Origin of the sequence: Adlercreutzia aquisgranensis (genome assembly GCF_943193145.1) — a bacterium.
Lineage (GTDB): Bacteria > Actinomycetota > Coriobacteriia > Coriobacteriales > Eggerthellaceae > Xiamenia > Xiamenia aquisgranensis.
The window spans coordinates 173,015-230,401 of sequence record NZ_CALPDA010000001.1; the positions used below are offsets into that span (position 1 = coordinate 173,015).

At 64.9% G+C, this 57,387-nt stretch carries 50 protein-coding genes (2 of these 50 only partly in view); 33 read left to right on the forward strand and 17 right to left on the reverse strand.

Going from position 1 to position 57,387, the window contains the following annotated elements:
• Nucleotides 1–306, forward strand: the 3' portion of a protein-coding gene (locus tag NFR41_RS00620; protein ID WP_251230272.1) for an ECF transporter S component. The gene continues 534 nt to the left of window position 1, outside the view; 306 of the gene's 840 nt are visible here — the last part of the coding sequence; its start codon lies beyond the left edge, outside the window; the stop codon is at nt 304–306.
• A 538-nt stretch (nt 307–844) separates the two neighbouring features.
• Entirely contained in the window at nt 845–3,118 is a 2,274-nt protein-coding gene (locus NFR41_RS00625) for a DUF6541 family protein (protein WP_251230273.1), read from the forward strand.
• 22 nt (nt 3,119–3,140) lie between these two features.
• On the opposite strand, the gene NFR41_RS00630 is transcribed toward NFR41_RS00625, so the two are convergent.
• Nucleotides 3,141–4,601: a helix-turn-helix transcriptional regulator gene (locus NFR41_RS00630; protein ID WP_251230274.1), complete on the reverse strand. Its 1,461-nt coding sequence runs from the start codon at nt 4,599–4,601 to the stop codon at nt 3,141–3,143.
• Between the two features lie 335 nt (nt 4,602–4,936).
• Here NFR41_RS00630 and NFR41_RS00635 point away from each other — a divergent pair, with 335 nt between their 5' ends.
• Nucleotides 4,937–6,709 carry an FAD-dependent oxidoreductase gene (locus NFR41_RS00635; protein ID WP_251230275.1) on the forward strand — a complete coding sequence of 591 codons (1,773 nt, stop codon included), beginning with the start codon at nt 4,937–4,939 and terminating at the stop codon, nt 6,707–6,709.
• A 362-nt stretch (nt 6,710–7,071) separates the two neighbouring features.
• Nucleotides 7,072–8,058: a PDDEXK family nuclease gene (locus tag NFR41_RS00640; RefSeq protein ID WP_251230276.1), complete on the forward strand. Its 987-nt coding sequence runs from the start codon at nt 7,072–7,074 to the stop codon at nt 8,056–8,058.
• Here NFR41_RS00640 and NFR41_RS00645 read toward each other — a convergent pair.
• On the reverse strand, nt 8,041–8,337 hold the full coding sequence (locus NFR41_RS00645; RefSeq protein WP_251230277.1) for a hypothetical protein: 297 nt from the start codon (nt 8,335–8,337) through the stop codon (nt 8,041–8,043). The genes NFR41_RS00640 and NFR41_RS00645 overlap by 18 nt on opposite strands.
• 35 nt (nt 8,338–8,372) lie before the next feature.
• On the reverse strand, nt 8,373–8,657 hold the full coding sequence (locus NFR41_RS00650) for a hypothetical protein (RefSeq protein ID WP_251230278.1): 285 nt from the start codon (nt 8,655–8,657) through the stop codon (nt 8,373–8,375).
• A 436-nt stretch (nt 8,658–9,093) separates the two neighbouring features.
• On the opposite strand from NFR41_RS00650, the gene NFR41_RS00655 reads away from it, so the two are divergent.
• The 8 genes from NFR41_RS00655 to NFR41_RS00690 all read left to right on the forward strand — a co-directional run bounded on the left by NFR41_RS00655 (nt 9,094) and on the right by NFR41_RS00690 (nt 16,751).
• Entirely contained in the window at nt 9,094–10,449 is a 1,356-nt protein-coding gene (locus NFR41_RS00655) for an amidohydrolase family protein (RefSeq protein ID WP_160213298.1), read from the forward strand.
• Between the two features lie 54 nt (nt 10,450–10,503).
• The gene (locus NFR41_RS00660; RefSeq protein WP_160213299.1) at nt 10,504–10,704 is read left to right on the forward strand and encodes a CASC3 protein CASC3; all 201 of its coding nucleotides are present in this window, start codon (nt 10,504–10,506) and stop codon (nt 10,702–10,704) included.
• Between the two features lie 310 nt (nt 10,705–11,014).
• Nucleotides 11,015–12,016 carry a Sec-independent protein translocase subunit TatA/TatB gene (locus tag NFR41_RS00665; RefSeq protein ID WP_251230279.1) on the forward strand — a complete coding sequence of 334 codons (1,002 nt, stop codon included), beginning with the start codon at nt 11,015–11,017 and terminating at the stop codon, nt 12,014–12,016.
• A gap of 2 nt (nt 12,017–12,018) precedes the next feature.
• Entirely contained in the window at nt 12,019–12,849 is an 831-nt protein-coding gene (gene tatC / locus NFR41_RS00670; protein WP_251230280.1) for a twin-arginine translocase subunit TatC, read from the forward strand.
• 103 nt (nt 12,850–12,952) lie between these two features.
• Entirely contained in the window at nt 12,953–13,324 is a 372-nt protein-coding gene (gene hypA / locus NFR41_RS00675) for a hydrogenase maturation nickel metallochaperone HypA (protein WP_251230281.1), read from the forward strand.
• Nucleotides 13,325–13,326: 2 nt separating this feature from the next.
• Nucleotides 13,327–13,989, forward strand: a complete 663-nt coding sequence (hypB, locus tag NFR41_RS00680; RefSeq protein WP_251230282.1) for a hydrogenase nickel incorporation protein HypB — start codon at nt 13,327–13,329, stop codon at nt 13,987–13,989.
• Nucleotides 13,990–14,236: 247 nt separating this feature from the next.
• On the forward strand, nt 14,237–15,052 hold the full coding sequence (gene nadE, locus NFR41_RS00685; protein WP_251230283.1) for an NAD(+) synthase: 816 nt from the start codon (nt 14,237–14,239) through the stop codon (nt 15,050–15,052).
• A 148-nt stretch (nt 15,053–15,200) separates the two neighbouring features.
• The gene (locus tag NFR41_RS00690) at nt 15,201–16,751 is read left to right on the forward strand and encodes an FAD-dependent oxidoreductase (protein ID WP_251230284.1); all 1,551 of its coding nucleotides are present in this window, start codon (nt 15,201–15,203) and stop codon (nt 16,749–16,751) included.
• A 72-nt stretch (nt 16,752–16,823) separates the two neighbouring features.
• Here the strand turns inward: NFR41_RS00690 and NFR41_RS00695 are convergent, their stop codons facing one another.
• Both NFR41_RS00695 and NFR41_RS00700 read right to left on the reverse strand, forming a co-directional pair.
• Entirely contained in the window at nt 16,824–17,585 is a 762-nt protein-coding gene (locus NFR41_RS00695) for a response regulator transcription factor (protein ID WP_251230285.1), read from the reverse strand.
• A 413-nt stretch (nt 17,586–17,998) separates the two neighbouring features.
• Complete coding sequence (locus NFR41_RS00700; RefSeq protein WP_251230286.1) at nt 17,999–19,396, reverse strand: sensor histidine kinase; 1,398 nt, start codon at nt 19,394–19,396, stop codon at nt 17,999–18,001.
• A gap of 415 nt (nt 19,397–19,811) precedes the next feature.
• On the opposite strand from NFR41_RS00700, the gene NFR41_RS00705 reads away from it, so the two are divergent.
• The 13 genes from NFR41_RS00705 (at nt 19,812) to NFR41_RS00765 (ending at nt 35,938) form a co-directional block, all read left to right on the forward strand.
• Nucleotides 19,812–20,525: a LytR/AlgR family response regulator transcription factor gene (locus NFR41_RS00705; protein WP_160304713.1), complete on the forward strand. Its 714-nt coding sequence runs from the start codon at nt 19,812–19,814 to the stop codon at nt 20,523–20,525.
• A gap of 9 nt (nt 20,526–20,534) precedes the next feature.
• Complete coding sequence (locus NFR41_RS00710; protein ID WP_251230287.1) at nt 20,535–22,331, forward strand: phosphoglucose isomerase-related protein; 1,797 nt, start codon at nt 20,535–20,537, stop codon at nt 22,329–22,331.
• Nucleotides 22,332–22,520: 189 nt separating this feature from the next.
• Nucleotides 22,521–25,151: a carbamoyltransferase HypF gene (locus NFR41_RS00715; RefSeq protein WP_251230288.1), complete on the forward strand. Its 2,631-nt coding sequence runs from the start codon at nt 22,521–22,523 to the stop codon at nt 25,149–25,151.
• A 21-nt stretch (nt 25,152–25,172) separates the two neighbouring features.
• The gene (locus NFR41_RS00720; protein WP_251230289.1) at nt 25,173–25,490 is read left to right on the forward strand and encodes a HypC/HybG/HupF family hydrogenase formation chaperone; all 318 of its coding nucleotides are present in this window, start codon (nt 25,173–25,175) and stop codon (nt 25,488–25,490) included.
• A gap of 303 nt (nt 25,491–25,793) precedes the next feature.
• Complete coding sequence (gene hypD / locus NFR41_RS00725; protein WP_251230290.1) at nt 25,794–26,891, forward strand: hydrogenase formation protein HypD; 1,098 nt, start codon at nt 25,794–25,796, stop codon at nt 26,889–26,891.
• 55 nt (nt 26,892–26,946) lie between these two features.
• Nucleotides 26,947–27,192, forward strand: a complete 246-nt coding sequence (locus NFR41_RS00730; RefSeq protein ID WP_251230291.1) for a DNA-binding protein — start codon at nt 26,947–26,949, stop codon at nt 27,190–27,192.
• Nucleotides 27,193–27,577: 385 nt separating this feature from the next.
• On the forward strand, nt 27,578–28,726 hold the full coding sequence (locus NFR41_RS00735) for a serine/threonine protein kinase (protein ID WP_160213311.1): 1,149 nt from the start codon (nt 27,578–27,580) through the stop codon (nt 28,724–28,726).
• A gap of 367 nt (nt 28,727–29,093) precedes the next feature.
• The gene (locus tag NFR41_RS00740) at nt 29,094–30,449 is read left to right on the forward strand and encodes an MFS transporter (RefSeq protein WP_251230292.1); all 1,356 of its coding nucleotides are present in this window, start codon (nt 29,094–29,096) and stop codon (nt 30,447–30,449) included.
• Nucleotides 30,450–30,525: 76 nt separating this feature from the next.
• Complete coding sequence (locus NFR41_RS00745) at nt 30,526–31,146, forward strand: TetR/AcrR family transcriptional regulator (protein WP_251230293.1); 621 nt, start codon at nt 30,526–30,528, stop codon at nt 31,144–31,146.
• A 374-nt stretch (nt 31,147–31,520) separates the two neighbouring features.
• Nucleotides 31,521–32,411, forward strand: a complete 891-nt coding sequence (locus NFR41_RS00750; RefSeq protein ID WP_251230381.1) for an ABC transporter ATP-binding protein — start codon at nt 31,521–31,523, stop codon at nt 32,409–32,411.
• Nucleotides 32,412–32,429: 18 nt separating this feature from the next.
• Complete coding sequence (locus tag NFR41_RS00755; RefSeq protein WP_251230294.1) at nt 32,430–33,698, forward strand: ABC transporter permease; 1,269 nt, start codon at nt 32,430–32,432, stop codon at nt 33,696–33,698.
• Nucleotides 33,685–35,034, forward strand: a complete 1,350-nt coding sequence (locus NFR41_RS00760; RefSeq protein ID WP_251230295.1) for an ABC transporter permease — start codon at nt 33,685–33,687, stop codon at nt 35,032–35,034. Before NFR41_RS00755 ends, NFR41_RS00760 begins: the two co-directional genes overlap by 14 nt.
• A gap of 19 nt (nt 35,035–35,053) precedes the next feature.
• Nucleotides 35,054–35,938 carry a helix-turn-helix transcriptional regulator gene (locus NFR41_RS00765; protein ID WP_251230296.1) on the forward strand — a complete coding sequence of 295 codons (885 nt, stop codon included), beginning with the start codon at nt 35,054–35,056 and terminating at the stop codon, nt 35,936–35,938.
• 35 nt (nt 35,939–35,973) lie between these two features.
• Here NFR41_RS00765 and nth read toward each other — a convergent pair whose 3' ends face one another.
• Nucleotides 35,974–36,639, reverse strand: coding sequence for an endonuclease III (gene nth / locus NFR41_RS00770; protein WP_251230297.1), 666 nt, complete (start codon nt 36,637–36,639; stop codon nt 35,974–35,976).
• Between the two features lie 720 nt (nt 36,640–37,359).
• Here nth and NFR41_RS00775 point away from each other — a divergent pair.
• Nucleotides 37,360–38,049: a hypothetical protein gene (locus NFR41_RS00775; protein WP_160213317.1), complete on the forward strand. Its 690-nt coding sequence runs from the start codon at nt 37,360–37,362 to the stop codon at nt 38,047–38,049.
• On the opposite strand, the gene NFR41_RS00780 is transcribed toward NFR41_RS00775, so the two are convergent.
• A complete protein-coding gene (locus NFR41_RS00780; protein WP_160213318.1) occupies nt 37,999–39,249 on the reverse strand; it encodes a DUF3810 domain-containing protein in 1,251 nt (416 codons plus the stop codon). The two genes, NFR41_RS00775 and NFR41_RS00780, sit on opposite strands and share 51 nt — an antisense overlap.
• A 255-nt stretch (nt 39,250–39,504) precedes the next feature.
• Between NFR41_RS00780 and NFR41_RS00785 the strand changes: the two genes are divergently transcribed.
• A complete protein-coding gene (locus NFR41_RS00785) occupies nt 39,505–39,906 on the forward strand; it encodes a hypothetical protein (protein ID WP_160213319.1) in 402 nt (133 codons plus the stop codon).
• Between the two features lie 86 nt (nt 39,907–39,992).
• Here the strand turns inward: NFR41_RS00785 and NFR41_RS00790 are convergent, their stop codons facing one another.
• Nucleotides 39,993–41,147 carry a PucR family transcriptional regulator gene (locus tag NFR41_RS00790; RefSeq protein WP_251230298.1) on the reverse strand — a complete coding sequence of 385 codons (1,155 nt, stop codon included), beginning with the start codon at nt 41,145–41,147 and terminating at the stop codon, nt 39,993–39,995.
• A 172-nt stretch (nt 41,148–41,319) separates the two neighbouring features.
• Here NFR41_RS00790 and NFR41_RS00795 point away from each other — a divergent pair, with 172 nt between their 5' ends.
• Nucleotides 41,320–41,589, forward strand: a complete 270-nt coding sequence (locus tag NFR41_RS00795; RefSeq protein ID WP_251230299.1) for a hypothetical protein — start codon at nt 41,320–41,322, stop codon at nt 41,587–41,589.
• Nucleotides 41,590–41,592: 3 nt separating this feature from the next.
• On the opposite strand, the gene dmsD is transcribed toward NFR41_RS00795, so the two are convergent.
• Together dmsD and NFR41_RS00805 are read right to left on the reverse strand one after the other, a co-directional pair.
• Nucleotides 41,593–42,291, reverse strand: coding sequence for a Tat proofreading chaperone DmsD (dmsD, locus tag NFR41_RS00800; RefSeq protein ID WP_251230300.1), 699 nt, complete (start codon nt 42,289–42,291; stop codon nt 41,593–41,595).
• Nucleotides 42,288–43,904, reverse strand: coding sequence for a response regulator transcription factor (locus NFR41_RS00805; protein WP_160213322.1), 1,617 nt, complete (start codon nt 43,902–43,904; stop codon nt 42,288–42,290). Before NFR41_RS00805 ends, dmsD begins: the two co-directional genes overlap by 4 nt.
• Before the next feature lie 288 nt (nt 43,905–44,192).
• On the opposite strand from NFR41_RS00805, the gene NFR41_RS00810 reads away from it, so the two are divergent.
• From NFR41_RS00810 to NFR41_RS00825, 4 genes are all read left to right on the forward strand, one after another.
• On the forward strand, nt 44,193–46,700 hold the full coding sequence (locus NFR41_RS00810; RefSeq protein WP_251230301.1) for a DMSO/selenate family reductase complex A subunit: 2,508 nt from the start codon (nt 44,193–44,195) through the stop codon (nt 46,698–46,700).
• Nucleotides 46,701–46,722: 22 nt separating this feature from the next.
• Nucleotides 46,723–47,346 (forward strand): 4Fe-4S dicluster domain-containing protein, encoded by a 624-nt coding sequence (locus tag NFR41_RS00815; RefSeq protein WP_160213324.1) that lies wholly within the window; start codon nt 46,723–46,725, stop codon nt 47,344–47,346.
• Nucleotides 47,347–47,477: 131 nt separating this feature from the next.
• Entirely contained in the window at nt 47,478–48,101 is a 624-nt protein-coding gene (locus NFR41_RS00820; protein WP_251230302.1) for a DMSO/selenate family reductase complex B subunit, read from the forward strand.
• Nucleotides 48,098–49,012, forward strand: coding sequence for a dimethyl sulfoxide reductase anchor subunit family protein (locus NFR41_RS00825; RefSeq protein WP_251230303.1), 915 nt, complete (start codon nt 48,098–48,100; stop codon nt 49,010–49,012). Before NFR41_RS00820 ends, NFR41_RS00825 begins: the two co-directional genes overlap by 4 nt.
• A 264-nt stretch (nt 49,013–49,276) precedes the next feature.
• Here NFR41_RS00825 and NFR41_RS00830 read toward each other — a convergent pair whose 3' ends face one another.
• From NFR41_RS00830 to pdxS, 3 genes are all read right to left on the reverse strand, one after another.
• The gene (locus NFR41_RS00830; protein ID WP_349665461.1) at nt 49,277–49,882 is read right to left on the reverse strand and encodes a DUF4230 domain-containing protein; all 606 of its coding nucleotides are present in this window, start codon (nt 49,880–49,882) and stop codon (nt 49,277–49,279) included.
• Between the two features lie 122 nt (nt 49,883–50,004).
• A complete protein-coding gene (gene pdxT, locus NFR41_RS00835) occupies nt 50,005–50,736 on the reverse strand; it encodes a pyridoxal 5'-phosphate synthase glutaminase subunit PdxT (RefSeq protein WP_251230304.1) in 732 nt (243 codons plus the stop codon).
• Nucleotide 50,737: 1 nt separating this feature from the next.
• Nucleotides 50,738–51,646, reverse strand: a complete 909-nt coding sequence (pdxS, locus tag NFR41_RS00840; RefSeq protein WP_251230305.1) for a pyridoxal 5'-phosphate synthase lyase subunit PdxS — start codon at nt 51,644–51,646, stop codon at nt 50,738–50,740.
• Nucleotides 51,647–51,929: 283 nt separating this feature from the next.
• On the opposite strand from pdxS, the gene NFR41_RS00845 reads away from it, so the two are divergent.
• Nucleotides 51,930–53,669 (forward strand): aminotransferase-like domain-containing protein, encoded by a 1,740-nt coding sequence (locus NFR41_RS00845; RefSeq protein WP_251230306.1) that lies wholly within the window; start codon nt 51,930–51,932, stop codon nt 53,667–53,669.
• A gap of 57 nt (nt 53,670–53,726) precedes the next feature.
• On the opposite strand, the gene NFR41_RS00850 is transcribed toward NFR41_RS00845, so the two are convergent.
• From NFR41_RS00850 to NFR41_RS00865, 4 genes are all read right to left on the reverse strand, one after another.
• Nucleotides 53,727–54,410 carry an ABC-2 transporter permease gene (locus tag NFR41_RS00850; RefSeq protein WP_251230383.1) on the reverse strand — a complete coding sequence of 228 codons (684 nt, stop codon included), beginning with the start codon at nt 54,408–54,410 and terminating at the stop codon, nt 53,727–53,729.
• Between the two features lie 5 nt (nt 54,411–54,415).
• Nucleotides 54,416–55,303, reverse strand: a complete 888-nt coding sequence (locus tag NFR41_RS00855) for an ABC transporter ATP-binding protein (protein ID WP_251230307.1) — start codon at nt 55,301–55,303, stop codon at nt 54,416–54,418.
• Between the two features lie 9 nt (nt 55,304–55,312).
• Nucleotides 55,313–55,687 carry a GntR family transcriptional regulator gene (locus NFR41_RS00860; RefSeq protein WP_160213333.1) on the reverse strand — a complete coding sequence of 125 codons (375 nt, stop codon included), beginning with the start codon at nt 55,685–55,687 and terminating at the stop codon, nt 55,313–55,315.
• A gap of 346 nt (nt 55,688–56,033) precedes the next feature.
• Nucleotides 56,034–57,387 carry the 3' portion of an FtsX-like permease family protein gene (locus NFR41_RS00865; protein WP_251230308.1) on the reverse strand. The gene runs 35 nt beyond the window's last position, so only the last 1,354 of its 1,389 coding nucleotides appear in the window; its start codon lies beyond the right edge, outside the window — the gene reads right to left on this strand; it ends in the stop codon at nt 56,034–56,036.

Here is a 57,387-nt window from a genome sequence, read left to right on the forward strand (position 1 = left end):
GTGTTCGGCCTGCTGGGGCATGCGGGCGTTCTGCCGCAGGGCCGCTGGTCGGCGAAGACGAAGGCCCTGGCGTGCGTCCTGGGGTTCCTCACGGTGTTCGCCCTGTGCGGGCCGGTGCTCGACACCAGCTCGCTCTTCTTTTTGCTCTCCCGCATCACGCCCGGGGGCGTGGCCGCCGTATACCTGGCCGGCGCCCCCGTGAACGCCATCCACGGCGCTGCCACCGCCGCAACGTTGTTCCTGATAGCGAATCCCCTGATGGGAAAGCTGCAACGCCTCCGTGAGAAGTACGGCGTGGGGGAGTAGGGGGCGCGAGCGAACGGTTCTGGCCATTTCGTCGAGCTCGGGTGAACGGTTGCTCTGTCGCCGGCAGGATTCAAGAGCGCATTGCAGCTGATGGGATGCGAAGCGGCCCCGCCGCCACACTCGGTCGGAGTCGCGTCCCAGCGGCGCCTGGTTGGCGCGAAGTGCAAGCAGCTTGGCGTCGAATTCGGTCGGATGCCCCGCCGCAAGGCGCAATTAGCCTCGCCCAATGTGCTGCGCAGGGCCTTTCGCATCTTCTTCTGCGCAAGGTGCCTTTCTTGGGTAAAAGAAACTAAGCCAGACTAAAGAAACTAACCGCCTCTCGTGGCTTGAGATTCCACGGCAATCTCTGCTGTGCGCTTCCTTGTCTGCGCGAGTTTCTTCCCGAATATCTCGGGTGGCAGCCGATTTCCGCGGCGCTGGGCCCTGGGTTTTCGCTGGGGACTTTCGCTTACCTTGTTGCTGCTGTTTTGCTCGTGGTACCATCGATGGTCATTGCTTGTATGGGCTACAACGGGGAAGGTTCGGGGTAGGAAGCATCGTGGACGACGGGGGCATCATGCTGTGGGTGGCAGGGTTTGCGCTGGTGGCAGCTCTGATCGTTCCGGGGTATCTGCTGATTCGCTCCTTTGGCGCGTCGCGGTTGGCGGCGCTTTCATGCGCGCCTGTGGTTATGGTGGGGCTCTACGTGGTGCTTGGCATGGCCCTGGGCTCCGCCGGGGTGTTTACGACCGGGCCGGTGCTGGTCGGCTGCGCTTTGGCGCTGGCGGTAGCGGCTCGCGGCTTGGCCCACCTGGTGCGTCGTCGCAGCTCGCGCAAGTCGTTTCGATCGGTGGCACTGCCCTGCGAACAGACGCCGTCGCAGGTGGCTGCGCAGGCGTGTGCTCCCAGCGTGCTTCGGCGGGCGACCGATTGGCTGCTTCTGGCGTTGTACCTGGTGCTCGGCATCGCGGTTACCGCGTTCATGACCGCGTCGTGCCTGACGTCCCCCGAGTCCATCGTTCAAGAGTACGACAACGTTCATCATCTGGGCGTCGTGCGGGCGTTTCTGCAGTCGGGCTTGTGGTCGCCCTTCGCGGCGAACCTGTACAGCGCACCCGATGCGGTTGCGTTCAACCCGCTGCCGCTGGGCGGTTTCTATCCCACGGCGTGGTCGATGCTCGCGGCCCTTGCGGCCAGCCTGACGGGGTGCAGCGTTCCCGTGGCGGCGAATGCGCTGAACTGCGCCGTCGCGGGCGTCCTGTACCCGGTAAGCCTCTTCTTCCTGATGCGGGTGCTGTTTCCGGCTCGCCGCGACGTGGTTGTTGCTGGTTCGGTGGTGATGCTGGCCTCCACGCAGTTTCCCTGGGCGCTCATGATTTTCGGGCCGCTGTACCCCAACATGCTGGCCTACGCCCTTATGCCTGCGGTGGCGGCTTGCTTCATTTGCTGGCTGGGCCCCGTGCGGACCTTCGGACGGAAAGGCGGCGCCGCCGAATCCGCGGCCGCTTGCTATCCGCTTGCCCGCCCCGCCGCTCACGGTCGATGGTTCGCCCTTGTGCTCGTAGGCATGGTGACCTGCGTGTTCGCTCAGCCAAACGCCGTGTTCTCCCTAGGCGTGTTCCTGGCGCCCTACATTGTGGCGAAAGCCTATGGCCACGGGCGACAGCGCGCGGCAGCCCGCGCGGCAGGGCTTCGGTGGGCGCTGGCAGCGTGCGTGCTGATAGCGCTCGCATGGATTGCGGTCTTCAGTGTCCCTCTGGTGCAGGCGGTCGCCGGTTTCACCTGGGCCGCTACCAAGACGCTTCTCCAGGCACTGCGTGAGTCGGGCCTGTTCATGTTCCGCTTTGCGTCGCTGAACGTAGCCCTTACCGCGTGTTTGTGGCTGGGCATCGCGTGGACGCTCAAGCATCGCCGCTGGCTGTGGGTGAGCTGCTCGTTCGTGGTGCTTTCGGCGCTCTACGTGGTGGCCCAAACGGTCGACGGCCCGGTGAAGGCGCTGCTCACAGGCTTTTGGTACACCGATTCGCTGCGGTTGGCCGCGGCGGCGGTCATCTTCGCCATGCCCCTTGTGGCCATGGGCTTCGCCGCCCTCGCTCGCTTGCTCGCAGGCCTGCTAGCCCGTCTTTTCCGCATGGAATCGCCGGACCAAGCCCATGGGGAAGCCCGCAAAATCGGCAGTTTCACGCAAAAAAATGCACGAACCTGCCGATTTTGCGGGCTCCGCGCTTCCGTCGGCGCTGTGTTGGCGGCGCTCTTCCTGGTTGTGAGCTTCGGCCCGTCGGTCCCTGTCAGTCTGGGGCCGCTCGGCCACCTGGGGCCCGATGACGAGTGGATACAGCCCAGCACGGGCATGGGGGCGGTGGTGGGCTCGCTCGCGTCCATGACCGACGGCGCCGTAAGCCCGAAGCTGACGGACGACGAGCGCGAGTTCATCCGCCAGGTCCAGCAGATCGTGCCCGCTGGAGAGCCCATTGCCAACCTGCCCTTCGACGGGAGCGCCTGGGCCTTCGGAGCCATGGGGCTGAACGACTACTACCGCTACATCGGCACCTACGGGGTGGAGGGCGAGACGCCGGAAAGCCGCCTGGTGCGCCAGCATCTGGACGAGTACGCCTCCAACGCCGACGTGCGCGCGGCTGCGGACAAGCTGGGCATTCGCTACGTGCTGCAGCTCGACCAGGGCGCGCCTGTTCCCGGACCCCAGGACGCCGCGTTCCTGCACGCCGTGGACGACGGCTTCGACTGGAGCGGCCTGACCGACATCACCGACGATACCCCCGGCTTCACCCCGGTGCTCTCCCAGGGCGACATGCGCCTCTACAAGATCGGCTAGGGCCCTTCGCCGCCTGCGCGAGCTATTCGGCGTCGTTGCCGCGGCCGTTCTGGAAATCGCTGACCGCCTTAAGCAGCTCGTCGCGGGAGGTCACGCCCACTTTCCGGTAGATATGGCGTGTGTGGGTGCGCACGGTGTTGTCGGAAATCACCAGGGTCTGCGAGATGAACGTGGAGCTGTGTCCGCGTCCCAGGTATTCCATGATCTCCTGCTCGCGTTGGGACAGCCCGTGGGTCTCGGCGAAAAGCCGCCAGTCGACCGGGAGGTTGCGGGGGAGGGGCGCCTGGTCGCTTTGCTGGTCTTTCACCAGCCGTCGCCAATGCTGCACCGCAGGCGAGAGCGCCAAATAGGCGAAATAGGCGATCCAGGTGACAAGCATGAACACGCGCGCGTCGCCGTCCCACGCCTTCACTAGTTCCCAAAGCGCCATTCCCGCCAGGGCCGCCAAGCCGTAGCTGGCGTAGACGAAGGCGACCGTGAGAACCGCCGGAAGCTCCCCGGCTCGCAGGATGGCCACCAGGTGGCTGAGGGCAAGGATCGTCACCGACCCGTACAGGGCGAAGAACAGCACGTCGAAAGCTTCCGGGGCAAGGGCGCCCTCATCCGAGAGCATGCGGGCGCCGAACATGAGCAGCACCATAGCGGGCAGCATGACCCGGTAGACGAACGGGAGGACGGGCCTGTCGAAGCGCTGGGTGATCAGGAACAGGAAGATTGCCACCGCAACGCAGAACCCGGCTGCCTCGACGGGGAGATTGAGCAGCGTGAGCGAGTCGATTCCCATGATGGCGTCGGTGAACGCAAGGATGACCAGGCCGTAGGTGGGGGCATGGATGGCCCGTGCGATTCTGCGGACGTCGTCAATCTTGAGGGCGGGTGTGCCGTCCTGGTCCTCGGTCAGTTTTGGCGGTGCGCCGAATTCGGTGCGGCGGACAAGCGGCACGATGGAGGCCGCAAAGCTCAAGACGACGAAAAGGCCCAGACCCACGGGCGCAGCAAGCTGGGCGAAGGCGAAGCCCGCAAGAACGGCCATCCCCAAGGAGACGGCGATGTAGAAGAAGGTAGAGCGCAGCCCCAGCTGCCGATAGGCCAGGCCCCAGCCCAGATACAGCGAGAAGCCGCCGACTCCCTGGAGCACGCCGGCAGCCGCCACCAGGGCGATGTGGGGCGCTTCCGAAACCGCGGCGGCAGCGAAGCAGAGGCTTCCGGCCACGTAGGAGATGCTCCCCGCCATTCGCGTGCGGGTGCCGCCGAGCTGCCGTTTGCGCCCGTGAATCGCAACCGCCGCTATGCCCGCGACAACCATGGCGGCGCAGCCGATGAAGCTCAAGGCCACGGCGAAATGCGCGGTCTGACCCAGGGTGGCGACGAAGGCGAAACAGGGGACGTAGAGCAGCGACGTTGCCAGCAGTGCGGCAAGCCCGAACGGCCATGCGCCCTTCCAGAGCCTCTTCTTCGAAGCCTCGTTTTCCTTGTGCGCCATGGGCGGAACGCTCCTTGTTCTCCCGCGGTTCCCTCCGATACGCTGCCGCGAGCTTCCGTAAGCATAGCATTGGCCGCTGCGGGCAGCGTCGGCGATACTTCCGAGTCCTATGCCGTTGGCAAAGTAAAACATCAAAATCACCAATCGCGGTGATAGGGCTGCGGCGAAGTTCGCGCATTCCGGTGATTCCTCGCGTCGCCATCGGCGGACATCATAGCCGGGTGCGGTTCACCGTGTAGGGGCGCAGAGGGAAGGCGGGGCGGCGAAGCCTCGCGGGGCGCCGACGGACGGCCGCAGGTACGTTTCGGGAACGATTGAGGAGAAAGGGACCTCTTATGACCGAATCTTCTATCAGCCGCCGCAGCCTGTTCAAGATGGGCGGCCTTGCGGCTGCCGGCATCGCGGCGGGGGCCACGCTGGGCGCGTGCTCGCCTGCGGGCGGCTCCGACGACAAGGGCGCCGCAACCGACGCCACTACCGCCCAGGCCACTACCGGCACTCCGGCGGCCGGCAACGCCGCTACCTCCAGCTGGCGCACACCGCCGGCCGAGGTGACCGACTTCGTGAACGAGTACGACTACGAGGTGGTGTGTGTGGGCCACGGCTACGCCGGCATGTGCGCCTGCCGCGAGCTGGCCGAGTCCGGCAAGAAGGTGGCCCTCATCGAGGTGCAGGCCGAGGACACCTACACCGCCACCGGCAACGAGAGCGCCGCGCTCAACTCCAAGCTGCTCGACCGCTTCGACATCCCCCATGTGGACCCGGTGGAGTACTACCAGAACTGGATGGCCATGACCCAGAACTACCCCAACGGCGAGCTGGTCATGAAGTTCTGCCAGAACATGGGCGAGGCGAACGACTGGTACTACTCGGTGCTCTCCGAGGATGAGCTGGCCACCATGACCTCCCACGGCTGGCCGAGCACTGAGCATCGTCTGACCGCGGTCGGCCCCTTCAAGTTCTATCCGGGCACCGCCACCTTCGAGGCCGAGGGCGTGAAACAGACCCAGATTCTTACCCACAACCGCGAAGCTGCCAAGGCCCTGGGCGCCGACTTCTACTTTGAGACCGAGGCTCAGTACCTGGTCATGGACAACGGCGCCGTAGCGGGCCTGGTGGCCTCCACGCCCGAGGGCAACGTCAAGTTCAACTGCAAGGCCGTTGTGGTGGCCACCGGTGGCTTCTGCAACAACAATGAGATGCTGGCCGACCTGATCCCCGACATGATCGGCAACTTCGTGGAGGGCGAGGAAGTGGCCCCCGAGGGCGGCAACGGCATCTCCTTCGGCCGCGGCATCCAGATGGCCTACTGGGCCGGTGCTCGCCTGGAGCAGATCTCCATCCCCACCATGAACGGCAAGCACCTCGACCCGCCCACCAATCGCACCAACGTGCCTCAGGCGGTGTGGCTGGACAGCAACGGCAAGCGCTTCTGCAACGAGTTCTTCCCGGCCGTCGAGCACCGCGGCGTGCCCACGATTTATCGCGAGCGCCAGGACATCCACTGCGTCTTCGACAGCGACATCCTCACCTACCTGGAGTACTGCGTGCCCCAGCATGGCACGTTCAACCCCACGGAAAGCGCGCTGGAGGGCGTGGCGAAGTCCATGGAGGTGGCCCGCGCCAAGTTCGAGGGCACCTACGACGAGAGCAAGGCCGAGGAGTTCCGCGCCCAGGTGAACGTGACCGCCTGCGCCGACACCCTTGAGGGCCTGGCCGAGCAGATCGGGCTCACGGGCGAGGCGGCCAAGAACTTCGTCGCTTCCGTGGAGCGCTACAACGAGTTCTGCAAGACCGGCGTCGACACCGAGTTCGGGCGCTACAAGGAGACGCTGTTCCCCGTGGTGAACCCGCCGTTCTACGCCGCTACGGGCACGTCGAACATGGGCAAGATCATGTGCACCGTGGGCGGCATCATCACCGACGGCGAGCAGAACGCCCTGGATGCCAACTTCCGCCCGATCCCCGGCCTGTACGTGTCGGGCAACGACTGCGGGCGCCGCTTCGGCAACGAGTACTTCACGCCTACTCCTGGTGTGAGCCTGGGCATGGCCATCACCCTCGGACGCGAGTGCGGTCGCTCGGTGAAGGCGTTCTTGGAGGCGTAGCCCGGCGCCGCTGAGATTCGGCGGCTCCGACAGTCTCGGCAGCCGCAGCAGCTCCCGCATCTCCAGCAGCCGCAGCAGATACAGCATCCCCGGCAGCTTCAGCGGCTAGGAAGCGGGCCCGCCAGCGCAGGTTGGCGGGCCCGCTTCGCATTGGTGCCATCGCCAACTGTTAGCGCCGCGCTGGGGTTGGGGGCACGCAAGTGCGAACGGTGCGGCGCGGCCGTGGCGGCATCGCAGAACCGATTTGCGGCGATGCGGGGGTGCGGGCCTACGCGGTTGTGGGTAAACGGTGCATTTCGGCAAGCCTTGCAACAGCGAAAAACGTACCGCGAGGCATGGGTTGCGACGAGTAGAATGACCCCATGAGGGGGTTTCTGTACGGCATATCGGCATTGGCGTATTGGCTGGCATACACCGGCCGGCTCGATGCGCCTGTCGTGCGCGCGGGAGATGCCGCCGCATCCGGCCAGAACGCGGCGCCCGGGATCGCGGAGGGAGCGCGCGTCCTGTTTCCCCATTTGGGCAGGCCATTGCATGTGCTCGTGCCCGACGCGACGCGGGTGCGCGCCAAAGGATTTGCGTGTCATCGGTCTAATGCCGCGTTCGCGGGCGGGTCTTTCCATCTTGCCGACGAGGTGCTGGGCGTGTGTTCCTCGGAGCTGTGCTTCGTGCAAGTTGCCAAGCAGTTTCCGTTTCATCAGGCAGTCAAGGCCGGGTGCGCTCTATGCGGATCGTTCGCTATCAGTCCGAAGGCCGATTTCGGTCTGGTGGCTCGCCAGCCTCTTGCCACCAAGGCGGCTTTGGAGAAGTACCTGGACGAAAACGGGGGCATATCTGGGGCGAAGGCTGCTCGCAAGGCACTGAGGTATGTGGTGGAGGGCTGTGCATCGCCGGCCGAGATCTATCTGGCAATGGTGTTGACGCTTCCCTATGCAAAAGGCGGTTTCGCGTTGCCGGGATTTCGGTCGAACTGTCCCGTCGAGCTGGGCAAGCGCGCGGCAAAAGCGGCTGCTCGATCGAAGGTGATCCCCGATCTGCTTAATGTGGAGCATCGGATAGCCATCGAATACGATGCTGACATCACGCACGCCTCCGGGCAAAGGAGGATGCACGATGCTACGAAGAGAATGGTGCTCGAGTCCATGGGGTTCAAGGTGGTAACCGTGACCACCAGGCAGCTTGCTTCGAGCGAGCGTATGCGCGACGTCGCCCGAGAGGTTCGTAAGCACATGGGGCTGCCCTTTCGCGTGAAGAGCGCCGAGTTCGACAGGAACCATCGATTGCTGCAGGCGACGCGGAAGTCCTTCGACGGGCTGTACAACCCTCAGTGGCTAGCCGGGCACTTCTGAAAGCCGTTTCTTGTTTGCGCGGGGCCCCTCCTCGCGCCTCCCCGGTATTCTCTGCTGTTTGGTTCCCTCCTTTCTCCCATCGTTCTGTTCGGCCTTTTCCCTCTCGCCGCTTTCCGACTGCTTGGCGGCCAGTCCGTTCTGCCCCTCCGTCCTCATCCTCCTTCCCTTACGCGCTCCCATCCTTCGTCGCCCTCTTCTTCCCGCCTCTCTCGTGCAGCCTCTCCCTTCGTCGCCCTCTTCTCCCACCCCTCCGTCCTCCTCTTCCCGCTCTTCACGCACCCTCTCCCTTCGGTGTTCTCTTCTTTCTCCCTCTCTTACGTGCTCCCATCCTTCGTCGCCCCCTCTTCCTCCTTATCTCGTGCATCCCCCCCCTCATCGCTCCTCCTTCTTCCTTCCCTCACGTATCCTCTCCTTTCGGCATCCTCTTCTCCCGCCTCTTCGTCTTCTCTGTCCCTCCCTTCATCGTTCACTGTGTTCTTCCCCCTCTCGCGTATTCGCTCTCTTCGGTGTTCTCTTCTCCCACCCCTCCGTCCCCTTCCTTCCTCGCGCACCCTTCTCCCTCCGTCGTCCCCGCTTCGAAGTTTGCGGCCGAATTGCACGGTTCTGGGACTTCCTTATGAGGCAAATCGGCAGTTTGCGGCCGAAATGAACGGTTTTGGTACTGTTGATGCTGGCTAACAGTACCAAAACCGTGCAATCCGGCCCGAAATTGCCTTTTCGCCCGGGCGCGAGGTGCCAAAACCGTGCAATCCGGCCCGAAACTGCCCTTCTGGTTGGGTGCAAAGTCCCAAAACCGTGCAATCCGGCCGCTAACTGGCTGAGGGGGGGGCGTGGGGCGGGCAAAGGGATGAAGGGCGCGCGGGAGGGCGGTCTGCTTGTTTACCGAAGGTGTGGGTCTTGGCGGCGGCTTTGGGTTGGGCGCGTGCTATGATTTACCGCTATGCCGAGGAGGGACGAGCGCTGGCCAGCCGCGACGGCGGGCGATTCGCGAGGCTTTCTGCCGGCATTTAGAATCGGAAAGAGAGGACTGCCGCCATGCTGCTGACCGCACAGTACGTTCTCCCCATATCGTCCGAGCCCATCCACAAGGGCGCGGTGCTGGTCCGCGACGGCTTCGTGCGCGACGTGGGCACTGCCGACATGCTGCGCCTCCGCTATCCCGAAGAGGAGGTGCGCGACTTCGGCCAGGCGGCTCTCATGCCGGGCCTGGTGGATTTGCACACCCACTTGGAGAACGCGGTCATGCGCGGCATCGTGCACGACGTCCCCTATGTGACCTGGATTTCCTCGCTTCTGGAATACTCCAGCAAGATGGAGGTCGCCGACTGGTACGATTCGGCCATCCTGGGAGGTTTGGAAGCGCTTTCCAGCGGCATCACCTGCGTGGCCGACATCACCTCTACCGGCGCTGCCTGCACCGCCACGCAGAAGCTGGGCATGCGTAGCATCATCTACCGCGAGGTGGGCGCCATGGACAAGCGCCGCGTCTCCTTCGCCATGCGCCAGGCGGAAAACGACATCTACCACTGGCGCGAGGAGGTGGACCCCGAGCGCATCACCATCGGCATCGCCCCGGCGGCCATGTACATGTGCCATCCTTCGGTCTACGGAAGCGTGGGCGAGCTGGCCCAGCGCGAGCATCTGCCCGTTGCCATGCACATGGCAGGCAACCGCGAGGAGTACAAGTTCATCAAGTACGGGAGTTCGCCGTTCGCGGTTCACTCCATGGACCAGAAGCGCGGGTTCGTGGAGGTGCCGCCGTGGCTTCCCACGGGCACGACGCCGGTGAGCTACGCGCTGAACTGGGGCGCCTTCGAGGCCGACAACGTGCTGGCCATCCATTGCGTGCATGTGGACGACGAAGACGTCAAGCGGCTCAAGCGCTACGACGTGGCAGTGGCCGTGTGCCCGCGCTGCAACGCGCAGCTGGGCATGGGCGTGGCTCCCATGGGGGCGTTTCTGCGGGCCGGCCTGCGCGTGGGCTTGGGCACCGATTCGCCGGCGGCCACGGATTCAACCGACATGTTCGAGGAAATGCGCTTGGGCATGCTGCTGCAGCGGGCGCTCAATGCGAACAGCTTCCTGGACTCGGCCACGGCGTTGGAGCTGGCCACGCTTGGCAGCGCCCGGGCGCTCAAGATCGACGACAAGGTGGGCTCGCTGGAGATCGGCAAGTTCGCCGACATCATTGCGGTGGACCTGTCCGGCTCGCATCAGACGCCCACGACCGATCCGGTGTCGGTGCTGGTGAACACTTGCAGCGGCACCGACGTGCTGATGACCATGGTGGGAGGCAGGATTCTCTACGAGAAGGATCGCTGGAACGTGGGTGTGGAAGTGGCGCGAAGCATCGCGCGCGTCATCGAGATTCGCAGTAAACTGCGCATGTAAATCTACGGCGGGGCTGGGATGGCCTTGCTTGGCGGTAGTCGAGGGGTAGGATTCATGGCAACGAACCAGAAGCTGACGAAGAAGCAGAAGGCCGACCGCGTCCGTGCGGCCGAGGAGCGCGAGCGCCGCGAGAAGGAGCGTCGCGAAGCCGCCGAACGCACGAAGAAGATCTTCACGGTGGTCGTCTGCGTTATCCTGGTGCTCGCTCTGGGCATCCCCACGGTGGCTCTGGCGTTTCTGGGTACCGGCGCCTAGGGAGCGGAGCGGCCCGTCGGCCATCGCACGGCGAGCGTGCAGAATCGCCCAGGTGGAAGCTTGCGGCCGCACGAATTCGTTTTGCTGCGGCCGGCGCGTGCGGGGCTGCCGCCGACGGCTCGGCGACATCCGCCCGCTTCGCCGAGCCTCTTTCGCTTTGCGCTCTCTGACCTGCTCAGTTGGCGTTCGGTACGTGCGTTTTCTGTGGACGCGGCCCAAGGGCAACCCCTTAATTCCCATGTGTTATTATGAATCGCTACCGTGAACGAGGCGGCAGTGACGTATTCATGCTACGCAAAGGAGAGTTGCGTTGTTCGGCATAGGTGGATTCGAGCTCTTCCTCATCCTCATCTTCGGCTTCCTCATCTTCGGGCCCGACAAGCTGCCCGAGATGGCGAAAACCGTCGGGAAGGGCATCAACAAGTTCCGTAGCGCCCAGGAAGAGATGAACAAGGTCATCAAAACCGAGGTGTACGATCCCAACTCCGACGAGCCGTTCAAAGACCCCCTGAGCGCTCTGGAGAAGATCGGCGACGGCGGTACCAAGGCCGTGGAGAAGCTGACCGAGGCCTCCAAGGAAGAGGAAGCGGACAAGGACAAGCCCAGCGCCGCCCGCCCGAAGGCGGAGACAAGCGCCGAGAGCTTCTCGGAGCGCAAGGCCCGCTACGAGCGCGAGCGCGCCGAGAAGAAGGCTGCCGAAGCCGAGGCCAAGGCCGAAGCGGAGAAGGCCGCCAAGGAGGCTGCGAAGGAGGAGGCTGCGAAGAAGGCTGCCGAGCGCGCGGCCGAGCGCAAGGCCGCTGCCGAGAGCAAGGCCACTGCAACGGCCAGCGCCGCCGCTCCTGCTGCCGCCGCTGCAACGGCTGCCAAGCCCGCGGCCTCTCAGCCCAAGGTGAGCGAGGCCAAGGACGAGAAGCCGGCCGCCGCCAAGCCCGCTGCCAAGGCGCCTGCGAAGCCGGTTGCTGCGAAGGCCGCAACGGCCAAGGCCGAGCCTGCTGCCGCAAAAAAGCCTGCTGCATCTAAGCCGGCTGCTGCCGCGGCCGACGACAAGAAGCCTGCTGCTGCGAAGAAGCCTGCAGCCTCCAAGGCCGCTTCCAAGGCCGCTTCAAAGGCTGAGGACAAGAAGCCCGCGGCCAGCGCTGCCAAGTCTGCCGCCGCGAAGAAGCCTGCAGCTGCCAAGCCCGCAGCCGCCAAGGCCAAGCCGGCTGCCAAGACCGATGCCGAAAAGGCCGCTGCCCGTTCTGCGGCTGCGAAGAAGGCCGCCGCTACCCGCGCTGCCAACAAGAAGGCCGCTGCTGCGAAGGACGGTGAGTAATCATGCCTATCGGACCGGCACGTATGCCGCTTTTCGACCACCTGGGCGAGCTGCGCGTTCGTCTGGTGCGCATCGTCGCCTGCCTGGGCATCGCGGTGTGCGTGTTCTACTTCGCATCCCCCACGGTGGCTAACATCCTCATTGCCCCGGTGCGCGAGTTCATGCCCAGTGAGCTGATGGCCTTCACGCCCTTCGAGCCCTTCGCCGTGCGCTTCAAGCTGGCGTTCTGGGTGTCGCTCTTGGCTTGCTCGCCCATCATCATCTGGCAGATCCTGGCGTTCTTCCTGCCGGCGCTGAAGCCCAGCGAGCGCCGCTGGTTCATTCCCACGTTCTCCGCGGCTGTGGCGTTGTTCCTGCTGGGAACAGTGTTCTGCTACTTCATCATCTTGCCGCCGGCGTTCCAGTGGCTGCTCGACCAGGCGGGCGGGTTCGGCTCCATCGTGCCGAACATGAGCTCCTACATCGACATCATCATCAAGTTCGAGCTGGGCTTCGGCTTCGCCTTCGAGCTGCCGCTCATCATCTTCTACCTGGTCATCTTCGACGTGGTGCCCTACAAGAAGCTGCGTGGCAGCTGGCGTACGGTCTACGTGGTGCTCATGGTCATTTCCGCTGTGGTCACCCCGGACGCGTCGCCTATCACCATGCTGCTCATGTTCGCCGCCATGGTGGCGCTTTACGAGGGCAGCCTGCTCATCTCGCGCGTGGTGCTGGCCAAGCGCATCAAGAAGCAGAATGCCGAGCTGGCCGAGGAGGAGCGTGTCGAGGCCGAGGAGGCTGCGAAGGCCGCCAAGCGGGCCGGTTCCAAGGGCTTGAAGAAAGTCGCGAAGTAGGCAGAAGTGCAGTTGGTTCGGCCGCGGTTTCGCGGGGCGTCGTCCGAAGAGTTTCGGGTGCAGCTCGGCAAGACCGCGGCCGTTTCGTTTTCAGGAGTGAGCCATGCATGAGCTGGGCATTATGACGGGCGTCATGGAGGCGGTGGAAACGTCGGCACGCCAGGCGGGCGCTACCGGCGTCACCCGTGTGACCCTTTCAGTGGGGGAGATGACCGAGGCCATCGAAGACGCGCTCCAGTTCGCTTTCGAGGTGCTGCGCGAGCAAAACGAGCTGTGCGCCGGCGCCGAGCTGCAGGTGAACATGGTGAAGCCGCGCAGCCGTTGCCTGGAGTGCGGTGCCGAGTTCGAACATGACCGCTTCCACCGCTTCTGTCCCGAGTGCGACAGCTTCGCCACCGAGCTTCTGTGCGGCCGCGAGCTGCAGATCGACTCCATAGAGGTGGACATCCCCGACGAGAACGACGCGAAGGAGTAACCGTGCATATCGACATCAAGCAGCCTATTCTGCAGAAGAACGACCAGCTGGCGGCCGAGCTGCGCCAGCGTTTCGCTGACAACGGGGTGTTCGTGCTTGACCTTCTGGCCAGCCCCGGTTCCGGCAAGACCTCCACTATCCTGGCCACCATCGACGCGTTGCGTGACGAGTTCAACATCGCGGTCATCGAGGGCGACATCGCCAGCTCCGTGGATGCCGAGCGCATCAAGGCCCAGGGCACGCCGGCAGTGCAGATCAACACCGGAGGCGCCTGCCATCTGGAAAGCGCCATGATCAAGCGGGCCGTGGACGTGTTGGACCTGGAGCGGCTGGACCTCATCATCATCGAGAACGTGGGCAACCTGGTGTGCCCCACCGATTTCGACCTGGGGGAGAACGCCAAGGTGACCATCCTGTCGGTGCCCGAGGGCGACGACAAGCCGCTGAAGTACCCGGGCATCTTCCAGTGCGCCCAGGCCGTGGTGCTGAACAAGATCGACACCATGCCGGTGTTCAACTTCGACAACGAGGCCTTCGTGGAATCGGTGCGCGCGCTGAACCCCACTGCCCCCATCTTCCCGCTGTCGGCCACCACCGGCCAGTGGGTGCCTGCGTGGACCGATTGGCTTGCCGACCAGGTGCGCTCCGTGCAGAAGGGCATCTAGGCGCGCTTGCTGGCGTGGCTTGCCCTGGCGGCTGGTTTGCGGCGGCTGCGGCGGCTGCATGCGCCGTCGGCTCTATCTGCGGCAGCGCCCTTGGTGCTTGCTCGGCGCAGGCCGGATTCGTCATAGGCACGAAACAAAGGCGCGTCATACTGGGGTGCGGCGCTTCCGCCAAAGAAGGCGGCGCAGAGGCCTCGGCGTGCGCGCTGCGATGAGCGGGACGCGCGCGTCTTTCGGGAGAGGAGCCCCCATGCAGGTTGGCGAACAGTATCGGGTGTGCGTCGATGCCCTGGCGGCCTTCGTGGAGCATGCCGGGTTCGACGACGTGGTGGTGGGGCTTTCCGGTGGCATCGATTCCGCTCTGGCGGCGGTCATGGCGGTGGACGCCCTTGGCGCCGAGCGTGTGCACGGCGTGCTGCTTCCCGGGCCCTATTCCAGCAGCCATTCGGTGACTGACGCGCAGGAGCTGGCCGACAACCTGGCCATGGAGACGAGTGTCGTATCCATCTGCGAGCCGTTCGAGTCGTTCGAGCGGGTGCTGGCCAAGGCGTGCGGCGGAAAGCTGCGGGGTCTGGCCGCGGAGAACGCCCAGGCGCGCTGCCGCATGGTGTGCCTGATGGCGCTGTCGAACACCCACGGCTGGATGGTCCTGAACACAGGCAACCGGTCGGAATCGCTGATGGGGTACTCCACGCTCTACGGCGACATGGTGGGGGCCTTCGCGCCGTTGGGCAGCCTGTACAAAGGCGAGGTGTACGCGCTGGCTCATTGGCGCAACGACCAGGCCGCTCGCCAGGGTTTGGTGCCGCCTATCCCTCAAAACGTGCTGGAGAAGGCTCCCAGTGCCGAGCTGTCGGCCGACCAGACCGACGAGGCGTCGCTGGGGGTGGACTATCCTACGCTCGACCGGCTGCTCAGGCTCTTCGTCGACGATGGGCTGGAAAGGCCCGAGCTGATAGCGGAAGGCTTCCCGGAATCGCTGGTGGACCGTGTTGTCGCCACCGTTGCGGCAACGGCGTTCAAGCGAGACCTGGAGCCCCCTTCGCCTCGGATGCCCGGGCGGTAGGTACTGCAGCTGCAGCTGCGGCGCGCTGCGGAGAGTCGCCGCACGGACCTTCTTGCGAGACGCTCTTGTGACGGCTGTGGTGAAGCGGTTTCGGGCGTGGTACCATTTCGCGGCGAAACGTACAACGTCGGGGTAAAGGAGCACGTCCGTGCAGCGGCGCGAATTCTTCAGGTTGGTGGGCGGGTCCGCGGCTGCGGTCCTGGGGGCTTCTGCGGGCATGGGCGCGCTGAGCCTTGCGGGCTGCGGGGCCGACGGGACGACGCCGAGCCCTTCCGCCAACGGCGACCCCGATGCCGATCTTGTTGCCGACGACCCCTCGCTGCCCGATCATGTGGTCGGGCAGCCGGCACAGGTGAGCTTCCGTACCACGGCAGATGTGCTGGTGGTGGGCAGCGGCATTGCCGGCTTGTCGGCGGCGCTTGTGGCGGCGAAGGCGGGGCTGTCCGTTATCCTGGCGGAAAAGCAGGACATGCTGGGCGGCGACAGCGTGAACGCCATGGGCCTCATGCACGTGGCGGGAACGTCGGTGCAGAAGGCGGCCGGCATTGCCGTGGACGACGCGGCCCGCGCCGAGGCTTGGAAGTCCCGCGAGGAGCAGCTTAAGGCCGCCGGCGTGGCCGATTTGGATTTCGCCAGGAAGCTCTACGAGGCGGCGACCGATTGGGTGAACCTGGTGGCCGACGAGTGCGGCTCGCAGTTCGCCGACCCCTCCTCCTACGACGAGCAGGGGATGGGCCGCCGGCTTCTGCTGCCGAAGTTGGGGCTGGGGGATATGGCCGACGTGATGTCGCCCATCCGCGACCGCCTGACGGCTTTGAAGGTGCAGACGCTTGCCAGCTGCCGGGCCGAGGCGCTTATCGTGGACGGCTCGGGGTCCGTGTGCGGGGTGCGTTTCCTGTATGTGAAGAGCGGCGACGTGGAGGATATCGGCGCCAAGCGCGTGGTGGTGGCAACCGGCGGCTTTAGCAGCAGCCAGCCCTTGATTCACCAGCATGCGTCGTCCTACGAGCGGCTGGGAAGCTACAGTACGGCTTCCATGGGCCAGGGCCAGCAGCTGTGCGCGGCTTACGGGGCAGCCCTTGCCGGCATGCAGGATGCGGTGGGGCTTCTGGGCGACGTGCCCGTGGTGAATGCCTGGGGCGCGTTCGGTCCGGTGCTCGTGGTGGACGCGCTCGGGCGGCGCATGGCTGCCGAGGACGTCCCAGCGGCGGCGGCCGAGGCGTGCTTTACCGGCGGTCTGGGCTACTGGTGGACCGTTTACGACGGCGCGCTCATGCAGGGAAGTCAAGGGCGCAGCGTGGCCGAGACCACGGCGAAGAACAAGCAGCGGTTGGTGGGGCCATGCGACACGGTGGCCGACCTGGCTCAGGCCATGGGGCTTGCGGAAAGCGATCTCGACGACGCGTTTCAGCAGATGAAGACCGCTGCGAGCGCCGGTAAGGATGCGGCGTTCGGGCGCAAGCTGTACCTGCAGGAGCTCGCCGGCCCCTTCTACGCCTTCAAGCAGCTGCCCTTGCGGGCCCGCACCCGCGGCGGTGTGAAGACCGACGATCAGGGCCGCGCCGTGGGGAGCGTGGGCGCTGCCCTGGGCAACCTCTACGTGTGCGGAAGCGCCGCCCAAGGCGGGGGCGATTTGGCCTCCAACGGTGCCTTCGGCATGCTGGTGGGCCAAGCCATAGCCGACGAGCTGGTGGGGTAGGGGGCGGCGGGGGTCACCCCTCTGCCACCCCCGCCCCCCTGTCACCCTCTGCCGCCCACCCTCTCCTGACGTCTACTTCCCTGCTGGTTTCACCAAGCCGCTTTCGTAGGCTATGACCACTAGCTGCGCGCGGTCGTGGGCGTCCAACTTGCTCATGATGCGGGCCAGATGCGTCTTCACGGTGGCGGGGCTGATGAACAGCTCGGCGCCGATTTCCTCGTTGGAAAGGCCGCGGGCCACCAGGCGCAGGATCTCGCGCTCGCGGTCGGTGAGCGCGCTGAGCACCAGGCCCGAGCTGATGCCGAAGGAACGGTGGGGGCGGCTCTGGACGAAGGTTTCCACCAGGCGGCGGGTGATGGAGGGCTGGATGAGCGCGTCCCCGGCGGCCACCACGCGTACGGCGGCAGCGATCTCGTCGGGGTCGGAATCCTTCAGCAGAAAGCCGCTGGCTCCGGCGGCCAGGGCGTCGTAGACGTATTCATCCTGGTCGAACGTGGTGAGGATGAGTACATGGGTGCTGGCCAGCGCGGGGTCCTCGCGGATGACGCGGGTGGCTTCGATGCCGTTTAAGTGGGGCATGCGGATGTCCATGAGCACCACGTCGGGGTGCAGCTCGCGCGCCTTCGCGATAGCCTCGTTCCCGTCGCGCGCCTCTCCCACGGCGTCGATGCCCGGATAGCTCATGAGCACCAGCCTGAATCCGCTGCGCACGATGTCCTGGTCGTCGGCTACCAGTACGGTGATGTCGTTCTCGCGGTTGATGGCGGGTTGTGCTGGTGTCGGCGCAGGAGGCAGGTCGGGGATGAGCATGGGGTTGTCGACTTGGGCGGCCATGGACGTACCTTTCGCGTTCGCGTTCTCTCGCAGCAAAGCTTGCCCGAACCCGGACGCGATTGCAACGACGAAAGCTCATCCGTTTGCAAATCGATTCACGCGCCGCCGCTCTTCGGCCTGCTGCCTCCTCCTTTCCCCTTCTTGCCGCCCTTTGCCCCTCCCTTTTTCCTCTCACCACCTTTCGCCCCTTCTTTTTTGGCTGAAATCTCCGGTTTTGCATAAGGAGAGGGCTCCTTAGGTGTGTAAAGCCGGAGAAATCAGCCATTTGGCGATGTAAAACCGGAGATTTCAGCCAGCGCCCATGCAAAAGCGGAGAAATCAGCCAAAAAAAGCTGAGCTCCATGGCTTGCCGGCTGTGGCCGCATCGTTCGCTGCGAGGGGGAGGGGGTGGCTGCTCCGCGTTTGGTGCGGGGCTACTCGCGTTCGAAGGGGACGGTGGCCTCCACGGTGAAGCCGTCGGCATCGTCGCCGGCGTGGAATATGCCACCTAGCACGTGCACGCGCTCGGCCATGCCCTGGATGCCGTGGCCCTGGCCGTCGCGGGCTTCGGGCAAGCGCGAGCTCTCCAGCGCAACACCGGCGCCGCGGCCGTTGTCGTGGATGACCAGGGTGGCGTTGTCGTCGCTCGATTCCAGAACCAGGCTCACGGCAGTGGCGCCCCCGTGCTTCACGATGTTGGTGGACGCTTCCCGCGCGATGCCGAACAGCGCCATGTCCACGTGGGCGGGCACCTGGTCGCGGTGGTAGCCGCTCTCGTCGAAGGTTACTGTAAGGCCGGCGCCGCGCAGGTAGTTCGCGATGTCTTCCAGCTGGTCGGTGCCTTGGGCGGGCGTGCGCTCGGCCGGCTCGTCGCCATGGCGCAGCACGCCAATCATCGACCGAATGTCGCCCAGGGCCTGGCGCGACGTTGCCCGTACCGTTGCGATGGCCTCCTTGGCCGCAGCCGGGTTCGTGTCGATGAGCCGCTCGGCCGCGGCCGCCTGGATGCTCACGGCGGACAGCGAATGAGCGGTGATGTCGTGCACCTCACGGGCGATGAGCACCCGCTCGGCCTCCACGCGCTTAGCCGCCTCCTCCTCGCGGGTGCGCTCGGCAGCCTCGGCGCGTTCCTCCACGGCGCGCACGTAGGCATTGCGAGTGCGCATGGCCCAGCCCGCCAGAAGCGATGCCGCCAGCAGCGCGATGTTCTGGAAGCGTGTGAAGAACGCCAAGGTGAGCGCCTGGTCGGGGTCTTGCAGCACGAAGATGGCCGCTCCCGCCGTCACGCCGGCGACCACGGCCTTCGGCAGCCCCTTCTGGAAGGCGATGGTGTACAGGGCCACCATGGGCCCCACTGCCATGAACGAAATGCCCGCGAAGTAGGACTGGGCAACCAGGAATGCCAGCGTGCTCGTGGCGAAGACGGTCCACGGGGCTATGCGGCGAAACACAACGGGCAGCACGGTGAGCGCCAACGCCACAACCACCTGCGGCGACGGCGTGATGCTTAAGGTTCCCAGGTACTGGCGCAGGGCGACGTCCTGGATGATGATGCTTGACGCCGTGAGCATGAGCTGGCCCCAGCCGAAGAGGAAGGCGCCCGCGGCGATGGCGACGTCGGCCAGCCACCGGCGCATCGCGTGGGTGAAGTCGGCCGGGGTGGGCTGGGGGCCATCGGCCGCATCGCTGCCGGTCGGGGTGTCGGCTGCAAGCGCGCTATCGGCGAGTGCGCTTGCGTCGGCCCTGCCGCCAGCGGCGTTGATGCCGGCTGCAGGCGGGTTGCCGTCGGAATCGTTCGGCTGCCCGAGGGTATGTTCGCTTCGTTGCTCCATGGCTCAATGGTAGGGCAACAGCGCCCCCGATTCTATACACCAGCCATGGTATTTTGCCGAGCTGTGAAGCGCCGACCGCTTTCCACAGCATGCCCCGAGGGCGTACGAATTGTGCGCAAGAAATGGTCGCGGCAACGTTATCCCAGGTCATTTTCGCATCTTTTATGGGCGCGGGGGCGCAAGGTCACTTTCCGTATTATTTCGGTTTGAGTATCCTATAATGCCATGAACGGCGCACGGGGCCTCCGCTTTCGTGCGCATTCGTTACGCGGAAGGTCTGCGTAGGGGAGATGTCCGCTGGGTTTCGCAGCGCGTGTCGTCCGAGGTTGCGGGTCCGGAAGGGGCTCGGGTCGGACGGTTTCGCGGACGCGGCGCCCGGCGATAGCCATAGGATTTGCGAAGACGGGAGGTTCGGATGCTGAAGGCCATGGTCGTCGACGACGAAGCACCTGCACGCTCTGAACTGAAGTACCTGCTGGAAGAGCTGGGCCAGACCGAGGTGGTGGCCGAGGCCGCCAGCGTGCGCGAGGCCATCGAGAAGCTGAAGGAGTACCCGTGCGACGTCATGTTCCTTGACGTGAACATGCCGGAAGCCACGGGGCTGCAGCTGGCCGACGCCTTGCAGCATTTGAAGTTCCCGCCGGCTGTGGTGTTCGTGACCGCCTACAGCGAGCATGCCCTGGACGCCTTCAAGGTGAACGCTATCGATTACCTGGTGAAACCGGTGGAGACCGAGCGTTTGGCCCAGGCCATCGCCCGCGTGCGCGAGCACGTGTCGCTGCATGCCCAGGCCCAGAAATCCGAGCGTATCCCCGTGGACAAGGGCGGCAAGAAGATCCTCATCGGCATCGACACCGTGCGCTTCGTCATGGCTCGCGACGACTACGCCTACCTGCGCACCGACACCGACCGCTACTTCTCCACGGTCAGCTTGGCGCAGCTTGAGAAGCGCCTGGACGGCCACGGGTTCTTCCGCGTGCATCGCGGGTATCTGGTGAACCTTTCCATGGTGGAAGAGGTGGAATCGGTCTCCGGCGGTACGCTGCTGCTCACCCTGAACGGCGTGGACGAGAAGGTGCCCGTTTCCCGTCGCCGCGTCTCCGCGCTGAAGAAGGCACTGGGACTGTAAGGAGGCCTCATGCTTTCAGGCGATATGGAAAAGCTGTACCCGTCGGCGAAAACGCTGGTGAAGGAATGCGTGGCCAGTCGCTTGCATGCCAAGGACGCTACGCTGTTCGAGTTCTCCGACGAGGCGATGCACTGCGCCGAGCAGTTCATGGGCTGGACCGACTTGGCCAGCAACCCTCCCTTCCCGCTGGCCCAGATTCAGGCGTTCGCCGATTCGGTGCTTAGCCAGGGGCTCAAGACGGTCATGCTTATCGGCCAGGGCGGTTCCACCCAGGCTCCCATGACCATCACCAAGTACCACAAGCCCGACCAGTCGCGCGTGTCCTTCAAGACGTTGGATTCCGATTCCCCGGTGCGCGTTCGGGCGCTTCTATCCGAGCTCGACCCGCGCACCACGCTGTTCGTCATCTCGTCGAAGAGCGGCGGCACCATCGAGCCGCGGCTGGCCTTGCGGGCCGTGCGCGAGTCGGTGGCCGATCGCATTTCCGACGAAGAGCTGGTGAAGCATCTGGTGGCCATCACCGACCCCGGCTCCGACTTGGAGGCGCTGGCCCGTCGCGAGGGCTGGGCGGCGGTGTTCAACGGCGAGCCTTCCGTGGGCGGCCGCTTCTCGGCGCTTTCCGTGTTCGGGCTGCTTCCCGCGGCGCTGGCGGGGCTTTCGCTGGACGAGTTCATGGCCCATGCGGTGCAGGCCGAGCAGCAGTGCAGCGAAGACGCCATCGACAACCCGGCCATCGGGCTGGCGGCGTTTCTGTACGACAACTACCTGCGGGGACGCAACAAGTTCTCGTTCCTCACGCCGAAGCGCGGGCGCGTGCTGGGCCTGTGGATCGAGCAGCTGGTGGCCGAGAGCCTGGGTAAGAACGGCCAGGGCATCCTGCCCAACATCGAGATCGACTCGCTGGTGCTGGCTAAAGATCCGGGCGATCGCAGCGTGATCATGTACCAGACCAAGACCGACCTGTGGGACGAGATCCGCAACTTCGAGATGAGCCTGTCCTACATCGACCAGGCCATTCCGCGGCTGAACTTCCGCATTGAATCGGCGGCCGAGCTGGCGGAGCACTTCGTCATGTGGGAGTACGCCATCGCCATGTGCGGCTACCTCATGAAGGTGTGCCCCTTCGATCAGCCCGATGTGGCCGCCACCAAGTCCAACGTGCTGGAGATTCTGCAGGCCGGCATGCCCGAGCCCGATTTCGTGGAAGACTTCCTGGGTGACATCCAGATGGGCGAGGCCGAGGTGCGGCTGGCCCCGTGCTTCAAGGACCAGCGCACGGTGCGCGATGCCTTGCGGGCGCTGCTGGCCAGCATCAAGCCGGGCGACTACTTCGCGCTCAATGCGTTTCTGCCGTTCACGGGCGAGGGGCGTCGCGAGGCGCTGGAATCCATCCGCCACGGCGTGGCTGCCAAGCGCGGCGTCGTGTCGTGCCTGGAGGTGGGCCCGCGCTACCTGCATTCCACGGGCCAGCTGCAGAAGGGTGGTCCGAACTGCGGCGTGTTCCTGGTGCTGTCGGCCGACGAGCTGAAGGACATTCCCTTGCGCGAGGAGGCGGAGAGCTTGGGAAGCCTGGCGAAGGCCCAGGCGGTGGGCGACACCGTTGCCCTTACCGAGCGCGACCGGCGCGTGGTGCACCTGCACCTGCCCGACAACTCCAGCGTGACGCTGCGTCTGCTGGCCGAGACCATCGGCGAGCTCATGGAGGAGCTGGTGGTGGAAGAGGAGCTGGCAGCGCAGGCGGCGACCGGCGTTGCGGAGACGGTGACAGCTGTAGCGGCGGGGACAACCGGGGTCGCGTCGGCCTAGGCCCGGCTGTTGCTGGCTTTGCTTGGTTTCGGCCTGATACCGGGACCGGGCAACGTCGCGCTGTTCCGAATGAGAGCTTTGCGGGTCCGCTATGGGTTGGCGGGCCCTTTCTCTTTGGGCGGTGACCTTCGCTTGAGTGTGTGCTACGCTTTTCTGACATGCGGCATCGGCTGAGAAAAGGAGCGCACCATGATTGAGGCGCTGGATATTCACGTCAAAGGCATCGTGCAAGGGGTGGGGTTTCGTCCCTTCGTTTATCGGTTGGCGAAGAAGTACCTGGTCAACGGTTGGGTGCTGAACGCTGTCGACGGGGTTCACATCCATGCGGAAGCGGAGAGCGGGCTGCTGGACGAGTTCGTGATGGAGCTGTCGCAGAATCCGCCGGCGGCCTCGCAGGTGCGCGAGATCGACCTGAAGGAGGTGCCGCTGCAGGACTTCGGCTCCTTCGAGATCCGCTTCTCGGAAGACGAGCAGGTGCAGGAGACCACGCTGGTGTCGCCTGAGCTTGCCACCTGCGACGACTGCGTACGCGAGCTGTTCGACCCGGCCGACCGGCGCTTTCGCTATCCTTTCATCAACTGCACGAACTGCGGTCCGCGCTTCACCATCATCGACGGGTTGCCCTACGATCGCGCCGCCACGTCCATGAAGGATTTCCCCATGTGCCCAGCCTGCGCGGCGGAGTACGCCGACCCGTCCGACCGACGCTTCCATGCGCAGCCCGACGCCTGTTTCGCGTGCGGTCCGGCGTTGGATTGGCGCGAGCATCGGGCTGATGGGGGTCTGTCGGCCGAGGGTTCGGTGCCCAGGGGCGGCGACGGGCCGCTGGCCGGGGAGCCCGCGCTTGCGGACGGCGAGGGGCTGTTGGCGGGAGAGCTTGTCGTGCCGGCGGGTGCGTGGGGGCCGGTGGAGGCGCCGCTGACGCCGGTGGTCCGCGGCGAGAACCGCCAGATAAGCGATGAAATACTTGCCCGCGCCGTCGAACTGCTGGCCGACGGCGCGGTGGTGGCCGTGAAGGGGCTGGGCGGCTTCCATCTGGCATGCGACGCCTGCAACAGCCAGGCTGTGGCGCTGCTGCGAGGTCGCAAACGGCGCGAGGGGAAGGCCTTCGCCGTCATGATGGCATCGGTGGACGACGTGCGGAAGGTGTGCTTCGTCAGCGATGCGGAGGCCGAGGTGCTGCGCTCGCCGGCCCGGCCCATCGTGCTGTTGCGCAAACGGCCCGATGCGAATCTGGTGCCGGGGCTTGCCGACCATCTGCCCGAGCTGGGGGTTATGCTGCCCGCCACGCCGGTGCAGCATCTGTTGATCTGCGACTTCGCGGCGGCGCGGGCGAAGGCGAGCGCGGGGATGGGGACGGGCGCCGGGGCATGCGAGGATGCAGGCGGCATAGCAGGTGCGCTTCCGCCCATGCTGGTGATGACCTCGGGAAACATCCACGACGAGCCTATCTGCAAGAACGATGGCGATGCCTGGACCCAGCTGGCGTGCGTGGCCGACGGCTTCCTAGGGAACAACCGCGAGGTGCTCACGCGTTTCGACGACTCGGTGGTGCGCGTGCTGCGTTTCGGCGAGGGCGATGACGCGGTGGAGGCCCTGCAGTTCATCCGCCGGGCGCGAGGCTATGCGCCGCTGCCGTTGGCGCTGGGGGAGGAGCGCGCGGGCGACGGTTCTTCGCGTTCTGCGGCCTGCGATCCGCTTCTGGCTGTTGGCTCGCAGCAGAAGAATACCTTCGCTCTGGTGCGCCCCGGCCAGGCCTTCGTCAGTCAGCATATAGGCGACTTGGAGAACGCCGACACGTTCGACGCATGGCTTGAGGCGAAGAATCGCTACGAGCGCCTGTTCGACATTGCGCCCAAGCGACTGGCCTGCGACAGCCATCCCGAGTACCTGGCTACGAAATGGGCCAAGGAGCAGGGGCTGCCGCTTACCCAGGTGCAGCACCACCATGCCCACGTGGCTTCGGTGCTGGGGGAGCACGGCATCGACGAGGCGGTATGCGGCTTCGCCTTCGACGGGACGGGCTTCGGGGTCGACGGGGCCATCTGGGGCGGCGAGGTGCTGCTGGCCAATCGGCGCGACTTCGAGCGGTTCGCCAACTTCGCCTACGTGCCCATGCCCGGCGGCGCGGCGTGCGTGAAGCATCCGCTGCGCATGGCCTACGGAGCGCTGTGGGCCTTCGATTTGCTGGAACACCCGGGGGCTGCGGCGGCGCTGGAGGCGCTGGGCGAGCAGGCCGCCCTGTGCGACAAGATGATCGAGAACGGGCTGAACACCCCCATGACCTCTTCGGTAGGGCGGCTGTTCGATGCGGCCAGCGCGCTTTTGGGCCTGTGCGCGCAGCCCGCTTACGAGGGCGAACCCGCCATCTTGCTTGACGCTGCGGCTGCGGCCTGCGCCACCGACGAGCGCGAGCGGGCCTACGCCATCGACGTGGTGAAGAACACCGCCACCGCCGAGAGCACCGCTCACGACACTTCGGTGCTGCTGCTGGACGCGGCGCCGGCGTTTCGGGCGCTGCTGGACGATGCGGCGGCCGGCGAGCCCGTGCAAGCTGTGGCCCTTCGCTTCCAGTGGGCGTTCGTGCAGGCTGTGTCCACTGCCGCCCAGCTGGTGCAGGGGCTCTACGGCATCAGCACCGTGGCGCTTTCAGGCGGCGTGTTCATGAATCGCTTCCTGGTGGAGCGCTGCGTGGAGCAGCTGCAGCTGCTGGGCTTCACGGTGGCCATCAACCAGGACCTGCCGCCCAACGATGGATGCGTGTCCTTCGGCCAAGCTGTGGTAGCATGGGCGGCGGAAACCGAAGACGCGACCGACTAGGTGCGCATGTAAGGAGCAGCTATGTGCTTAGCCATTCCTGCGAGCATCCAGGCCATCGAGGACGGAGGGCTTGCCACCGTCGATATCCTGGGTGTGACCCGCAGCATCTCCGTGGATTTGACTCCTCAGGCGAAAGTGGGCGACTACGTGCTGGTGCACGCCGGGTTCGCCATCGAGGTGGTGGACCAGCAGTTCGCCGAGGAGACGCTGGACCTTATCCGCGAGTTCCCCGAACTGGCCGCCGACGAGGTGGGCACCGCCACTGCCCCCATGGCTTCAACCATGGTGCAGCTGGCGGCGGCGCTGGAGGCCGACGGAGCAGCGAAGGCGGACGCTTGATAGGTAATACGTATTACGTTACACTGGCCGGATAGGCAGGCGGGACTGCTTCCTTCGAAGGAAGGAGCAGCTATGTACGTAAGCTGGATGGAACTCCTGACGTTTTGTTTGGTGATCGTAGCGGTGATTGAGTTGACGGCGCGGGTTCGCAAGTAGGTGGGCGTGCGACGGCAATGAAAAAGCCGCCCCTAGCATAGGAACGGCTCTTCACCACAATATCCCTAGCCATATTGTGAAGCAGCCGGCCCGCGGCAACGGGCTAACCGCCTGCCTGCATTCTACACAGAAGAAGGTGCTTCCGCAATGACGAATTCCATGCAAGACGACCTGAACGCCTTCCGCGACCCGGAGCTGGCGCGGGGGCTTATCGAGTCTATCCGCAAGCTTGCGCCGGCGGGCGGGGCGACGCTCATGGAGGTGTGCGGCACCCACACGGTGTCCATTGCTCGCGGCGGCATCCGCGATCTCATGCCCGAGGGCACGCGGCTGGCCAGCGGTCCTGGGTGTCCGGTGTGCGTGACCTCCAACGCCGATATCGACACGGTGATCGCGCTGTCGCGGGTGCCGGGCGTGATTATCGCTACGTTCGGCGACATGACCCGCGTGCCTGGCTCCACTTCCAGCTTGCTGGCCGAGCAGGCGGCGGGACGCAACGTGCAGATCGTGTACTCGCCGCTGGACGCCCTGGCCCTTGCCCAGGCTAACCCCGCCTCCCAGGTGGTGTTCGTGGGCGTGGGCTTCGAAACCACCACGCCGCTGGTGGCCATGGCCATCAAGCGCGCGAAGGCCATGGGCCTTGAGAACTTCAGCGTGTTCGCCGCGCACAAGAACATGCCCGGCGCCCTTGACGTGATCGTGTCTGACCCGTCGTTGAAGGTGGATGCGCTCATTCTTCCCGGGCATGTGAGCACCATCATCGGCGCCGAGCCCTACCGGTTCCTGGCGCAGAAGTACGGCATTCCCGGGGTTATCACTGGGTTCGAGCCGGTGGACATCCTGCAGGGCGTGGCCATGATCATGCGTCAGCTGCATGAGGGTCGCGCCGACATCGAGATCGCCTATGCCCGCGGCGTGATGCCCCAGGGCAATCCCGTGGCCCTGGCCGCCATCGACGAGGTGTTCGAGACCTGCACCGCCACCTGGCGCGGGCTGGGCCCCATTCCCGGTTCGGGCTACCGCATCCGTCCCGAGTTCGCCCAGTTCGACGCTGTGGCGCGTTTCCAGCCGCAGGTGGAGCCCACCATAGAGCCGAAGGGCTGCCGCTGCGGAGACGTGCTGCGTGGTATTATGGCGCCGAGCGACTGTCCGCTGTTCCGCCGCGTGTGCACGCCCGAGAACCCCGTGGGCCCCTGCATGGTTTCCAGCGAAGGCAGCTGCGCGGCATACTATAGGTATTACTAGGGCAGGGGGTTCGCCAGCAGAGGGATGTAGGCAGCTTGGGGAAAGGGGATTTGCTATGGGTTTGCTCGGCGATACGATGGACGCGTTCAAACGAGGTGCCTCGGGCGATGAAACCGGCGTGCACGAGCGCGCGGGGCGACCGGTCATATGCTCCCATTGCGGAGGCACCAGCTTCGACAAAGGGTCGGCGCTGCTCAACAGCCGCGGCCTTACCTTCTTCGATCTGGACTGGGCCAACGCCTCCGCTGACACCTACATCTGTAAAGCTTGCGGTCATATCGAGTGGTTCGTCGAGTTGTGAGGGCGCCCTGGCGCAGGCTGGCTGCAGCTTGCTGCGGTCTGTGGCTCTATGCGGCCGCTCGGAATCGTGCATACCGGGCAGGTTCACGCACTTTTTCGCTTGACCCTGCCCGGTATGCACGATTTGCTTTTCGGTGGCGCAGTGCAGTGTAGTGCGCCGCCGCTGCTCGGTGCGCTGGAGTGGCGCAGTCTGGTGCGGCAGCGCGGGCTGGCGCGGCTCTTCGGCGGGCGCGAGCTGTTTCTTCACGCTGATTCGGCGCAGGGGGGTTTCGGCTGCGCGGGGTTGCTGTATTATTGTGCAAGCGCCATAACCCGTGCCGGTGGGCTATCTGCGGGCGCGGGCGTTTCGATAGGCAGCGTCGGGCTGCCGGTGGAAAGGAGATAGCATGGCGAAGATCGTTAACTCATGGAACGACTGGGATCCGCTGAAGCGCGTTATCGTCGGCCGTTGCGACAACTCGGTGATTCCTCCCGAGGAGCCCGCGACCTCCGAGAAGGTGCCGATCGACTCCGAGATGCGCGGCATGTGGGGCCTGCGTCCCCTCAACACCGTGGAGCGCGGCAACGAATGCCTGGAGAACCTGGTGCGCGAGCTGGAGGACCGCGACATCATCGTCGACCGTCCCACGCCGCTGCAGTGGAACCAGGCCATCGGCACGCCGGACTTCCGCAACGACTCCATGATGACCTGCATGCCTCCGCGCGACATCCTGCTGACCGTGGGCCCCGAGATCATGGCCGCCGCCAACTCCTTCCGCTGCCGCTACTTCGAGTACCTGGCCTACTGGCCGCTCATGATGGAGTACTTCGAGGAGGACCCGGAGTTCCTGTGGACCCAGGCGCCTCGTCCCCGTCTGACGGACAAGTCCTACAAGCACAACTACTACGACGAGAAGATTACCCTGGAAGAGCGCCTGGTGCGTACGGCCAACAAGGACTTCGTGACCACCGAGGTGGAGCCCATGTGGGACGCCGCCGACGTCATGCGTATGGGCAAGGACTTCTTCATCCAGCACGGTCTTACCACTAACCGCACGGCCATGGACTGGTTCCAGCGCTACTATCCCGACATTCGCATCCATGCGATGAACTTCCCGGGCGACCCGTACCCCATCCACATCGATGCCACCTTCGTGCCGCTGCGTCCGGGTCTGATCATCAACAACCCGCATCGTCATCCGGCCGAGGGTCAGCTGGACATCTTCACCGCTAACGACTGGCAGGTAGTCGACGCCGCTCAGCCCGCCCATGACGAGCCGCCGGCGCTGTGCTACTCCAGCGTGTGGCTGTCCATGAACTGCCTGGTCCTGGATCCGAAGACCGTCATCGTCGAGGCCTCCGAGGTGTACCAGCAGCAGCAGATGGACGAGCTGGGCATGAACGTCATCCCGGTCGACCTGCGCGACGCCTATCCCTTCGGCGGCGGCCTGCACTGCTCCACCGCCGACGTGTACCGCGAAGGCGACTGCCTGGACTACTTCCCCAACCGCGTTCCGGACTGCACCCTGGTGCGTCCCGAGATGTGGGAGGACTAGTTCGCACAGGGCTTCGTTTGGAGCTGACGGACGCAAGGGAGCTGCCTGCGGGCGGCTCCCTTTTTTTGATGGCGGCGAAAGCTATTTTTGTGCAGTTGCACCAGTTCACAGGCTTGCTTAAGTTTTGATGAGTTGCAAATTTTGTTCACTGTTCGTTGCTGTTTCGTGGTGAAGTTACGCTATAGTGAAGAAGCTCCGCACGCTTCCGACGCCGAGGGGAGCGGCATCGTGCGCAGGAATTGCGGCCTTCGGGCGTAGCGCAATTCCTTGACGGGAAACCCGGACCGCAGCGCACGATGCGCATTGGAGCCAAGGTGACGGCCGATTCGGCATTTCGGGGCAGCCGCGACCCATGTAGGGGAGTTGTATGAGTACGAGCAAGTCATGCGCATCCACCACCTCGACCTTCGATCTGTGCAGCGAGGAGGAGAAGCACCGTATTCTGAAGAAGGTGACGTTCTCGTCGTTTCTGGGGAACTTCATCGAATGGTTCGATTACGCCAGCTATTCGTATCTGGCCACCGTCATCGCGCTGGTGTTCTTTCCGGACACCGATCGCACCGTGGCCGTGATGTCCACCTTCGCGGTGTTCGCGCTGTCGTTTCTGGTGCGTCCTATCGGCGCCATCTTCTGGGGCAACATGGGCGATAAGAAGGGCCGCAAGTGGGCGCTGTCCATTTCTATCCTGCTCATGAGCGGTGCGACGTTCCTTATCGGCTGCCTGCCGGGCTACGCTGTGCTGGGCATTGGCGCGCCGCTTCTGCTGCTGTTGCTGCGCATGGTGCAGAGCTTCTCGGCGGCGGGCGAGTACGCCGGCGCTGCCACCTTCATCGCCGAGTACGCGCCGAAGAACCACCGCGGCTTCTACTGTTCCATGGTGCCGGCTTCCACGGCCGCCGGCCTGCTGGTGGGTTCGCTTCTGGCCACGTTCATGTTCAACGTGTGGGGCGCCGATTCGGCCTTCGTGGTCGATTGGGGCTGGCGCATTCCCTTCCTGTTGGCGCTGCCGCTGGGCTACATCACCCACTACATCCGCACGCACCTGGAGGATTCGCCGGTCTACGAGCAGATGCAGAATCGCCTGAAGGCCGCCGGCCGCGAGGTGGAGCATCCCATTCGCACCCTGTTCAAGAAGCATTTCCGCGTGCTCATCATATCGTTTGGCGCCTGCGTGCTGAACGCCGTGGGCTTCTACGCGGTGCTCACCTTCCTGCCGAACTACCTTGAGACCACGCTGAACTACCCGGCCGGCGACGCCTCCACCATCACCACCATCGTGCTGGTGGTCTACATCGCCTTCATCTTCCTGTCGGGCCGTATCTCCGACCGCTTCGGGCGCAAGAAGATGCTCATCGGCGCCTGCGTGGGCTTCATCGTGTTCACCATCCCGGCGTTTGTGCTGCTGGGCACTATGAACTTCTGGGTTATCCTGCTGGTGGAGCTGGTCATGTGCCTGATCCTCACCATCAACGACGGCACGCTGGCAAGCTATCTGACCGAGACGTTCCCCACCGACGTGCGCTACTCCGGCTTCGCGCTGTCGTTCAACCTGGCCAACGCCATCTTCGGCGGCTCGGCGTCGTTCATCTCGCTGTGGCTGATCGACATCACCGGCAACGACATCGCGCCGGCCTTCTACATGGTGGTCATCGCGGCGGTCGCGCTGGTGGCCATGATCGCCTCGCACGAGCATTCCAACAAGGACCTGGCCGACGTGAAGTAGCGGACGGCGCCTGATGGTAGAATAGCCCCGCAGGCCTTCGGGTCTGCGGGGTTCTTTTTCGAAGGGGGAGTTGGGTATGACAGAGGCGGCATTGAATCCGAAGACGCCGAAAGCCCAGGCCACGCGCGCGTCGCTGGTGATGGCAGCTGCCGAGCTCTTGCGTGAGGAGGGTCCTGCGGCCGTGACGTACCGCGGCGTTTCCAAGCGCGCCGGAGCCGCTTCTTCCTCGGTTGGCTACTACTTCGATTCGGTGAACCAGCTGTTGGGGGAGGCGGGCCGTTTCAACATCCAGCTGTGGAGCGAGCGTGCCGAGCTGGTGGCTGCCCAGGCCCAGGAGCTGGACGAAGGCGAATGCCGCGAGCGGGCGACCATGCTGCTGATTGCCGCATGCCTGCCGGACGACGAGGCCATGCTGCCCGCCCACTACGCCCAGCTCATTGCCGCGTCGGACGCGCCTGCGGTGACCGACGCCTACCAGACCGGCCATGGCGAGCTCCACGATGCCGTGGCAGCCATCCTGAAGCGGGCGGGCCTTGCGGGCTTTCCGCCGTCGCTGGTGAGCATGCTGGTGGACGGTGCGGCCGTGGCGGCGCTTTCCGAAGGTCGCAACGTGCACGAAACCGCCGAAGCGGTGCTGGGTCAGGCTATCGATTTGTACGAGAGGTCGCAGGCGCGCGTAGGCTGCGGTTGCAGCTGAGACCGCGGCTGCGGCTGGGAGAGCGGCCGACGGGCGCAGTGCACGAGGAGGGGGTTCTGCAGGATTTCGTGCGGAACCTGCCCCTTGTGCGCTCTCGGCGCGGGTGTGGGGGCGGCGAAGCGGCGAATCGAAGAGGGACGGAAGAGGGGCTGAAGAGCGAATCGAAGAGCGAATCGAAGAGGGATTCAAAGAGGGATTCAAAGAGGGATTGAAGAGGCGGAATCCTAGAACGTGACAATTGTCACTTCCTTCTTTTGGCTGGTTGGGACACACTTCTGCTGACGGCGGTCCAAGCAAAGGGCGTTGGATAGAGGCAGGAGTGCATCGTGAGCGACATCGTATTCGTCGACAACTTAGTGAAGCGCTACGGCAGCATGCTGGCGCCCGACCATCTGGGTATGACCGTGCGCGGCGGCGAGATCTTCGGGCTTTTGGGCCCTAACGGCAGCGGCAAGACCACCGCCATCAACTGCATCCTGCAGCTGCTTACCTACGACAAGGGCACCATAGAGCTATTCGGCGAACCTATGACGCCTACTCGCTACGACCTGAAGCGGCGCATCGGCGTGGTTCCCCAGAACGTGGCTGTGTTCGACGAGCTGACCGTGCGCCAGAACGTGGACTACTTCTGCGGGCTGTACGTGCCCGAGCGCGCCCGTCGCAAGGAGCTGGTGGCCGAGGCGCTGGAGTTCGTGGGGCTGGAGGACTACGAGCGGGCTCTGCCGAAGAAGCTTTCGGGCGGCCTGCAGCGGCGCCTCAACATTGCCTGCGGCATCGCCCACAAGCCGCAGCTGGCGTTCTTCGACGAGCCCACGGTGGCGGTGGACCCGCAAAGCCGCGCTTCCATCCTGGAAGGCATCAAGCGCATGAACCGCGCAGGCATGACCGTGGTCTATACCAGCCACTACATGGAGGAAGTCGAGGAGATCTGCTCGCGCATCATGATCATGGACCACGGCAAGACTTTGGCCATCGGCACGAACGATGAGCTGAAGGCCCAGGTGAAAGTGGGTGAGCGAATCCGCATCGACCTGGGCGCCGTGTCCGGTGGTCTGCTTGCGGACGTGCGAACGCTGGCCTCGGTGCGAAGCGCCCAGGTCGACGAGGGCGCGCTGGTGGTGGTGTGCGAGAACGGGTCGCACAACGTAGCCGACGTGCTGGGGGTGCTGCGGCGCCATCGGGCGGTGCCAGGCCGCATATGGGCCGAACCGCCCACCTTAAACGACGTGTTCCTGGAAATAACCGGCCGCGAGCTGCGCGATTAACGAAACGGGGTGCATGGCATGCTGGTGACGTTTCGCGCGGTGTTCGTATCGCTGATGCGCAACCCGGGGCTTTTGGTGTGGGCTGTGGGCCTGCCGTTGGCCCTTTCCACTATGTTTATCTTCATGTTCGACTCCCTGGAGCGCAATGATGCTATGGGCGAGCTGCCCGTGGTAGTGGCGCTCGGCGAGGGCGCGGGGGGTACGGCGGAAGACGGATTCGGCGGACTTGCCGCCGGCTGGAGCGACGCTGGTAGTTTTGCGGGCTCCGTCGACGACGAGGGGGCTTTTCTGCGGTTCGTCGAAGCGGTGAGCGCGGACGGCGATCCTGACGGCGACGGCCTTCTCTCGGTGACCTATGCAAGCAGCGCCGAGGAAGCGCAGCGGCTGGTGGCCGATTCCCAGGGAGGCGACGATGCGTTCGTGGGGTATATTGCCTTCGAGGGCGGACAGCCGAGGGCGTATTTGTACCCGACGACGGAAACGGTGGCCGACCTGGCGAAGCAATCAATCGTGGTGCTGCTGCTGGACCAGTATGTCAGCCGTGCGAGCCTGGTCCGGGGCATCGTGCAGTCCGATCCGATGCTGCTTGCCGACGGACGGCTGATCGCGGCGATGACCGACCCCTTCGAGGCCACGGAGCGCATCAGTGTTACGCAGAACCCCCTGAGCGAGAAGGTGCGCTACTATTTCGCGCTTTTAGGGTTTGCGGCTCTCAGCTGCGCGACCATGGGGTTGACGGCCGTCTTGGGACTGCGGGGATGCAGCGGGCCGCTGGGTGCGCGGCGGGCGGTGGGCGGCGTGTCCCATAGCCGCGCGCTGCTGGGAACGCTGCTGGCCAGCTGGGCGGCATCGTTTTTGTGCCTGCTGGCGGTGTTTCTGTTCATGAGCCTGACCGTGGACTTCGGCGACCGGGTGCTGGGGTGCTTGGCGGTGCTTCTGGTGGCGTCGCTTACGGCGGTGTCGCTGGGGTGCGCGGTGGCGGTTATCCCCAAGCTGCCCGACAGTACGCGGGCGGGGATCATCACCGCCGTCACCTGCATGGCGGCGCTGTTTACCGGGCTGTACGGGCAGCCCACCATGGAGCTTGCCGACCGCATAGCCCGGGCGGTTCCCGCAAGCACGCTGGTCAATCCCGCAGCCCAGATAGCGGAGGCGTTCTATGGGCTGCTGTACTACGATAGCTTTGCGCCCACCCTCGGGCATTTGGCAATCCTGCTTGCCATGTGCGCCGTCCTGTTCGCCCTTTCCGCCCGCGCCCTGAGGAGGCAGCGCTATGCAAGTCTTTAAGCTGTGCCTGTGCAAGATTGCGCGCAACCCCTTGTTCTTTATCGTCTACGTGGTGGGGCTCAGCTTCATGGGGCTAGCCATGGCGGCGGGCCTCACCTTGTCGCAGTCGATGGAGGATTTCGAACGGCAGTCGACCCAGTTCGCGGTGATCGACCGGGACGACAGCGAGCTGTCCCGAGGCGTGGTGGCGTATCTGGAAACCCAGGGCCAGCGACAGCCGGTGGAGGATTCGGGGACCGGGCTGCAAGATGCGGTAGCCAAGGGTGGTGTCGAGTACATCCTTATCATCCCGGAAGGCTATGGCCGGGCATTCGCCGAAGCGGTGGAGGCAGGGGTGGCGCCGGAGCCTTTGGAGTCGGTGTACAGCTTCGACGCGGCAACAGGCGTGCTTGTTGACCAGCGAGTTAATAACTACATAAATATTGTTTTCGACCTGGCGACCGCGGAGAGCGCGGCAGGTTCGGCGGGGGAGGCCGAGGCGATTGGCAGTCATGCGGGCGCTGTTGCTGGCGGAGGCACTGCTGCCGGCTTGGATGTTGGTGAGAGTGCAGGCGAAAGCGAACGTTTGCGTGCGGGAGCGGATGATGCCAGCGTAGAAAGCGCGGGCTTGTGGGAGCTTCTGGCAAGTGAGGCTCTGGAGATGGCGGACGCGAAGGTGCAGGCCAGCTACATGGATGCCGCTGCGCACAGCGACGGGGCGCAGTTTCTCTTCTACCTTGAGTGGAGCATGTACGGTCTGTTCGCTGGTGTGGTGGCGTCGGTGTGTGGTCTGAACGGCTCCCTTTCGCAAACCGACCTACGGCGCCGAAACGCCGTGGCGCCTCTTACTCAGACCTCCTACAACGTGCAGGTGGCTCTGGCGTGCCTGGTCATAGGCCTGGTGGCGTGGGCGTGGGACTTCGGGGTGGGCTGTGTGGTCTTCCGCGAATCGGCGTCGGCCCTCTCTGCCCCCGCGCTTATGGGCCTAGCGAACGCGCTGTTCGCCTTCATGCTGCTGGCGCTTTCTGTGGGGTTTCTGCTTAGCAAGGTGCGCTGCGGCATCGCTGCGGCCAATGCGGCGGGCAACATCGGCGGCCTGGTGCTGTCGTTCATGGGCGGCGTGTGGGTGCCCTTGTCGGTGATGAGCGCCGAGATGGTGGCCATCGCCCACTTCCTGCCGGGCTACTGGTACACGGTTGCATGCGAGAAGGCGGCGGCGATTCCGGCGGGGCTGTCTGCGCAGGAGCTGCTTGTCCAGCTGGGGCCGGTGGCCTGGAGCTTGGGCGTGCTGCTGTTGTTCGCGCTGGCGTTTTTCCTGGTTGCCCTTGTGGTGGGCAAGGCGAGGACCAGGGACTGAGGCTGCAAGGCCGGCTTGCTTGGCGCTCGCAGGGTCGCTCTCGGGTATACTGCACGGTATGAACAGGGTGATAGACGGCATAGCGGCGTTGCTTGCGAGCGCGTTCCTTGCGTTGGGGAGCGCGGGCCAAGCGTACTCAGAGAAGCAGGACGCCCTGGCGCTGCTGGTGGCGGGGCTGCTGGTGGCCACGGTGCTGCTCTGCGCGGCGTTTCTTGCGAAAGGACCGCGTGCGGCAACGGCGATTGCGCTGCTGTCAGTTGCGCTTGCGGCATTTGCCCCCGGGTCGGCTTGCTTTCTTCCGGTGGCGGCATATCTGGGCATGATGCAGATGGTGTGGCCGGTGCGCGTGCTGTGGGTGCTGGCGTGGCTGTGGATTGTTGCGCATGGGGCGCCGCCGCTGGTGGTCGCGGGGTCGCTGGCCTTCGGCGCGCTCGTTTCCGCCTTCGCCGTGCGCACGGTTCGCACCGAGGCGCTGCTGAGCGGCTTGCAGAGCGCTCGGGACGACGTGAGCGAGCGGCTGCTCGAGCTGCGAGCCGAGCGGGCTGCGGCACCGGCTGGGGGAGGCGAGCTGCATGGCGGCGCTGATGCCTCATCTGCTGGTCTGCAAGGTTTCGCTGCTGACGGTTGCGCCGGTCGCCTCGGAGGCGCTGTCTTCCGGCCAAGTGCCGCAGCCGCCTTTGATGCGCCGCAACTTGCGGATGATCAGGTGTTTCGCCAGGGGATTTCCCGCCTGACCGAGCGGGAGCTCTCCATCGCCCGGCTGGTCGCCGAAGGGTGCACGAACCGCCAGATCGCCGGGCGCCTGTTTCTTTCTGAAGGCACCGTGCGCAACCACGTAAGCAGCATCCTGCAGAAAACCTGCGCCGGGAACCGAACCCAGCTAGCGCTGCTGTTCCGCCCCTAGGAGCGATTGTTTCGCCGTGGGCTGCAGCTGGGAGTCTAGGCGGGCGAGAAGCTGGGGCACAGGCCCTTCTGGCCTACGGGGCATTCGGCGCATTTCGGGTTTCTGGCCTGGCAGTACTCGCGTCCGAAATGCACCCATTGGTGGTTGATGAACAGCCATTGGTCCCGAGGGTACACGGCCAGCAGCGCTGCTTCGGTCTTCGCAGGGGTGTCGGCCGAGGGGCCGGCCAACTTCAGCCGATGGGCGATGCGGTACACGTGGGTGTCCACGGCGATGCCCTGGGGGTCGCGGAAGGCCTCGCACATCACGCAGTTCGCCGTCTTGCGGCCCACCCCCGGCAGCGTCTGCAGCGCATCCACGTCCTGCGGCACCACGCCGCCGAAGTCCAGGCAGAGCTTCTGGGCCAGCGCGATCAGGTTCTTCGCCTTCGCGCGGAAGAAGCCGAGCGTGCGGATGACGGCCTCCACGTCCTCCAGCTTGGCGCCGGCTAAGGCCTGCGGGGTGGGGTAGGCGTCGAAGAGCGTGGGGGTGACCTTGTTCACGGCCGCGTCGGTGCACTGGGCCGAAAGGACCACGGCGCAGGTGAGCGTGAAGGGGTCGCGGTAGTCCAGCGAGCAGGCGCCCTCGCCGTAAAGCTCGTACATCACCTGCTCGATCTCGGCGGCGCGCTGGATTTTGGCGGCTTTGCTCTCCCTGGGCATGATGCTCCTTTGCTGGTGGTGCTTGGTCGGCATGGCGGCTGACGGCATGAGGTTCTGCTAGGCCGTCGTCGCGGAGGCGGGCGGGGGCTTCGCTTGTCCTCGCTCGCCTGTTTCTGGCGGCTTGTACTCCTTCGCTGCTGCGGAATCGCTCAGGCCCCGCCCGCCTCCGCGACGACGGCGTGCACTGGGCATTCCCGCATCTTCCGGCCGCTGCGGAATCGCTCGGCCCCCGTCTGCTTCCGCGACGACGGCGTGCGCTGCTTCTTTCGCATCTTCCAACTGCCGCGAAACGTTTTGGCCCCGCCCGTTCTCGCGGCGGTGCATACTGGGCATTATCCCACAAGCGGGGATGGGATGATTGCGTTACCGTGCCATGGTTTCGAATGGTGCAACAAGTTGCTGCGCCATTCGGAAGGTCTTCAGACCGAACTTGTAAGGAATGCTTACAAGTTGCAGCCGAACGCTTGGGTCCCGTTCGCGCTCGGCGATGGATTCTGACCTTCGATATTAGCCCCCAGCTTCACTCGCTCCCCGACAAATCGGCATTTGTTGGAGGCGGGTGGCGAAGCCGGTCCAAATCGTTTTCGCTTTCTGCGGCTGTCCCTTGAAAACGTTGCTTTCGGTATGCAATAATCTTATGTACCGAAGAGGCGGTGTAGCCTTGTAGGTGTCAGAACGGCGAGGTACGTACCTCGCCACTTCTTTTATCTGGAGGTAGCCGTGGCAAAACGCTTGAACCTCCATATTGACGAGACGGGGAGCCAGGATCTGTCAGAAGGGCTGTATCTGATTACGGTTCTGCTCCATGACCACGCTGATGATGTTGTCATTCCTATTAAGGAATACGAGAGACGTCTGGCGAGCGCAAATCTAGAGGATGTCCCCTTTCATGGGAAGGATCTTCTTCACGGGAATGAGGGGTATCGCGCCATGTCAGTTGGCGATAGGAAGCGTCTGCTGGCCCAGTTTTCTCGTTTCGTGCGCACCTTGCCGGTCGAGTATTTCGTGCTGCGCTATAGTGTTGCTGATACTCACAACAGAGAAGAGCTCGAGGCGAGAATAAGGCGTGACCTGGTATCTCTCGCGTACGACCATCTAGCCTTCTTTCAGCGATATGACATCATTTCCGTTTATTACGACAACGGGCAAGGGGCGGTGAGCGTCGCTTTGCGCGGAGCGCTTGACTTCGTGCTCGCCAGGAACGTTACTGACTATCGGACTGCTGATCACGATGTGCGCAGGCTCTTGCAGGTTGCGGACTACATCTGCACGGTCGAGCGTGCTTCGATTGCGTACGATGCTGGCAGTCAGTCAGGGACGCAAGAGCGGTTCTTTGGCAACCGGCGTAGCTTTACCCAATCATTCCTGAAGCAGCTCGTCCGAAAGCGATTCGCCTCGCGCCTCGGCTAGCAGCAGGTCGACCATGCGGCCGTAGCTGCGGGTGCCGTCGGTTTGGTTGTTGGCTTGCAGGTAGGCGTTGTTGGCGGCGTTGGACATCTGCGCCACGGGGCCTTCGAACTGGGCCAGGAAGCGCGATCTCTCCTGGCGGTCGGCCTTCACGGCGTCGCTCAAGGTGGCGCTGATGGCCGCGGCCTTCTCGGGATCGACCTTGCGCAGGGCGCTTATGGCGTAGTCGTAGGCCAGGGAGTAGCCGCTGTAGCGCATGAGGGCATCGTCGGCGTTTGTGCAGGCCAGATAGGCGATGAAGTTGGCCTCGTCCTCGCGCATGAAACCGGCCTGGTGGGCCAGCTCGTGGGCCATGGTGGCCGGCAGCGGGAAGAAGGGGCCGCTGGTGTTGATGTTGGATTCCACGGTGAAGGGGAAGTAGATGCCGGCGATGTCCGCGTAGCTCATGAGGGTGCTGGCAAGCACGGGCTTCGGCGGCGAGAAGAGCGGGCGGTCGAAGGCGGGGTAGCGGCTGGCCAGGGCGCTTACGGCCCCAACCGCGCCATCGGCATAGGCCGCGAACCCGCCGTGGGCGGCCGCGTACTCGTCCAAGGTGGCAACGCCTTCCGCGGCCATGGCTTCTTCCAGCTGGGATCGGGCCTGCGTCATGTCCGCGGCCAAGCCCTCGCACAGCTGCGTCAGCTCCTCGGTGGACGACTCGCGGATTTCCAGGCCCGACTGCTCGGCGAAGGTGTGGCGGTAGTAGTTCGCGCCGCATAGCATCACGAAGGCGAAGTACAGGACGCTTGCGATGCCCAGCAGCCCGGCTACCGCTTTCACCAGGGCATGGCCTTTCGCCCTCGGGCGGGCGCGCAGAATCGAGCGGACGGAAAGCGCCAGGTAAACCGTTACTCCCAGCATTACTGCCACCACGAACCACTCGGCCACGGAGAAGGGAAGCAGCGAGGGAAGGAACGCCACGGCGCTGGAGAGGGCCGGGTAGACGCCGCGGCTGAACACCGTTTCGGTCCAATCGGGGTTGTGCCGGGCGAACTCCGTCAGGGCGAATCCCGCCACCGCAAAGCCCAGCAAAAGCCAGCGCCAGGTGAGCAGCGCACGCCAACCCGAGCGGCTGGCCCCTTCGGGCTTCGGGTTCGTGCGGCGCGCTCCATCCGGTGCGGGGCCTGGCGTGGGCTTCTGCGATCTGTCTTTCTGCAACGTCATGCCCGCATTGTAGCTCGCCTGCTTGCGCAACAAAGCATCGCCCCTGTTCTTTCAGCCAAACTGCAGCCGTTCGGTTGGGTCGCCGCCGCTTCGCCTTGCAAGGTTTCAAAGCCGAAAGGTAAAGGTTACGGCATCGGTAGGTACGGGTTAGCACCCCGTAATCTTGGCGCCTTACACTGGGAACCAGTGGAAAAAAGGAGAGGTAAAGCCGTGCAAGCAAGGGGCGAAGCGGCATAGAGCGAATGGAGGCAGGCTATGGTTACGAAGCGTACGAACCCGTCGAGGCAGCCCCACAAGCGAACCTACCATGTATATCGCACCGAGAGCCTGGAGCCTTCGCCGGTGCTTCCCGTAATGTCTGCGCCCAATCGGTTGGTGCCGGTGCGCGTTCCCGGCTACGTGTCGATGGCGCCGGTGGATCTTTCCGAATCCGACCGCGAGTTCACGATGCCTATGCCGCTGCGCATCATGATGGTGGTGCTGGCTGCGGTGGTGTTCGCCTTCGCGGTGAACCTGACCTCGCTTGCCGGCGAGCCTTTGGAGGCGGCGGCGGACAACCCGGTGGTTGCCAAGCGCACGGCGGAGCAGGTGGAAGCCGGCTACACGTACGGCCCGGTCACACAGCTGTACTCCGTCGTCGATACGTTGGCGGCGTAGGGCGTGCGGACTGCAGCCCTGCGCAGGCGTAGCAGCGGCGGCGAGCATGTTGGCGGCAAGCGGGCGCTGCGCCTGCGGTCGTCGCGTCAGTCCTGTGCGAGCACCATGAAAGACAGCAGTTCCGCCACCTGCCGGTCGGTGGCCTCGGGCATCCCCAGCACGTCTTTGATCCGCCCCAGTCGGTAGCGCACGGTGTTGGGGTGTTGGAACAGCACCTCGGCCGTGGCGCGCACGTCGCCATGAGCGCGGGCGAAGGCCTTGGCGGTGGGCAACAGCAGCGTGCTGTGGGACTCGTCGTACTCCTGCAGCAGGGCGGCCACCAGCGACGCGGTGCGCGAGAACATGCGGTCGGTGCGGGCGGCGGCACGGAAGGCGTCATAACGCAGCGACGTGAAGCGAACCGTAGATTCCTGACGGGCACAGGCGGTTTGCAGCGCGGCAAGGGCCTGGCGGATGGCTAGGTCGCCCTCGCCGAGAGGCAGCTCCTGGGATAGGCCACAACACATGGGGCCGGCCTGCACCACGTACTTCGCCAAGTTCGCTTCGGAGATGGTGATGACCGATTGCGGCGGGCGCTTGAAGGCGACGAACCCCAAGATCATATCGTCGTAGATGCAGACGAACGCACCGCCCACCTCTTCGAAGCGGGCTGCGTAGTCGTCGAGGGTTTGGCGGACGCTGCCCCAGAGGGCCCGCAGCAGCGCCAGGTCGCGCATAGGCGGACGAATGGCAAGGCATTGCAGCGTGGCGCCGTTGAGACCGGAGATCTGGTAGATGAGCGAACCCACCTGGCGCTCGTCGGAAGGGGCGAGCAGCTGGTCGATGAGCTGGCTGCGGCCCGAATCGGCGGCGTCCGAGTCGATGAGCGCCATGGCCGAGGCCAGGATGCGTTCCATGTAGCGTCCGTCGTAGAAGAAGACAGGCACGCCGCGCCGCGTGCTGGCTTGTCGCACCGTATCGGGCAGGTCCTTGATGGCGTAGGGCTTGATGGCAAGGGCCGCCACATCCCGCTCGATGAGCGCCAGCATGGCCTCTTCGGCCAGCTCCGGATGGATTTGGGCGAACCCAAGCGAGGTGAAGATGAACTCGCCGGGGACGAACATGTCGTAGTCGTGGAAGAACGGCTCGCCTTCCAGGGTACCGCAGTTGATGACGGGGCGGTCGAGGTAGCGCTCGCACGGGGCGGCTAGGCGCACGTTGTCGAAGACCGGCAGCTCTAGGACGTTGCGGACGGTGATCATGGCGACTCCTCTTCGGCGACGGCTGGGGTGTTGCACTTGCTCCTATATGATTGGATTATTGTCCAGTATACAGCAGGTATATATGTATAATCGAACAATCTGCTCGACATTCTGCGTCTCTATACTCGAACCACGCACACAAGACGGGCGCGAAGCCGAGAAGGAGACCATTATGAGCATTCTGAACCAAAAGGCCCTGTCGAGCCTGGGCAATCTGGACGAAGCGGACAAGGCCTACTGTCTGAAGCTTTCGAAGCATCTGGAGAACATGGGCCTGTCCGCAGGCATGGTCTCCTCCGCCGTCTCGGCCCTGGCCGACGGCGACAACGTGCCCACGTTCATCCCCTGCGTGGCCACCCCCTCCCAGTTCGGCGCCGGGAAGGCCGACGCACCGGCAGCGCAGAAAGCCGCCGGCTTCGAGGAAGCGGCGGCAGTGGCCTAAGCCCTACCGGAAGAACTCCGGCTGCTGCACCTCAAGGCCCCGCCAGCCGCCCATGGCTTCTAGCGTGAGCCGCGCAAGGTCGGCCAAGCCCTGGTAGAAGGGATGCTCGGCGGCGGCGCGCAGCTGTTCCAAGTAGTGGGACGACCAGGGCAGCAGGTGCAGCGCCAAGAGCTCGTCCAGGGCGCCAGGCTGCTGGGCGGCTACGGTCGCCGTCAGGGCCAGCAAGTTGCCCATGTGGTCGTCGGGGGCGTTCTGGGCGGTGGAGCGCTCGATGCCATGGGCGCGCAGCCAAGCCCGCAGCTGCAGGTTCCCTTCGCCGAAGATGACGCCTTCCTTGTCGGTGTAGACCGACCCCCAGGGCGGCGCCGGCAGCTTTCCCGGCCCTACGAACAGGCGCCGGTACTCGCGGGCAAGCTGCTCCATGGAAGCGGCGTCGTCCGGGTCGAAGCTTCCCGCCATGGCTGCAAGTGCGTCGGCGGCTGCGGCGGTATCGTCGACGAAGGGCCAGTTGGCAGCAGCCTCTGGCACGTCGAGGGCGTGCAGCGCTGCGAGCACGGGGCCGGCATTGCCCCGCAGCGGGTCCTCCAGGAACAACGGCGAGAGCGTGTTACCCACGAAGGCGATGCTTTCGCAGGCGGCCTTTCCCCATGGTTGGGAGGTGACCGCCTTCGCTGCGTTTTCGGAATCGGCCATGTTTGTCATAGGGGCTTCCTTCCTGCCGGGCTGGCCGGTCTTGGGTCTTCGCGCTGCTCGAGCTCTTCGAACAGCTGCAGAAGCTCGCGCCGCTTGTGGACGTCGAGCTTCGTATACAGGCGCTTGACATGGGTTTTCGCCGTGTTCTCCGAAATGGTGAGCTTGCTTGCGATGTCGGCGGCGGTGTTGCCCCGCACCAGCAGCTCCATCACCTCGGCCTCGCGGGTGGTCAGCAGATAGCGCTTGGTCAGCACGCGGCACTGCTTCGACACGCGGTCGCGGATTCCCCCCTGTGCATCGTCGGAATCGCCCTCGGCCTTGGCGGCTCCCAGCGCCTGCAGCGCGGCGGCCCGCTTCGATGCGGCGGCTTCCATGCGCTTGGCGGCCGGCTTGGTTGCAGCTGCTTCGCCGGGTGCGTCGAGGACGGGAGCGGGTGTGGCCAGGGCTAGAAACTCGATGTCGGGCACCGAGCGGCTGCCGTCCAGCCGCCGTGTGGCCACGTGGGCGGTCATCAGGAACAGCCACGTGGAGATGAGCGCGAAGGTGGCCAGCTGGGGCGATGCGTGCAGCACCAGAGCCTCGGTGGAGTAGCCGAACAGAAAGCCGCAGGCTTGCAGCGCGTAGACGATGCCGCCGAAGAACCCGTAGACGAAGGTGGGGCTGATGCCGTCGTTGCGGGAGGTCTGCATGCACTGCACCATCATTACCATGATGGCGAAGCTGAAGATCAGGTACATGATGCCCGAGAACGCGTAGAGGTAGGCTTGGTTCAGGTAGGGCATGAGCAGAAACGCCGTGGCCACCACCGGAGCCACGATGCGGAACAGCCGCCGTGTGTCGAAGGAGAACGAATGGCGCTGCCACAGCCACAGCAGCAGCACAGCGGCTAGCAGCAGCCCCGCCATAGCGAAGGCGTTCACCACCGATCCCATGGCCGGATCCTCCAAGGCGATGGCCCGGGTGATGCCGCTGGCGAAGCCGAACGCTCCCACGCACAGGGCGCTCTTCGCGCTGTGGGCGATTACGTTGCGGTAGACGGGGCGGTGCTGCCGCGGTTCGTCGGAGAACATGGGCTGGTCGAAGTCCATGGTGCGCGACGATTCGATCAGGCACACCTCGGACAGCGGTACGAACACAAGGGGTATGGAAAAGGCCGCCACCGCGCTGGGGATCAGGTGCATGAGCGCATAGATGGGCGCCGAAAGTCCCATGCCCACCACCAAGTCGATGGTGCCCTGGTGGTTGCTGCGCGAGGCGAACAGCCGCTGCCATGACAGGAAGAACAGTGCCGCCCCCAGCCCGAACAGCGCCCCGCCCACCACGACGAAGGCCATGGTGGCGGCTGCGAAGTACAGCGGGGCAATCAGGCACAGCGACCCGGCGACCATAAACGGGCTGCCCAGCACCGACGAGCTGTGCCGCAGCAGCAGCGGATTGGTGAACGACAGCAGCATCCCCAGGAAGAACATGCTGCAGAAGGCCACGGACTCCATGAGGAAGTAGGCCGTCAGTACGTCGTAGGTTTGGAAGTCGGTGGGAAGCATGGGGAAGGCGCCGCCCCAGGCCGACGTGGCGTAAGTGGCGAAGAACAGCCCGAAGCCCAAGGATGCGACGCTTGGCATGAACGCCTTCCGGCCCAAGCTCTTCCCTCCTCGGTCCTCGTCGGCCGCACGGCGACCGATGCTGGCGGCAAGCAGTGCCGCCAGCGATGTTATTCGCCGACGAGTATAGCAAAGCCCCTGTGCGCCCGTTCACCCGATTAGCGTGAATTGAGGGGGTGCCGTTCGTGCGGCCGTGGGCTTCGTGCTCGCTTTTCGCCATAATTCACCCGTTTCGCGGTAAGGGGGCAACCGCTTCGCGTGCCATAGTGGGGCCATCGGTTTTCCGGATTCCAGAAGAAGGGGGAAGCTATGACCGACGAGAAGAGGGGATTCACCCGGCGTGCGTTCGTGAAGGGGTCGTCGCTGGCGGCGCTTGCCGCGGCGGCGGGGACGAGCGCCCTGTACGGTTGCTCCAAGCAGGACGCGCCCACGCCCGAGGCTCCCGAGCCGGTAGAGGCCCAGGCTGATCCGGCGGACGGGGCGCTTGAGCTGGGGGATTCCTATGCCATCTCGCATTCGGCCGATCAGGACGAGTGGCATTGGGGAACCTGCAAGTCCGACGGCTGCGGCCAGACCATCTGCCCGCTGCGCTACCACGTGAAGGACGGCGCCATCACGCTGGTGGAGCCGGACAACACCGGCGACGACAGCTTCGAGGGCTATCAGGCCCGCGGCTGTTTGCGCGGGCGCTCCATGCGCCAGTGGCACAACCACCCCGACCGCCTGAAGTACCCCATGAAGCGCGTGGGGCCGCGCGGTTCGGGCCAGTTCGAGCAGATCAGCTGGGAAGAGGCGGTGCAGACCATCGCCGAGAAGCTGAAGTACACCATCGACACCTACGGCAACGCCGCCATCCATTCCGGCGTCACCGCCATCCGCAACGACCAGGCCGTCGAGCGACTGCTGAACTGCCTGGGCGGCTTCACCTACGGCTACGGCGACGACTCCCACGGCCAGATGGCCCGGGTCATGCCCTACATGTACGGCAGCAACCCCGGCCCGAACGGATCGTCGTTCACCAACACCTGGAAGGGCACCGACTGCGACCTGGTGATGATGTTCGGCAACAACCCGCAGACCACCCGCATGGGCGGCGCGTCGGCCAACCACGACTTGGCGCTGGCCCGCGAGCACGGTGCCGAGGTCGTTATCGTGGACTACTGGATGAACGACTCCTGCGTGGGCCATCCCGAGCAGTGGCAGCCCATCCGCTCCGGCACCGACGCCGCCCTGGCCTCCGCCATGGCCTACGTGCTGATCACCGAGGGCTTCGTCGACGAGGAGTGGGTGAACACCTACGTGGTGGGCTACGACGAGTCCACCATGCCCGAATCGGCCCAAGGCCAGAACAAGTCCTACAAGGACTACATCCTGGGCACCGGCTACGACATGGTGCCGAAGACCCCCGAATGGGCCGCGCCGATCACGCTCATCCCGGCCGAGCGCATCGTTGAGCTGGCCCATAAGCTGGGCAACGCCAAGTGCGCCTTCGTGAGCCAGGGTTGGGGCCCGCAGCGCCACACCAACGGCGAGTCCACCTGCCGCGCCATCGCCATGCTGCCGCTGATCACCGGCAACATCGGTCGTTTGGGCACCAACACCGGCATGCGCGACGGCGTGACCGTGGGCATGGCCAACCCCTTCACCACCATCCCCGGCGGCGTGAACAACGTCGGCATAGGCATCTCCTGCATCAGCCTCATGGACGCCATCGACCACGGCCGCGACTTCACCGCCACCCACGATGGCGTGGAGGGCGCCGACGCGCTGGGCACCGACATCAAGTTCCTGTTCCTGGACGGCACGAACCTGGCCAACCAGCGCGGTGATTTGCGCCGGACCCACGAGATTCTGAAGGACGAGTCGAAGTGCGAGTTCATCGTGGCCCAGGACATGTTCATGACCTTCACCACCAACTACGCCGACATCCTGCTGCCGGGCATCACCCGCAACGAATGCGATTCGGTCATCGCCCTTGCCACGTCCGGCGAGTCCATCGGCCAGCTCTACATCGACGGCTTCCTGAAGCCGCCCTTCGAGGCCCGCAACAACTACGATTGGTGCACCGAGATTGCCGACATCCTGGGCGTGAAGGAGGCCTACACCGAAGGCCGTACCTGGAAGGAATGGCAGCAGTTCCAGTGGGAGTCCATCCTGCCCTACAAGGACTTCCTGCCCGACATCAAGGACATGCCCACTTGGGAGCAGATCGAGAAGGATCACCTGTGGAAGGCCGAGGTGCCGCTGGTGGCCAAGATGACCGACTACTTCGCCGACCCGGAGGCCGCGCCGCTCGATACGCCGTCGGGCAAGATCGAGGTGTACAGCGAGCGCTTGGCCGAGCTCAACGACACCTGGGAGTTCGACAACGAAGCCGACTTCATCAGCCCCATCCCCGTGTACACCCCGGGCGTGGAGAGCTACGAGGAGCTGACCGACGAGTACCCGCTGTACCTGTCCGGCTGGCATCCGCGCGGGCGCTTCCACTCCACCTTCGACAACCTGGAGAATCTGCGCCAGGCCACGCGCCAGCAGCTGTTCATCAACCCCGTGGATGCCGATTCGCGCGGCATCAAGAACGGCGACATGGTGTCGGTGAAGAACTCCCGCGGCGAAGTGCATGTGGAAGCTCGCGTGACGCCACGTATCATCCCTGGTCAGGTTGGTATGCCCGAGGGTGCTTGGGCGCAGATCGACTTCGACGGCGACGGCATCGACCGCGGCGGCAACATCAATGTGCTGTGCAACAGCCATCCGTCGCCTTTGGCCAAGCACAACGGCAACAACTCCTGCATCTGCCAGGTAACGAAGCTCTAGAGCGCGGGAAGGAGAGACGATCATGACCCAGTACGGATTCTATTTCGACAGCTCGCGCTGCACCGGATGCAAGACCTGCGAGCTGGCCTGCAAGGACTACAACGACCTTGGCGCCGATATCCTGATGCGCAAGATCATCGACTTCGAAGGCGGCGCGTGGAACAAGGGCGCCGACGGCACCTGGACCACCGAGGCCTTCGGCTACTCCGTGTCCGCCGGATGCAATCACTGCGACAACCCGGCTTGCGCGATGAACTGCCCCACGGGCGCCATGGTGAAGGACGCCGACACCGGGCTGGTGTCCAGCAACCCCGAGGTGTGCATCGGCTGCGGTACCTGCGTGCAGTCGTGCCCCTACGAGGTGCCGAAGCTGGACACGGCGAAGTCGCAGTGCGTGAAGTGCGACGGCTGCAAGGACCGCGTGCTGGCCGGCGGCAAGCCCATGTGCGTGGACGCCTGCCCGCTGCATGCGCTTGATTTCGGCAAGATCGAGGATTTGCGCAGCCGCTACGGTTCCGTCTCCGACATCGATCCGCTGCCCGATTCGTCGCTGACCGGGCCGAACCTGGTGGTGAAGCTGACGAAGGCAGCCGAGGGTGCCGGATCGAAGGGCGGGTTTGTCGCCAACCCGCTGGAGATCGCGTAAGGCTTTGGCGTGATTCGGCGCTTGGCGGACGCTAGGCGCAAAGGAGGGTGCCGGCTGCTTTCGGGCGGCCGGCACTGCCCGTTTTCGGCGCGAGGCGCTATCATGGCCTGATCGCAGCAAGAGGGGGTGCCATGGCTTCGACATACGGCTTTCTGGTTGACGCGTCCCGGTGCACCGGGTGCAAGACCTGCGTTATGGCCTGCAAGGATTACAACGACCTGGACGCGAGCTGCGCCTATCGCCGCGTTTGGGACTACGAAGGGGGTACCTGGGAGCGGGACGAAGCCGGGGCGTGGACCCAGCACGTGTTCTGCTACAGCCTGTCTCTGGCCTGCAACCACTGCGAAGAACCGGTGTGCGTGCAGGTGTGTCCCACCGGCGCCATGCACAAGGAGGCCAACGGGCTTGTGCGCGTAGACCGCCATGTGTGCGTGGGCTGCGGCTACTGCGAGCTGGCCTGCCCCTATCGGGCGCCTCATGTGGGAGCCGACACGCTGCAGAGCCAGAAGTGCGACGGCTGCTTCGACCGGGTAGGCCGCGGTGAAAAGCCCCTGTGCGTGGAGGCTTGCCCGCTGCATGCGCTGGATTTCGGGCCCATGGACGAGCTTCGGGCCCGCGACGGCGCAGTGGACGCCATAGCCCCGCTTCCCGAACCTGATTACACGCACCCGTGCCTGGTGGTGCGCCCTCCGCTGTGCGCGCGGCCCGTGGACGATCGGGAGGGGTTCGTGGCCAATCCCAAGGAGGTGCAATGACCTCCGCCTTCCATCTGCAGTTGCTGCTGTTCACGGTGCTGGGGCCGGGCGGTGCGCTGGGGTTCGTCGCGGCATCGGCGTTCGTGGTGACCGCTCCGAAGGATGCGCCGTGGCTGTTCCGCCTGCAGCGATGCCTGCTGCTGCCCATCGCGCTGTGCATGCTGGGGCTGGTGATCGCCGCCACGCACTTGGGCACGCCGCGCAACGCCTTGTACGTGCTGCTGGGCACGGGTCGCTCGCCGCTTTCCAACGAGATGGTGGCCACCATCTCGTTTCTGGCCCTGTCGTGGCTGTTCTGGCTGATGCTGGCAACGCGGCGTCTGCCGGTGCCGGTGACGAAGGCGTGGGTGGCGGCGGCTAGCGTGGCGGCTCTGGCCATGGTATGCGAGACGGCGTTGGCTTACTCCATCGAGACCATTCCCGCATGGAGCTTGCCGGTGGCGCCGTGGATGTTCTGGATGGGCGCGCTGGTGCTGGGGTGCGCCGTGGCGTTCTGTACCCTGCGCATTGCGCGGGTCGAGGTGCCCGCATGGAGTCGCCGGGTGCTTTTGGGCGTTCAGGCGGCGGCGCTCGTGGGCGGCGTTGCGTCCATGGCTCTGTTTCGCGGCGGACTCGAAGGGGTTTCGAGCGCGTTGGGCGACGCGATGACGCTGGTGCCGGGCTACGGGCTGTATGTGGCGGCGTTCTTGCTGATGGGGGCGGTGTCTGTTGCTTGCGAAGCACGCGGGCTGTTCCGCGTGGGCGATAAGGGACCCGATGGCTGTCGAGAGACTGGCAACGATTGCACGCCGCCGCAGGTCGCGGATTGCCCGTCGGTGCCCCGCGCAGCGCTTTCGGTCCTGCTGGCCGCAGGAGCCGTAGTGGCCATGCGCGTGCCCTTCTACCTAACCTACATGACCGTAGGCCTGTAGCCGCGCCTACCTGTCGTGGCCGCCAGCTCGCTGCGCCTTTCGGCGCCCATCGCCGCCTCGCTAGTGCGCCCCGCTAGGCCGCCCTGTCGTCAGCCCGTTGCGCCCGCCAGGCTGCCGGTCCGCCGGTCCGCCGCGATTCTGCATCCCCTCATCGCACTGCCTCTTGCAAAACGCAATCCCGCACAATCGTTACCTTTACTCATTTTTTTGCAGCAAAGTATCGATTGTGCGGGATTTTGTCGCTGCGGACGGCGCCTCGCAGTTTTATCGCCAGGAGAAATTGACGGTGTATCCGTCACCTAGGGCACAACGGAACATGCCTTCGAGATTCGTTTCGGCATTGCTCCGGGCCGTTTCCAGAAGGTCGTCGTTGAAGGCCGCTTGTTCGCTTGCTTCGATGCACTGGCGCTGGAACTGGTCAACGTCGCTCACGTCTATGGCGTTGAACAGGTTGTTGTTCTCCTCAAGGACACCGGAGGCTTCCATGTTGGGGGTGTTGGAGATGATGTAGGGCTGATCGAGCGTAACGGTGATGACCTCGTTGCTTTCGGAGAAATCGGCCGTCGCCAGATTGACCCCCACCTTGATGGTCCCCTCGTAGCGGTACCAGAAACTGTTCTCGGTCCAAGGGAGGTCGAACAAGTCGAAGAGACGGGCCGTATCGGTGGCCTTGTCGACGATACAGTAGTCTTGGGAGGCGGCGACGAGCTCGTTTTGGGATTGAATGCGGCTGAAGACGATGCTCGGACCGGGGGAGTCGTTGGCGTCTTTGGGGTTGTAGGTCTGCAGGAAGAGGGTTGCGCAGCACCCGAGAATTATGCCTGCAAGCAGGCTGATGATAATTGCGAATAGTTTGGGCTTAACGTCTATGCGGGGGGGGTATTATTGACATGCTTCTCCTTCTCGAGATGAGGCCCGCATCCTGCACAAAGAAAAGATGCGAGCCTACTATAGCGCGAGGGGTTAAGATGGCGCAAGTTTTTCGTCCTGCGCTACAGCAACGACAGAAACTCCTGGTAGACGGTGTCGTCTTGCGTCAGCTCGGGATGGAAGGCGCAGGCTAGCTGGTTTTTGTAGCGAACGGCCACTATGCGGCCGTCGACACGGGCGAGTACTCGGCAGCCCTCTCCTGTTTGGGAGATGTAGGGCGCGCGGATGAACACTAGAGGTATGGCAGGACGGGTGCTAGGCGTCGCTTCGGGGCCGGAAGCCACCGCGGCTGGCTCTTCGGCGCCGAAGGGGGCGCGGGCGACAAAGCTGCCCAGTTGGCGGCCGTAGCCGTTGCGCACTACGGTGCAGGGAAGCGTTGCGAGCCGCTGCACCGTAGTGCGCCCGGCCACAAGCGACGGGTCCAGGCCCTCGGCATCTCCGGCGCCTTCCGCGGCCTGGGCCAGCAGCACCATGCCGGCGCAGGTGCCGAGCACGGGCAGTCCGTCCAAGATTCGCTGCCGCAGCGGTTCGAGCATCCCCAGGTCGGTAAGCAGCTTTCCCTGGGCCGTGCTCTCGCCGCCAGGCAGCACCAGGCCGTCGAAGGGCTGGTCCAGGTCGCGGAGCTGGCGCAGTTCCACCACGTCGCAGCCGAGTTCGCGCAGACGCCTCTCGTGCTCGATGAATGCCCCTTGCACCGCCAACACGGCGATGACGGGGCGCCGGCCTGAACCAGCGGTCGACGGGACGGTTTCTGCCGTGATTGCAGTTGCGGCTTTGGTCACGGTGGAGACCATGCTAGATTCCGCGTTCTTCCATGATGACGGCAATTTCGGAGGGGTTGATGCCTACCATGGCCTCGCCCAGGTTTTCAGAAAGGCTGGCCAGCAGTTCGGCGTCCTGGTAGTTGGCCACGGCCTTCACGATAGCCGCAGCTCGCTTGGCCGGGTCGCCCGACTTGAAGATGCCGCTGCCCACGAACACGCCCTCGGCACCTAGCTGCATCATGAGCGCCGCATCGGCCGGTGTGGCGATGCCGCCGGCGGCGAAGTTCACCACGGGAAGCTTGCCGGTTTCGTGCACCTGGCGCAGCAGCTCGTAGGGCACCTGCAGCTCTTTCGCCACCTCGAACAGCTCGTCGTCGCGCAGGCCGCGCACACGGGCGATCTGGGAGTTCATCTGGCGCATATGCCGCACGGCCTGCACCACGTCGCCGGTGCCCGGTTCGCCCTTGGTGCGGATCATGGTGGCGCCTTCGGCAACGCGGCGCAGCGCCTCGCCCAGGTTGCGCGCCCCGCAGACGAAGGGGACTGCGAAGCGGGTCTTGTCGATGTGGTACACGTCGTCAGCGGGGCTGAGCACCTCGGACTCGTCGATGTAGTCGATTTCGATGGCCTGCAGGATCTGTGCCTCGGCGAAGTGCCCGATGCGGCATTTGGCCATGACCGGGATGGACACCGCCGCCTGGATGCCGCGGATCATGGCCGGGTCGCTCATGCGGGACACGCCGCCGGCCGCGCGGATGTCGGCGGGGATGCGCTCTAGGGCCATGACGGCGCAGGCTCCCGCTTCCTCGGCGATGTGGGCCTGCTCGGGCGTAGTGACGTCCATGATGACGCCGCCCTTGAGCATCTGGGCCAGCTGCCGGTTCAGGGATATACGCTGATCAGGCGTACTTTCTTCGTTCGAGCTGCGTACAGCGCTCATGGCGGAGCTCCTTTCGAGGGGCGCTTGAGGTCGTCGCGAGGTGGGCTTCGGGCGCTTCCCAAGCGAGTGCATCTGTTTCAAGGCGATGAGTTTAGGTTAGATTTGAATATAAACAATATTCAGAATATGATAAATTGATATGACCAGATACGTAACGCGCCTCGTTTTGGACGGGGGCAAGAAGCGAGGGGCGCGAAGGGATCGGTGGCGATGCGGTACGCGGCGGTATGCTGTCGCGCGCCGATGTTTACGAAGGAATTCGGGAAAGCTCAAAGGGGAACCGGTGCTCACCTACCCGCTTGACCGCCGTTGCGTGCGCGGCCTTTACGACCAGTTGTATGGTTTTTTGAGAGACGACATAGAGCGCGGGGCCATTGCGCCTGGCCAGAAACTGCCGAGCAAGCGGACGTTCGCGCAGCATCTGGCCGTGAGTGTCATCACCGTGGAAGCGGCTTACAAGCAGCTAGCGGCCGAGGGCTATGTGAGCGCGCGGGAGCGCAGCGGCGTGTTCGTCAACGACATGGGGCCGGCGTTGCGTCTCGGGTCCGCGCTGGGCGGCGAGGAGCGGTACCGCGTGCGTAGCGGGGAGGAGGGTGCCGCGGTCGAAGTGGATGCTGCTGGAAAACCGTGTTCGACCTGGGTGGCTCCTGCGGGGGATGTGCGGTACCGTGGCGGCGTGGACAACCCGGCAGGGGCGCAGCCCTTCGGGGGCGCGTCCTTCGCGGGTAGGCTGCAGCATTGCGAAGGGGAAGGTGCCGAGGACCGTTGGACGCAGCTGGCCTGCGGGCACGGGGACTCGGCCCTTACCGTTTCCGGGGACGTTGTCGATTTGACGGGCCGACAGGGAGGGGCGCGCGTGTTTCCCTACGAGGCGTGGGCGCGCACCCAGCGCAAGGTGCTCTCCGAATGCGACGAGCCGACGCTGCTTCGGGCCGGGCAGGCTCAAGGCTCGCTGGAGCTGAGGCAGGCGATCGCGGGCCATCTTCGAGGGTTCCGGGGCATGGAGGTGTCTGCCGACCAGGTGGTGGTGGGAGCCGGCGCGCAGGTGCTGTATCCCTTTATCGTGCAGCTGCTGGGGCGTGACCGCGTGTTCGCCCTGGAGACGCCAGGTTACCGAAGGCTGGCTCAGGTGTATGCGAGCAACGACGTGGCCTTGGCCGCCGTGCCGCTAGACGCCGACGGCATTTCGGTGGAGGCGCTGGCGAAGACCCGGGCCAGCGTGGTGCACTGCATGCCCTCCCATCAGCTGCCGGGCGGCATGGTGCTGCCGATCGCCCGCCGCCGCGAGCTGCTGCAATGGGCGCAGGGCGCGGAAGAGGGCGCCGCCGCAACGGCGGGGGCCGCCGGACTGCCGTCGGCGGCCTTCAGGCGCTACATCGTGGAGGACGACTACGACTGCGAGTTCCGCATGGCAGGGCGACCCATTCCACCGCTTCAAGCCATTGACCAGGCGGAATGCGTCATCTACGCGAACACGTTCACGAAGACCCTCGGCCCGGCGCTGCGCATGGCCTACCTGGTGCTGCCGCCCCATCTGGCCGACGAGTTCCGCGAGCGCATGGGGTTCTACTCGTGCACGGCCAGCGCCACCGATCAGCTGACCTTGGCGCGCTTCATCGCGTCGGGTGACTTCGAGCGCCATGTGAACCGTCTGCGCACCCGCTACCGCAAGGTTCTCTCCGCGCTGGTGGAGGCGCTTGAGGGCAGCGCCGTGGCCGATCGTCTGCGGCTTCACCACGTGGGGTCGGGCCTGCATTTCCTGTTGGAGGTGGAAGGTGCGAGCGCGCTGCAAGCCGCTTGTGCCCTGGGCGAGCATGGCGTGGCGGTGGAGCCGCTGGAGGCGTTTTGCCTGGATGCGCTTTGTCGCGCGTACGACGGCTCGTTTGACGGTTCGGCGGGCGGCTTCGGCAAAGCGAGCGTCCCGGCCGATTCGACAGCCGGGACGCTGGTGATAAACTTCTCGGACTTGGCGGCGGAGCAGGTGCCGGTCGTGGCGCGCGCTTTCGAGCAGGCGTTCGGCTGAGGGTTGCGGCGCGGCGGAGTTGCGACGGGGCGCAGGGTGGCCGCCGCTGCCGTTCGGCTAGAACTCGCGCTTGAGGTACAGCTTGCCGGCCAGCAGGCACGACCCGCCGTAGACGACTACGGTCAGCGCCACCATCGCCGCCAACCCTACCGGCGTGAGCAGCGCGTCGAAGGCGTCCACGATCCACGCCACGGAGGTCACGTCCCCTCCGACGCCGGCGAAGAAGAGCACGAACGCGAGCACCGCCACCAGGGGAACCCAGCGTATGGCCTTGGTCATGCCGAAGCAGAAGCACAGGGGCAGCATGATGGCCAGAAGCGTGCTGCACAGAAACACCGAGAGCACGGCGACGAACGCCATGGCGAACCCGTCGAAGCCGGCGCTGGCCAGTTCGGCAAGCTGCGCAACGCCGGGGAAGAGCAGGGCAAGCCCGTAGGCGATCAGGGCGGCGAGAACGCCCAGCAGCGTGCTGTAGCAGATGAGCGCTAGCAGGCTGGCGTAGCGGCCCCGCACCACGTCGGCGCGGGAAAGCGGCAGCGCCAGACGGAATCCCTGCCAGTTGGAGGCCTCGTCCAGGGCCACCACGGTAAAGGCAATGGAGAAGGAAATCATGAAACCGATGAACGCCGGGATAGCGTAGAGGCTGCCGGACATCGTAGCGACGAAGATGCCCACGACGATGGCGATGAGAGTCTGCTGCTTCAGGTACTTGCGCACGGCGATTACATCGGACAGGAACATGGCTTTCACAGCAGTTCTCCCTTCAGGGTCAGGTTCATGAAGCTGTCAATATCGGCGTGCTCCACGGGAATGTTGGGGAAGGCCTGGGCGAATGCGAAGCGGTCGGGTACCAGCACCAGCGTGCTCAGCGGCTGCTTCAGGGTGCGCAGGGTGCCCGGTGCGTACAAGCCGCTCTCGGCGACGGCCAAAAGATCGGCCTGGCGGCATTGGGCTACGCCGGCAAGGCCGGTGATGGAGTCGGTTTCCACGGAGAACACCATGCGGCCTCCGTCGATGCACAGGATGTAGTCGGCCAGCTTGTCCAGGTCGCTGGTGATATGGCTGGACATAAGGATGGCGTGGCTCTCGTCGGCGACGAACTCCCGCAGGATATTCAGCGCCTCGTCGCGGGCAATGGGGTCGAGTCCGGCGGTGGCTTCGTCCAGGATGAGCAGGTCGGGTTGGGCGGCCAGGGCGCAGGCCAGGGACAGCTTCATGCCCATGCCGCGGGAAAGCTCTCGCACGCACTTGCGCCGGGGCAGCGCGGACCGCTCGACAAGCTGGTTGAACTTCGCAGTGCTCCAGTTACGGTAGCACGCGGCCATGAAGCGGCCCACTTCGTCGACGGTGCTTTCGGCGGGGAAGGCGCAGGTGTCGAAGACCACGCCCACGCGTTGGCGCAGCTGGGCGAAGCGGCCGTCGGGCATGCCCACGGTCTCTTCGCCGAACAGCTGGATGCTGCCGCCGCTGGGCCGCACGAGCCCCAGGATTGACTTGATGGTGGTGGACTTGCCGGCGCCGTTGCTTCCCACCAGGCCAACCACGTTGCCAGCGGGCACGGCGAAGCTTATGTCTTGCAGATCGAAGCCCTCGTAGTGCTTCGACAGGTTCTCAACGTTTAGCAGGTTGCTCATGGCTGTTCCTTATTGCTCCTCGGTCAACAGGTCGATCATGGCGTGCAGGTCCTGGGCGGTAAGCCCGGCCTCCCGCGCTTGGTCAACGGCCTTGCTCAGCAGCTCCTCGACGGATCGAAGGTGCTCCTCGCGCAGCAGTTCGGCGTTGCCGCCGGCGACGAAGCTGCCCTTGCCCTGCACCGTTTCGATGAAGCCCTGGGCTTCAAGGTCGGCGTAGGCGCGCTTGGTGGTGATCACGCTGATGCGCAGGTCGTTTGCCAAGGCGCGGATGGAGGGAAGCTGCTGGCCCTCGGCGAGCTCGCCGGTCATGATGAGGCTTTTCATCTGGCTGGCGATCTGCTCGTAGATGGGCTTGTCGCTGGCGTTCGATACGATGATGTCCAACAGCGCTCCATTCTGGTTGTCGCGCCGGCTCGGTCGGGATTCGGACTGCCGTCGGTCGGGTCGGATGCGGACATCCTTGCGACGGCGGTTCGGTCCCGGCGGGCCGATGCGGCCTTGCTGACGGGCGGCTGCGTTGGCGTCCCTTCGCAGCCAGCATGCAAACTGTACAGTGTGTATATACCCGATATGCACACTATAAACAGTAGCCCAAAGGCTGTCAACAGTTTTTTTCGGAGCTGCAGAGAAATGGGGCAGGCTGGCGGGCCAGGGCGGTAGTGCGACAGGGGCCCCAGGGGCGGCAGCGGGGCCCAGGGCGGTGGTGCGGCAGAGGGCCAGGGTGACAGCCCTATGAGGTTGCGGCGCCTTCGCCTTCCGCAAGCGGGCGAAGCAGCATGCGCTTGCTGACGGCATAGGTGAGCAGGAAGTATACGCCGAACAGCGCGAGCGCGAACCCGATGCAGCCGGCGCACACCAGTCCGTAGGACTGCGAGCCAATCACCAGGGCCAGAAACCCAATGAGCAAAAGACCGAATACGCAGTGGACCAGCGCAAACGCTGTGGGCGTGACGAAGCAGTAGCCCACGAAGCTGCGCAGCGACCGCTCCATGAGCCGGCGTTCGCACCCGAGCTGCTCAAGCAGGCGGAACCGCTGCTGACTGTCCGAGGCGGCCGTCATCAGCTGCAAGGCGAGTACCGCCATGGCCGACACCAGAAACGTTGCTCCGTAGAAGATGCCGATGAAGCCGACGGGCGCCATGGTGTCGGCCAGGCCCGCGCTGCTGCCCGGCCCGCGCATGCCCACGCTGAAGGCGAATCCCGCCACCATCATGCAAATGCCCACGGCCGAAAGTACGCAGGTGCATGCCAGAGCGTTCGATCCAGAGGACACGCGTTCCTCGATCTGGCGCAGGGTGAAGCAGCGAAGCCCCTGCCAGTAGCGGTCGGGATGCTTGCGCGCGCGACGCGGCCGACGCTGCGCCTGCAGGCGAAAGACGATGCCCGTGGCGAACACAGCGGCGAATCCCAGCGGAATCATGAGCATGATGAACTGTACCGGTTGCAGGATGCACATGCCCCACACCATCGCCAGCAGCGCCGCGGCCACGATGCCTTGCACCACGGGCGGGAACAGCCGGATACGCCGAACCTTCTCGGGGGCGCTGGCGGCGTCCATCAGCGAGATGAGCGTGCGCTTTCCCAGTTCGCGTATGGAAAGCAGCGTTGCGGCAGCCATGATGGCCGCGAAGCACTCGGCGGTCCACAGGGCGGCGTTCTGGGAAAGGGCGATGCGGAAGGCCCAGGGTGCGTTGAACACGAAGGCCGTCACGGACCCCATGAGGGGCGACAGCAGCACGCCCGCTCCGATGCCGGCAGCCAGCGACAGGAGCCCCACCAGCACGTTCTCGTAGCAGAGGATGCGTGCGACCAGCCCCGGCTCCATGCCCAGCAGCTGGTAGAGCCCGAATTCGCGGGAGCGGCGGCGCAGGATGAACCGGTTGGCGTACACGATGAGGAAAGCGAACACCACTACGGAGAACACCGAGAACGCCTGGGTGATCGACGAGCAGGTTTCGTAGAACCCGCGCTGGTCGTCGGTAAGGTCCAGGGAGAGCAGGTAGTCGCCCGAGCCGGTGAAGCTGTACAGCAGACATGCGGCAAGGGCCAACGCGAAGAAGTAGACGGAGTAGTCCGAAAGCGAG

Bases quoted from the DNA above. Each gene is read 5' to 3' on its own strand.
- NFR41_RS00705 (WP_160304713.1), top strand. From the start codon at position 19,812: ATGCTGAAGGCCATGGTCGTCGACGACGAAGCACCTGCACGCTCTGAA.
- hypD (WP_251230290.1), top strand. From the start codon at position 25,794: ATGACGAATTCCATGCAAGACGACCTGAACGCCTTCCGCGACCCGGAG.
- NFR41_RS00825 (WP_251230303.1), top strand. From the start codon at position 48,098: ATGACCTCCGCCTTCCATCTGCAGTTGCTGCTGTTCACGGTGCTGGGG.
- NFR41_RS00630 (WP_251230274.1), bottom strand. From the start codon at position 4,601: ATGGCGCACAAGGAAAACGAGGCTTCGAAGAAGAGGCTCTGGAAGGGC.
- pdxT (WP_251230304.1), bottom strand. From the start codon at position 50,736: ATGGTCTCCACCGTGACCAAAGCCGCAACTGCAATCACGGCAGAAACC.
- NFR41_RS00735 (WP_160213311.1), top strand. From the start codon at position 27,578: ATGGCGAAGATCGTTAACTCATGGAACGACTGGGATCCGCTGAAGCGC.
- tatC (WP_251230280.1), top strand. From the start codon at position 12,019: ATGCCTATCGGACCGGCACGTATGCCGCTTTTCGACCACCTGGGCGAG.
- NFR41_RS00790 (WP_251230298.1), bottom strand. From the start codon at position 41,147: ATGATCACCGTCCGCAACGTCCTAGAGCTGCCGGTCTTCGACAACGTG.
- NFR41_RS00715 (WP_251230288.1), top strand. From the start codon at position 22,521: ATGATTGAGGCGCTGGATATTCACGTCAAAGGCATCGTGCAAGGGGTG.
- NFR41_RS00785 (WP_160213319.1), top strand. From the start codon at position 39,505: ATGGTTACGAAGCGTACGAACCCGTCGAGGCAGCCCCACAAGCGAACC.
- NFR41_RS00805 (WP_160213322.1), bottom strand. From the start codon at position 43,904: ATGCCAAGCGTCGCATCCTTGGGCTTCGGGCTGTTCTTCGCCACTTAC.
- NFR41_RS00745 (WP_251230293.1), top strand. From the start codon at position 30,526: ATGACAGAGGCGGCATTGAATCCGAAGACGCCGAAAGCCCAGGCCACG.
- NFR41_RS00655 (WP_160213298.1), top strand. From the start codon at position 9,094: ATGCTGCTGACCGCACAGTACGTTCTCCCCATATCGTCCGAGCCCATC.
- NFR41_RS00750 (WP_251230381.1), top strand. From the start codon at position 31,521: ATGCTGGCGCCCGACCATCTGGGTATGACCGTGCGCGGCGGCGAGATC.
- NFR41_RS00855 (WP_251230307.1), bottom strand. From the start codon at position 55,303: ATGAGCAACCTGCTAAACGTTGAGAACCTGTCGAAGCACTACGAGGGC.
- NFR41_RS00795 (WP_251230299.1), top strand. From the start codon at position 41,320: ATGAGCATTCTGAACCAAAAGGCCCTGTCGAGCCTGGGCAATCTGGAC.
- NFR41_RS00815 (WP_160213324.1), top strand. From the start codon at position 46,723: ATGACCCAGTACGGATTCTATTTCGACAGCTCGCGCTGCACCGGATGC.
- NFR41_RS00635 (WP_251230275.1), top strand. From the start codon at position 4,937: ATGACCGAATCTTCTATCAGCCGCCGCAGCCTGTTCAAGATGGGCGGC.
- NFR41_RS00850 (WP_251230383.1), bottom strand. From the start codon at position 54,410: ATGTTCCTGTCCGATGTAATCGCCGTGCGCAAGTACCTGAAGCAGCAG.
- NFR41_RS00730 (WP_251230291.1), top strand. From the start codon at position 26,947: ATGGGTTTGCTCGGCGATACGATGGACGCGTTCAAACGAGGTGCCTCG.
- NFR41_RS00720 (WP_251230289.1), top strand. From the start codon at position 25,173: ATGTGCTTAGCCATTCCTGCGAGCATCCAGGCCATCGAGGACGGAGGG.
- NFR41_RS00695 (WP_251230285.1), bottom strand. From the start codon at position 17,585: ATGGCCGCCCAAGTCGACAACCCCATGCTCATCCCCGACCTGCCTCCT.
- nth (WP_251230297.1), bottom strand. From the start codon at position 36,639: ATGCCCAGGGAGAGCAAAGCCGCCAAAATCCAGCGCGCCGCCGAGATC.
- NFR41_RS00740 (WP_251230292.1), top strand. From the start codon at position 29,094: ATGAGTACGAGCAAGTCATGCGCATCCACCACCTCGACCTTCGATCTG.
- NFR41_RS00755 (WP_251230294.1), top strand. From the start codon at position 32,430: ATGCTGGTGACGTTTCGCGCGGTGTTCGTATCGCTGATGCGCAACCCG.
- NFR41_RS00660 (WP_160213299.1), top strand. From the start codon at position 10,504: ATGGCAACGAACCAGAAGCTGACGAAGAAGCAGAAGGCCGACCGCGTC.
- NFR41_RS00810 (WP_251230301.1), top strand. From the start codon at position 44,193: ATGACCGACGAGAAGAGGGGATTCACCCGGCGTGCGTTCGTGAAGGGG.
- NFR41_RS00710 (WP_251230287.1), top strand. From the start codon at position 20,535: ATGCTTTCAGGCGATATGGAAAAGCTGTACCCGTCGGCGAAAACGCTG.
- hypA (WP_251230281.1), top strand. From the start codon at position 12,953: ATGCATGAGCTGGGCATTATGACGGGCGTCATGGAGGCGGTGGAAACG.
- NFR41_RS00820 (WP_251230302.1), top strand. From the start codon at position 47,478: ATGGCTTCGACATACGGCTTTCTGGTTGACGCGTCCCGGTGCACCGGG.
- NFR41_RS00760 (WP_251230295.1), top strand. From the start codon at position 33,685: ATGCAAGTCTTTAAGCTGTGCCTGTGCAAGATTGCGCGCAACCCCTTG.
- pdxS (WP_251230305.1), bottom strand. From the start codon at position 51,646: ATGAGCGCTGTACGCAGCTCGAACGAAGAAAGTACGCCTGATCAGCGT.
- NFR41_RS00640 (WP_251230276.1), top strand. From the start codon at position 7,072: ATGAGGGGGTTTCTGTACGGCATATCGGCATTGGCGTATTGGCTGGCA.
- NFR41_RS00700 (WP_251230286.1), bottom strand. From the start codon at position 19,396: ATGGAGCAACGAAGCGAACATACCCTCGGGCAGCCGAACGATTCCGAC.
- NFR41_RS00780 (WP_160213318.1), bottom strand. From the start codon at position 39,249: ATGACGTTGCAGAAAGACAGATCGCAGAAGCCCACGCCAGGCCCCGCA.
- dmsD (WP_251230300.1), bottom strand. From the start codon at position 42,291: ATGACAAACATGGCCGATTCCGAAAACGCAGCGAAGGCGGTCACCTCC.
- nadE (WP_251230283.1), top strand. From the start codon at position 14,237: ATGCAGGTTGGCGAACAGTATCGGGTGTGCGTCGATGCCCTGGCGGCC.